General features: G+C 50.5%; 54 protein-coding genes, 3 tRNA genes and 1 pseudogene (1 of these 58 only partly in view). 37 read left to right on the plus strand and 21 right to left on the minus strand.

Going from position 1 to position 55,978, the window contains the following annotated elements:
• Nucleotides 1–38: 38 nt before the first annotated feature.
• Complete coding sequence (locus HMPREF3052_RS10505; RefSeq protein WP_003684643.1) at nucleotides 39–725, minus strand: Bax inhibitor-1 family protein; 687 nt, start codon at nucleotides 723–725, stop codon at nucleotides 39–41.
• A gap of 169 nt (nucleotides 726–894) precedes the next feature.
• Nucleotides 895–1,170, minus strand: a complete 276-nt coding sequence (locus HMPREF3052_RS10510; RefSeq protein ID WP_003682648.1) for an oxidative damage protection protein — start codon at nucleotides 1,168–1,170, stop codon at nucleotides 895–897.
• Between the two features lie 130 nt (nucleotides 1,171–1,300).
• On the opposite strand from HMPREF3052_RS10510, the gene glnE reads away from it, so the two are divergent.
• Complete coding sequence (glnE, locus tag HMPREF3052_RS10515; protein ID WP_070749773.1) at nucleotides 1,301–3,985, plus strand: bifunctional [glutamate--ammonia ligase]-adenylyl-L-tyrosine phosphorylase/[glutamate--ammonia-ligase] adenylyltransferase; 2,685 nt, start codon at nucleotides 1,301–1,303, stop codon at nucleotides 3,983–3,985.
• Nucleotides 3,986–4,091: 106 nt separating this feature from the next.
• Here glnE and HMPREF3052_RS10520 read toward each other — a convergent pair whose 3' ends face one another.
• Nucleotides 4,092–4,253, minus strand: a complete 162-nt coding sequence (locus HMPREF3052_RS10520; RefSeq protein ID WP_070633190.1) for a cell division protein — start codon at nucleotides 4,251–4,253, stop codon at nucleotides 4,092–4,094.
• Between HMPREF3052_RS10520 and HMPREF3052_RS12100 the strand changes: the two are divergent.
• Nucleotides 4,218–4,382 (plus strand): annotated as a pseudogene (locus HMPREF3052_RS12100) (IS1595 family transposase); the annotation flags it as partial. The gene HMPREF3052_RS10520 and the pseudogene HMPREF3052_RS12100 overlap by 36 nt on opposite strands.
• 38 nt (nucleotides 4,383–4,420) lie before the next feature.
• Here the strand turns inward: HMPREF3052_RS12100 and HMPREF3052_RS10525 are convergent.
• Complete coding sequence (locus tag HMPREF3052_RS10525; RefSeq protein ID WP_070749774.1) at nucleotides 4,421–5,848, minus strand: TIGR00341 family protein; 1,428 nt, start codon at nucleotides 5,846–5,848, stop codon at nucleotides 4,421–4,423.
• 303 nt (nucleotides 5,849–6,151) lie between these two features.
• Between HMPREF3052_RS10525 and HMPREF3052_RS10530 the strand changes: the two genes are divergently transcribed.
• From HMPREF3052_RS10530 to HMPREF3052_RS10545, 4 genes are all read left to right on the plus strand, one after another.
• The gene (locus HMPREF3052_RS10530; RefSeq protein WP_070749775.1) at nucleotides 6,152–7,246 is read left to right on the plus strand and encodes an FAD-dependent oxidoreductase; all 1,095 of its coding nucleotides are present in this window, start codon (nucleotides 6,152–6,154) and stop codon (nucleotides 7,244–7,246) included.
• A 161-nt stretch (nucleotides 7,247–7,407) separates the two neighbouring features.
• Complete coding sequence (gene glyS, locus HMPREF3052_RS10535; protein ID WP_070749776.1) at nucleotides 7,408–9,471, plus strand: glycine--tRNA ligase subunit beta; 2,064 nt, start codon at nucleotides 7,408–7,410, stop codon at nucleotides 9,469–9,471.
• Nucleotides 9,472–9,633: 162 nt separating this feature from the next.
• Nucleotides 9,634–10,713 carry an iron-sulfur cluster carrier protein ApbC gene (gene apbC / locus HMPREF3052_RS10540; protein WP_070591815.1) on the plus strand — a complete coding sequence of 360 codons (1,080 nt, stop codon included), beginning with the start codon at nucleotides 9,634–9,636 and terminating at the stop codon, nucleotides 10,711–10,713.
• 58 nt (nucleotides 10,714–10,771) lie between these two features.
• Nucleotides 10,772–10,847 (plus strand) — tRNA-Lys (locus HMPREF3052_RS10545).
• Nucleotides 10,848–11,038: 191 nt separating this feature from the next.
• On the opposite strand, the gene HMPREF3052_RS10550 is transcribed toward HMPREF3052_RS10545, so the two are convergent.
• The 5 genes from HMPREF3052_RS10550 to HMPREF3052_RS10570 all read right to left on the minus strand — a co-directional run bounded on the left by HMPREF3052_RS10550 (nucleotide 11,039) and on the right by HMPREF3052_RS10570 (nucleotide 15,974).
• Entirely contained in the window at nucleotides 11,039–12,292 is a 1,254-nt protein-coding gene (locus HMPREF3052_RS10550; protein ID WP_070749777.1) for an ABC transporter permease, read from the minus strand.
• Entirely contained in the window at nucleotides 12,289–13,203 is a 915-nt protein-coding gene (locus tag HMPREF3052_RS10555; RefSeq protein WP_070749778.1) for an ABC transporter ATP-binding protein, read from the minus strand. Before HMPREF3052_RS10555 ends, HMPREF3052_RS10550 begins: the two co-directional genes overlap by 4 nt.
• A gap of 28 nt (nucleotides 13,204–13,231) precedes the next feature.
• Nucleotides 13,232–13,975, minus strand: a complete 744-nt coding sequence (locus tag HMPREF3052_RS10560) for an SH3 domain-containing protein (protein ID WP_070749779.1) — start codon at nucleotides 13,973–13,975, stop codon at nucleotides 13,232–13,234.
• An 80-nt stretch (nucleotides 13,976–14,055) separates the two neighbouring features.
• The gene (locus tag HMPREF3052_RS10565; protein WP_070749780.1) at nucleotides 14,056–15,054 is read right to left on the minus strand and encodes a BtrH-related acyltransferase DarH; all 999 of its coding nucleotides are present in this window, start codon (nucleotides 15,052–15,054) and stop codon (nucleotides 14,056–14,058) included.
• A gap of 71 nt (nucleotides 15,055–15,125) precedes the next feature.
• The gene (locus tag HMPREF3052_RS10570) at nucleotides 15,126–15,974 is read right to left on the minus strand and encodes an RnfABCDGE type electron transport complex subunit B (protein WP_070749781.1); all 849 of its coding nucleotides are present in this window, start codon (nucleotides 15,972–15,974) and stop codon (nucleotides 15,126–15,128) included.
• A 210-nt stretch (nucleotides 15,975–16,184) separates the two neighbouring features.
• On the opposite strand from HMPREF3052_RS10570, the gene HMPREF3052_RS10580 reads away from it, so the two are divergent.
• Nucleotides 16,185–16,652, plus strand: a complete 468-nt coding sequence (locus HMPREF3052_RS10580; protein ID WP_070749783.1) for a YchJ family protein — start codon at nucleotides 16,185–16,187, stop codon at nucleotides 16,650–16,652.
• A 266-nt stretch (nucleotides 16,653–16,918) separates the two neighbouring features.
• Here the strand turns inward: HMPREF3052_RS10580 and HMPREF3052_RS10585 are convergent, their stop codons facing one another.
• Nucleotides 16,919–17,707, minus strand: coding sequence for an inositol monophosphatase family protein (locus tag HMPREF3052_RS10585; protein WP_003684681.1), 789 nt, complete (start codon nucleotides 17,705–17,707; stop codon nucleotides 16,919–16,921).
• Between the two features lie 167 nt (nucleotides 17,708–17,874).
• Here HMPREF3052_RS10585 and HMPREF3052_RS10590 point away from each other — a divergent pair, with 167 nt between their 5' ends.
• The 4 genes from HMPREF3052_RS10590 to HMPREF3052_RS10605 all read left to right on the plus strand — a co-directional run bounded on the left by HMPREF3052_RS10590 (nucleotide 17,875) and on the right by HMPREF3052_RS10605 (nucleotide 20,724).
• Nucleotides 17,875–18,600, plus strand: coding sequence for a 16S rRNA (uracil(1498)-N(3))-methyltransferase (locus HMPREF3052_RS10590; protein WP_070749784.1), 726 nt, complete (start codon nucleotides 17,875–17,877; stop codon nucleotides 18,598–18,600).
• Between the two features lie 107 nt (nucleotides 18,601–18,707).
• A complete protein-coding gene (locus tag HMPREF3052_RS10595; RefSeq protein ID WP_070749785.1) occupies nucleotides 18,708–18,998 on the plus strand; it encodes an acyl carrier protein in 291 nt (96 codons plus the stop codon).
• Nucleotides 18,995–20,053 (plus strand): beta-ketoacyl synthase N-terminal-like domain-containing protein, encoded by a 1,059-nt coding sequence (locus HMPREF3052_RS10600; RefSeq protein ID WP_070749786.1) that lies wholly within the window; start codon nucleotides 18,995–18,997, stop codon nucleotides 20,051–20,053. The genes HMPREF3052_RS10595 and HMPREF3052_RS10600 overlap by 4 nt, the downstream gene beginning before the upstream one ends.
• Complete coding sequence (locus HMPREF3052_RS10605; RefSeq protein ID WP_070749787.1) at nucleotides 20,035–20,724, plus strand: hypothetical protein; 690 nt, start codon at nucleotides 20,035–20,037, stop codon at nucleotides 20,722–20,724. Before HMPREF3052_RS10600 ends, HMPREF3052_RS10605 begins: the two co-directional genes overlap by 19 nt.
• A gap of 110 nt (nucleotides 20,725–20,834) precedes the next feature.
• Here the strand turns inward: HMPREF3052_RS10605 and HMPREF3052_RS10610 are convergent, their stop codons facing one another.
• The 3 genes from HMPREF3052_RS10610 to cyaY all read right to left on the minus strand — a co-directional run bounded on the left by HMPREF3052_RS10610 (nucleotide 20,835) and on the right by cyaY (nucleotide 23,302).
• Complete coding sequence (locus tag HMPREF3052_RS10610) at nucleotides 20,835–22,232, minus strand: hypothetical protein (RefSeq protein ID WP_070749788.1); 1,398 nt, start codon at nucleotides 22,230–22,232, stop codon at nucleotides 20,835–20,837.
• A 185-nt stretch (nucleotides 22,233–22,417) separates the two neighbouring features.
• Nucleotides 22,418–22,924, minus strand: coding sequence for an S-ribosylhomocysteine lyase (luxS, locus tag HMPREF3052_RS10615; protein ID WP_070749789.1), 507 nt, complete (start codon nucleotides 22,922–22,924; stop codon nucleotides 22,418–22,420).
• 54 nt (nucleotides 22,925–22,978) lie between these two features.
• A complete protein-coding gene (gene cyaY, locus HMPREF3052_RS10620) occupies nucleotides 22,979–23,302 on the minus strand; it encodes an iron donor protein CyaY (RefSeq protein WP_049328424.1) in 324 nt (107 codons plus the stop codon).
• A 71-nt stretch (nucleotides 23,303–23,373) separates the two neighbouring features.
• Between cyaY and HMPREF3052_RS10625 the strand changes: the two genes are divergently transcribed.
• On the plus strand, nucleotides 23,374–23,544 hold the full coding sequence (locus HMPREF3052_RS10625) for an LPS translocon maturation chaperone LptM (RefSeq protein ID WP_070749790.1): 171 nt from the start codon (nucleotides 23,374–23,376) through the stop codon (nucleotides 23,542–23,544).
• Between the two features lie 17 nt (nucleotides 23,545–23,561).
• Nucleotides 23,562–24,782: a diaminopimelate decarboxylase gene (gene lysA, locus HMPREF3052_RS10630; protein WP_070749791.1), complete on the plus strand. Its 1,221-nt coding sequence runs from the start codon at nucleotides 23,562–23,564 to the stop codon at nucleotides 24,780–24,782.
• 102 nt (nucleotides 24,783–24,884) lie between these two features.
• Here the strand turns inward: lysA and HMPREF3052_RS10635 are convergent, their stop codons facing one another.
• Together HMPREF3052_RS10635 and HMPREF3052_RS10640 are read right to left on the minus strand one after the other, a co-directional pair.
• On the minus strand, nucleotides 24,885–25,112 hold the full coding sequence (locus tag HMPREF3052_RS10635) for a SlyX family protein (protein WP_070749792.1): 228 nt from the start codon (nucleotides 25,110–25,112) through the stop codon (nucleotides 24,885–24,887).
• 1 nt (nucleotide 25,113) lies between these two features.
• A complete protein-coding gene (locus HMPREF3052_RS10640; RefSeq protein ID WP_070749793.1) occupies nucleotides 25,114–26,487 on the minus strand; it encodes a Na+/H+ antiporter family protein in 1,374 nt (457 codons plus the stop codon).
• Between the two features lie 363 nt (nucleotides 26,488–26,850).
• Here HMPREF3052_RS10640 and HMPREF3052_RS10645 point away from each other — a divergent pair, with 363 nt between their 5' ends.
• From HMPREF3052_RS10645 to adhE, 3 genes are all read left to right on the plus strand, one after another.
• A complete protein-coding gene (locus tag HMPREF3052_RS10645) occupies nucleotides 26,851–28,170 on the plus strand; it encodes an MFS transporter (RefSeq protein WP_070749794.1) in 1,320 nt (439 codons plus the stop codon).
• 320 nt (nucleotides 28,171–28,490) lie between these two features.
• Complete coding sequence (locus tag HMPREF3052_RS12105; RefSeq protein ID WP_283126981.1) at nucleotides 28,491–28,679, plus strand: hypothetical protein; 189 nt, start codon at nucleotides 28,491–28,493, stop codon at nucleotides 28,677–28,679.
• 60 nt (nucleotides 28,680–28,739) lie between these two features.
• A complete protein-coding gene (gene adhE / locus HMPREF3052_RS10650) occupies nucleotides 28,740–31,106 on the plus strand; it encodes a bifunctional acetaldehyde-CoA/alcohol dehydrogenase (protein WP_283126982.1) in 2,367 nt (788 codons plus the stop codon).
• Between the two features lie 262 nt (nucleotides 31,107–31,368).
• Here the strand turns inward: adhE and leuS are convergent, their stop codons facing one another.
• Nucleotides 31,369–33,999, minus strand: a complete 2,631-nt coding sequence (gene leuS, locus HMPREF3052_RS10655; RefSeq protein WP_070749795.1) for a leucine--tRNA ligase — start codon at nucleotides 33,997–33,999, stop codon at nucleotides 31,369–31,371.
• Between the two features lie 199 nt (nucleotides 34,000–34,198).
• Complete coding sequence (locus HMPREF3052_RS10660; RefSeq protein ID WP_070749796.1) at nucleotides 34,199–34,534, minus strand: hypothetical protein; 336 nt, start codon at nucleotides 34,532–34,534, stop codon at nucleotides 34,199–34,201.
• Between the two features lie 200 nt (nucleotides 34,535–34,734).
• On the opposite strand from HMPREF3052_RS10660, the gene dnaJ reads away from it, so the two are divergent.
• From dnaJ to HMPREF3052_RS10675, 3 genes are all read left to right on the plus strand, one after another.
• Nucleotides 34,735–35,892, plus strand: coding sequence for a molecular chaperone DnaJ (gene dnaJ / locus HMPREF3052_RS10665; RefSeq protein ID WP_070749797.1), 1,158 nt, complete (start codon nucleotides 34,735–34,737; stop codon nucleotides 35,890–35,892).
• A gap of 296 nt (nucleotides 35,893–36,188) precedes the next feature.
• The gene (locus tag HMPREF3052_RS10670) at nucleotides 36,189–36,767 is read left to right on the plus strand and encodes a TMEM165/GDT1 family protein (protein WP_070749798.1); all 579 of its coding nucleotides are present in this window, start codon (nucleotides 36,189–36,191) and stop codon (nucleotides 36,765–36,767) included.
• Nucleotide 36,768: 1 nt separating this feature from the next.
• On the plus strand, nucleotides 36,769–37,419 hold the full coding sequence (locus tag HMPREF3052_RS10675) for a TIGR01621 family pseudouridine synthase (protein ID WP_070749799.1): 651 nt from the start codon (nucleotides 36,769–36,771) through the stop codon (nucleotides 37,417–37,419).
• A 75-nt stretch (nucleotides 37,420–37,494) separates the two neighbouring features.
• Here HMPREF3052_RS10675 and HMPREF3052_RS10680 read toward each other — a convergent pair whose 3' ends face one another.
• Nucleotides 37,495–38,421 carry a LysR family transcriptional regulator gene (locus HMPREF3052_RS10680; protein WP_070749800.1) on the minus strand — a complete coding sequence of 309 codons (927 nt, stop codon included), beginning with the start codon at nucleotides 38,419–38,421 and terminating at the stop codon, nucleotides 37,495–37,497.
• Nucleotides 38,422–38,596: 175 nt separating this feature from the next.
• On the opposite strand from HMPREF3052_RS10680, the gene HMPREF3052_RS10685 reads away from it, so the two are divergent.
• From HMPREF3052_RS10685 to HMPREF3052_RS10710, 6 genes are all read left to right on the plus strand, one after another.
• The gene (locus tag HMPREF3052_RS10685; RefSeq protein WP_070749801.1) at nucleotides 38,597–39,346 is read left to right on the plus strand and encodes a Nif3-like dinuclear metal center hexameric protein; all 750 of its coding nucleotides are present in this window, start codon (nucleotides 38,597–38,599) and stop codon (nucleotides 39,344–39,346) included.
• A 122-nt stretch (nucleotides 39,347–39,468) separates the two neighbouring features.
• Nucleotides 39,469–40,050: a ubiquinol-cytochrome c reductase iron-sulfur subunit gene (petA, locus tag HMPREF3052_RS10690; protein WP_049350863.1), complete on the plus strand. Its 582-nt coding sequence runs from the start codon at nucleotides 39,469–39,471 to the stop codon at nucleotides 40,048–40,050.
• Between the two features lie 18 nt (nucleotides 40,051–40,068).
• Nucleotides 40,069–41,418, plus strand: coding sequence for a cytochrome b (locus HMPREF3052_RS10695; RefSeq protein WP_049328413.1), 1,350 nt, complete (start codon nucleotides 40,069–40,071; stop codon nucleotides 41,416–41,418).
• Between the two features lie 14 nt (nucleotides 41,419–41,432).
• Nucleotides 41,433–42,218: a cytochrome c1 gene (locus HMPREF3052_RS10700; RefSeq protein WP_039864285.1), complete on the plus strand. Its 786-nt coding sequence runs from the start codon at nucleotides 41,433–41,435 to the stop codon at nucleotides 42,216–42,218.
• 214 nt (nucleotides 42,219–42,432) lie between these two features.
• Nucleotides 42,433–43,038 (plus strand): glutathione S-transferase N-terminal domain-containing protein, encoded by a 606-nt coding sequence (locus tag HMPREF3052_RS10705; RefSeq protein WP_039861850.1) that lies wholly within the window; start codon nucleotides 42,433–42,435, stop codon nucleotides 43,036–43,038.
• Between the two features lie 11 nt (nucleotides 43,039–43,049).
• Nucleotides 43,050–43,454, plus strand: coding sequence for a ClpXP protease specificity-enhancing factor (locus HMPREF3052_RS10710; protein ID WP_070749802.1), 405 nt, complete (start codon nucleotides 43,050–43,052; stop codon nucleotides 43,452–43,454).
• Nucleotides 43,455–43,593: 139 nt separating this feature from the next.
• Here the strand turns inward: HMPREF3052_RS10710 and HMPREF3052_RS10715 are convergent.
• The 3 genes from HMPREF3052_RS10715 to HMPREF3052_RS10725 form a co-directional block, all read right to left on the minus strand.
• A tRNA-Ala gene (locus HMPREF3052_RS10715) sits at nucleotides 43,594–43,669 on the minus strand.
• Between the two features lie 6 nt (nucleotides 43,670–43,675).
• Nucleotides 43,676–43,752, minus strand: a tRNA-Met gene (locus tag HMPREF3052_RS10720).
• A gap of 106 nt (nucleotides 43,753–43,858) precedes the next feature.
• A complete protein-coding gene (locus tag HMPREF3052_RS10725) occupies nucleotides 43,859–45,010 on the minus strand; it encodes a class I SAM-dependent methyltransferase (RefSeq protein ID WP_070749803.1) in 1,152 nt (383 codons plus the stop codon).
• 402 nt (nucleotides 45,011–45,412) lie between these two features.
• Here HMPREF3052_RS10725 and mraZ point away from each other — a divergent pair, with 402 nt between their 5' ends.
• From mraZ to mraY, 12 genes are all read left to right on the plus strand, one after another.
• On the plus strand, nucleotides 45,413–45,868 hold the full coding sequence (gene mraZ, locus HMPREF3052_RS10730) for a division/cell wall cluster transcriptional repressor MraZ (protein ID WP_003748265.1): 456 nt from the start codon (nucleotides 45,413–45,415) through the stop codon (nucleotides 45,866–45,868).
• Nucleotides 45,865–46,827, plus strand: coding sequence for a 16S rRNA (cytosine(1402)-N(4))-methyltransferase RsmH (gene rsmH, locus HMPREF3052_RS10735; protein WP_070749804.1), 963 nt, complete (start codon nucleotides 45,865–45,867; stop codon nucleotides 46,825–46,827). The genes mraZ and rsmH overlap by 4 nt, the downstream gene beginning before the upstream one ends.
• Nucleotides 46,828–46,889: 62 nt before the next feature.
• On the plus strand, nucleotides 46,890–47,153 hold the full coding sequence (ftsL, locus tag HMPREF3052_RS10740) for a cell division protein FtsL (protein WP_003681879.1): 264 nt from the start codon (nucleotides 46,890–46,892) through the stop codon (nucleotides 47,151–47,153).
• A gap of 78 nt (nucleotides 47,154–47,231) precedes the next feature.
• Complete coding sequence (locus HMPREF3052_RS10745) at nucleotides 47,232–48,980, plus strand: peptidoglycan D,D-transpeptidase PBP2 (protein WP_070749805.1); 1,749 nt, start codon at nucleotides 47,232–47,234, stop codon at nucleotides 48,978–48,980.
• A 26-nt stretch (nucleotides 48,981–49,006) separates the two neighbouring features.
• Nucleotides 49,007–50,485: a UDP-N-acetylmuramoyl-L-alanyl-D-glutamate--2,6-diaminopimelate ligase gene (locus tag HMPREF3052_RS10750; RefSeq protein WP_070749806.1), complete on the plus strand. Its 1,479-nt coding sequence runs from the start codon at nucleotides 49,007–49,009 to the stop codon at nucleotides 50,483–50,485.
• A gap of 180 nt (nucleotides 50,486–50,665) precedes the next feature.
• Entirely contained in the window at nucleotides 50,666–51,187 is a 522-nt protein-coding gene (locus HMPREF3052_RS10755; protein WP_070749807.1) for a M23 family metallopeptidase, read from the plus strand.
• 111 nt (nucleotides 51,188–51,298) lie between these two features.
• Entirely contained in the window at nucleotides 51,299–51,862 is a 564-nt protein-coding gene (locus HMPREF3052_RS10760; RefSeq protein ID WP_070749808.1) for a hypothetical protein, read from the plus strand.
• A gap of 52 nt (nucleotides 51,863–51,914) precedes the next feature.
• Complete coding sequence (locus HMPREF3052_RS10765; RefSeq protein ID WP_070749809.1) at nucleotides 51,915–52,859, plus strand: VgrG-related protein; 945 nt, start codon at nucleotides 51,915–51,917, stop codon at nucleotides 52,857–52,859.
• 80 nt (nucleotides 52,860–52,939) lie between these two features.
• The gene (locus tag HMPREF3052_RS10770) at nucleotides 52,940–53,479 is read left to right on the plus strand and encodes a lytic enzyme (protein ID WP_070749810.1); all 540 of its coding nucleotides are present in this window, start codon (nucleotides 52,940–52,942) and stop codon (nucleotides 53,477–53,479) included.
• Between the two features lie 30 nt (nucleotides 53,480–53,509).
• On the plus strand, nucleotides 53,510–54,874 hold the full coding sequence (gene murF, locus HMPREF3052_RS10775; RefSeq protein WP_070749811.1) for a UDP-N-acetylmuramoyl-tripeptide--D-alanyl-D-alanine ligase: 1,365 nt from the start codon (nucleotides 53,510–53,512) through the stop codon (nucleotides 54,872–54,874).
• Between the two features lie 16 nt (nucleotides 54,875–54,890).
• Complete coding sequence (locus HMPREF3052_RS11845) at nucleotides 54,891–55,040, plus strand: hypothetical protein (protein WP_003685853.1); 150 nt, start codon at nucleotides 54,891–54,893, stop codon at nucleotides 55,038–55,040.
• 100 nt (nucleotides 55,041–55,140) lie between these two features.
• Nucleotides 55,141–55,978, plus strand: partial view of a phospho-N-acetylmuramoyl-pentapeptide-transferase gene (gene mraY, locus HMPREF3052_RS10780; RefSeq protein ID WP_003685861.1) — the 5' portion only. Its footprint extends 245 nt past the window's final position; only the first 838 of its 1,083 coding nucleotides appear in the window; its start codon is at nucleotides 55,141–55,143; the stop codon falls past the right edge of the window.

Here is a 55,978-nt window from a genome sequence, read left to right on the forward strand (position 1 = left end):
AAGGCCGTCTGAAATTTCAGACGGCCTTTGCGGCTTTATCAGTCGTCACCACTAATAGAGATGAGGATTCTCAAGAGGCTGCTGAAAATGTTATAGATGGAGATGAAGATGGTCAGCGCCGCGCTGATGTGGCTGTCTTCGCCGCCGTCGATAACGGTACGCACCTGCCACATAATCATCAGGGAGCTGAAGACAACGAAGCCGGCCGCGATGGTCAGGCTCAGGGCAGGGATGTTGAGGAAGATGTTGGCCACAACGGCAATCATGAGCACGATCGCACCGGCACCGAGGAAGCTGCCGAGTTTGTTCATGTTCATTGTGGTGCGGCGTGCCATAGCGGACATGGTGAAGAATACGCCGGCGGTCATGGCGGCGGCCGTACCGACGATTTGCGCGCCGTTGTTAATCGCTAAGGCGTATTGCAACATAGGGCTGATGGCAAGGCCCATGCCGAAAGTGAAGATCATCAACAGGGCTACGCCGACGTTGCTGTAACGGTTTTTCTCGATCAGGAAGGTCATGCCGTAGAAGAAGCCGAAGAAGGCGGCCAGGGCAACATAGTATGAACCGAACATGGCGAAAATGTTAAAGCCTGTTTTGGCGGAAAAGAACGCGCCGGCAACGGCAGGAATGAAAGACAGGCCGAGCAGGCGGTAGGTTTTTTGCAGGACGGTATTTTTGGCAACCGAGCCTTGCGAGGTATAGTCGTAAACGTCGTTTTGCATGGCGTTTGCTCCAGTGTGGATTGGAAATGAATGAAATTTGGATTTTAACAGAGAATCATGGGTTTGTATGATTTATCTGTTCTATTTGCCTAACCTAATATGCGGGGCAATCGGGAATTTTAAAGGCCGTCTGAAAATCGGGTTTCAGACGGCCTTGGCTTTTCAATGCTTATTTAGGCTCTTGCGGAACATAGCCTTGTACGGCATCTGCACCGTCGCCGAAGAAGTATTGTTCCATCTGCTGGGCGAGGTATTCGCGTGCGCGGGGGTCGGCAAGGCTTAAGCGGTTTTCGTTGATGAGCATGGTTTGGTGACGGGTCCAAGCCATCCATGCTTCTTGGGAAACGTTTTCAAAAATGCGTTTGCCCAGTTCGTTGGGCAGCGGCGGAAATTTCATGCCTTCGGCTTCTTTGCCGAGTTTGACGCAGTGAACCATACGGGTCATGGCGGTTTCCTTATGTGGGGGTTGTAAAGGTTGGTATTTTAGCCGATTGCACGGATAGGGGAAAGCGTGGGTTTCAGACGGCCTGAAACCTTGCTATGATGGTCTTTTCTGTTTATTCAAGGCAAAGATTATGAACCGCCTCGATACTGCCCGCCGTTATTCCCTTTTTCTCGCCCGCCAGCTCGACAACGGCAAACTCAAGCCCGAAATTTTCCTGCCTATGTTGGACAAGGTTTTAACCGAAGCGGATTTCCAAGCCTTTGCCGACTGGGAAAAAATCCGCGCGGAAGAAAACGAGGAAGAATTGGCGCGGCAGTTGCGCGAGTTGCGCCGTTATGTCGTGTCGCAGATTATCGTGCGCGATATAAACCGCATCAGCGATTTGAACGAAGTAACCCGCACGATTACGCTGTTTGCCGATTTTGCCGTCAATACCGCGCTGGATTTCGCCTACGCCTATTATCGGGATATGTACGGCACACCGATCGGGCGTTATACCAAATCGTCGCAGCATTTGAGCGTGGTGGCGATGGGCAAGGCGGGCGGCTATGAGTTGAACGTGTCTTCCGACATCGATTTGATTTTCGTCTATCCCGAATCAGGCGACACCGACGGCAGGCGCGAACGGGGCAATCAGGAATTTTTCACCAAAGTCGGGCAGAAACTGATTGCGCTGCTGAACGACATTACCGCCGACGGGCAAGTGTTCCGCGTCGATATGCGGCTGCGGCCGGACGGCGATTCGGGCGCGCTGGTTTTGAGCGAAACCGCGCTGGAGCAATATTTGATCACGCAGGGGCGCGAATGGGAACGCTACGCGTGGTGCAAAGGCCGCGTGGTTACACCGTATCCGAACGACATCAAATCGCTGGTGCGCCCCTTTGTGTTCCGCAAATATCTGGATTACAGCGCGTATGAGGCAATGCGCAACCTGCACCGCCAAATCCGCAGCGAAGTCAGCAAAAAAGGCATGGCGGACAACATCAAACTCGGCGCGGGCGGCATCCGCGAAGTCGAGTTTATTGCCCAGATTTTCCAGATGATACGCGGCGGCCAAATGCGCGCGCTGCAACTGAAAGGCACGCAGGAAACGCTGAAAAAACTTGCCGAGATGGGCATCATGCCGTCTGAAAACGTCGAAACCCTGCTTGCCGCCTACCGCTTCCTGCGCGACGTCGAACACCGCCTGCAATACTGGGACGACCAGCAAACCCAAACCCTGCCCGCCTCGCCCGAACAGCAGCAACTGCTCGCCGAAAGTATGGGTTTCGACAGCTACGCCGCCTTTTCAGACGGCCTCAACGCCCACCGCGCCAAGGTCAATCAGTTGTTCAATGAAATTTTGAGCGAACCCGAAGAGCAAACCCAGGACAACAGCGAATGGCAATGGGCATGGCAGGAAAAGCCCGATAAAGAAGAGCGGCAAGGTCGTCTGAAAGAACACGGGTTCGATGCCGAAACCATCGCCGCAAGGCTCGACCAAATCCGAAACGGCCATAAATACCGCCACCTTTCTGCCCACGCCCAGCCGCGTTTTGACGCCATTGTGCCGCTGTTCGTACAGGCGGCGTCCGAGCAAACCAACCCGACCGATACGCTGATGCGGCTGTTTGACTTCCTCGAAAACATCAGCCGCCGCTCCGCCTATCTCGCCTTCCTCAACGAACATCCGCAAACCTTGGCGCAACTGGCGCAGATTATGAGCCAAAGCTCATGGGTGGCGGCGTATCTGAGCAAATATCCGATTCTGCTGGACGAACTCATCAGCGCGCAGCTTTTGGATACCGCATTTGACTGGCAAGCGCTTGCCACCGCCCTTTCAGACGACCTCAAAGCCTGCGGCGGCGACACCGAAGCGCAAATGGACACCCTGCGCCGCTTCCAACACGCCCAAATCTTCCGTCTCGCCGTCCAAGACCTCGCCGGACTGTGGACGGTAGAATCCCTCTCCGACCAACTCTCCGCCCTCGCCGACACCATACTCGCCGCCGCCCTGCCGTGCGCATGGGTGGACATGCCCAAAAAACACCGCGATACCCCACAATTCGCCGTCGTCGGTTACGGCAAACTCGGCGGTAAAGAACTCGGCTACGCCTCCGACCTCGACCTCGTCTATCTCTACGACGATCCTCATCCCGACGCAGGCGACGTATACAGCCGCCTCGCCCGCCGCCTGACCAACTGGCTTTCCGCCGCCACCGGCGCAGGCAGCCTCTACGAAACCGACCTGCGCCTGCGCCCCAACGGCGACGCCGGCTTCCTCGCCCACAGCATCGCCGCCTTCGAAAAATACCAGCGCGAAAACGCATGGACATGGGAACACCAGTCCCTCACCCGCGCCCGTTTCATCTGCGGCACACCCGAAATTCAGACGGCCTTCGACCGCATCCGCACCGAAATCCTCACCGCCGAACGCGACCAAACCGCCTTGGCAGGCGAAATCATCGAGATGCGCGAAAAAATGTTCCCCACCCACCCGCCGGTTGACAGCAACGTCAAATACGCGCGTGGCGGCGTGGTCGACGTCGAATTTATCGTCCAATACCTCATCCTTGCCCATGCCCGAAAATATCCGCAACTCCTCGACAACTACGGCAACATCGCCCTCTTGAACATCGCCGCCGACTGCGGCCTCATCGACAAAACCCTCGCCGAACAAAGCCGCACCGCCTACCGCTTCTACCGCCAGCAGCAACACAACACCAAACTGCGCGATGCAAAAAAAACCGAAGTAACGGACGAATTGCTGACCCACTATGGCAATGTGCGAAAACTATGGCAGGAAGTATTCGGAGCAGAAGTGAAGTTCGGATAAGTAGCAATTTATCCGATTAAGGCATACTTTCGGGCATAAAAAAACGTTGTTTGGTGAACCTAATAAAAAGGCCGTCTGAAACTTTTCAGACGGCCTTTTATGGTATTTATTCTTCTTCCTCTTCCTGTTCTGCCTCTGCAGGTTTTTCAAGGAAGTTGCCTGCCAACCACAGTAAAGCGCCACTACCCGTAATGCCTGCTTTAATCCATAGGGCGGTATCTTCGACCCATTCGTAAATCCAGGCCAAAACTTTTGGTACCGCGTTCATATAATTCAAACCGAATGCCAAATCGATCGCAAATCTTTTCCGCTGTTCTTGAAAGAATGCGAATTTCGGTTTAACTTCGGCATACCGTCTCAACGGTTTAAAATCCTGCGGGATTGGTGTCGAATTTAGAGCTAATCTACGTTAGCCCCAAATATTTTGGAGAATGGCTATTTGTCCAAAACTTTAGCATTGACTAACAAGCGCACCGCTGTACCTTCATAACGCTGGTTCAACCACGCCTGTAAGCGTTCGTGATCTTTGGCAGGCAGAGGCTCCTTAAATTCGAGCGAGACCACGACAATATCGTTACTTATGTCTGCCTGTTTGTTTTGACTGCTTTCAGGCTGCTCCTGTGTAGTGGGTGCCGTTTGCGCTTTCTCCCAAACCAAGCCGCGTCCGACAACGATTTTTTCCGCTTCCGGATATTGGGCTTTTAATTCCTTGAGTACCGCAGCATCGTCAGCACCGGCAGTTTTACCTGCAAGCACGGTATCTATGTAGGCTTGTTGCTCTTTCAACTCATTTTGCTGCTGCGCCGAGTTGTTTCGGCTTGCCAGCAATTCTTCGATTTTAGCATCGTCCCCTCCCGCATAGACCACGTTGACCTTCGGCGCTTTCACACCTGACACTTCAAGGCTCTTCACCAATAAGGCAGAAATTTTCTCAGCATTGCCCCTTCCGTTGACAATCAGACCGACCATATTTTCTCTGTGGTTCAAAATCTTACGCAGCACGAAAAAACCTTCCTGTTGCTGTGCGGTGGCAATGGCGGAATTGGCTTTGGTGTTGAAGATCTCCTGACGCACCAGTCCTGATGCCATATAGCCGCTCGGAATCATCACAGCCAGTACGACGGCGGTAATAATGATACTTTGCAACCGGCGTTTGGATTCCGTTACCAACCCCCTGCGCGGCAGCTTGAGCAGCTTGGAAAACAACAAGGTCGAAAAAGCGATGAACACGCAGTTGATGGCAAACAGATAAAAAGCGCCGAAAAAATATTGCCAGTTGCCATGAGCCAGTCCGTAGCCCGCGGTACACAGTGGCGGCATCAATGCGGTCGCAATCGCCACACCCGGTATGGCATTGCCTCCTTCTTTTCGGGTCTGCGCCACAATGCCCGCACTACCGCCGAAGAAGGCAATCAACACATCCCAAAGAGTCGGCTGAGTACGCGCCAAAAGCTCACTTTGCGCCTCTTTAAGCGGGGTTAACAGGAAATACAACGTAGCGGTAATCAAGCTGATGACGACAAATATAATAATATTGCGTGCCGCTTGGCGGATCAGCGTAGTATCGCCGACCGCCAAACCATAACCCATACCGACTATCGGCCCCATCAACGGCGAAATCAACATTGCGCCGATCACTACCGCCGTGCTGTTGACATTCAGACCGATACTCGCCACAGCAATGGCAAATATCAATACCCACATATTGGTTCCGGACACCCGAGTATTGGCACGAATGACGGAATCGATTTTGTCAGGATGAGCTTGGTCATGTGCAAGATTGAACACATCTTGCAACTTGGTCATGGCAACGTTGTCTGCTACTTCCTGTTTTTTACTATTTTCTTGTTCTAGTTCTTGCATGTTCTTACCTTTATGCCGAGGATAAATAAAGTACTGCCCAAGCTTTTCATCATTATTCCTTGTAAAATCAAATGGGTGCATCAAAACCAATCAACAGGTGCAATGAAGCTGAGTGAATGTGAATATGTCAAAAGATGACATTATAGTAGGTTTTATGTAAGGAAGATTTTTTGTTTACGTAGTACTGATTTAGCTTAAGCATGATCTGCAAAGACTGTTCTCATTTTCTGTCGATATTGTGATACAGCAAAACAAGTTCTAAAATATGCTGCTTATTTAGATATTAAAAACAAGGAGAAACTGATGTCTAAGGTTGCGGTACTCGGTGGCGGTCTTTCGGGTCGTCTGATGGCGTTCCAAATGGCAGAGCAGGGAATTTCGGTCGAGTTGTTTGAGAAAGGCGAACGCGATGGCGCGCAAGCCGCCGCTTATGTTGCCGCGGCCATGTTGGCGCCGTCTGCCGAAGCGGTGGAGGCAACGCCCGAAGTCATTCGTTTGGGCAAACAAAGCATTGCGCTTTGGCGCGCGATTGTCGGCCGTCTAAATACGCCGGTGATGATGCAGGAAAACGGTAGCCTGATTGTTTGGCACACGCAGGACAAGCCGCTTTCTGCCGAGTTTGCCCGTCATTTGAAGCGCGGCGGTGTGGCGGAACATGAAACCATACGTTGGAATGCGGATGAAATTGCAGCAAACGAACCGCAACTGGCTGGGCGGTTTTCAGACGGCCTGTATCTGCCGACAGAAGGGCAGTTGGACGGACGGCAGGTATTGAATGCGCTTGCCGATGCTTTGGAATCAATGAATGTAGCGTGTCATTGGTTGTGCGAACGCGAAGTCGAAGATTTGGCGGCGCAATACGATTGGGTCATCGACTGCCGCGGTTACGGCGCAAAAAGCGCGTGGAACAGGCCGTCTGAAAGTATTTTGCGCGGCATTCGCGGCGAAGTGGCGCGCGTTTACGCCCCTGAAATCGAGCTGTCCCGCCCCGTGCGCCTGCTGCATCCGCGCTATCCTTTATACATCGCGCCGAAGGAAAACCATATTTTTGTGATTGGTGCGACCCAAATTGAAAGCGAAAGCCAAGCGCCGGCCAGCGTGCGTTCCGGTTTGGAACTTTTGTCCGCGCTGTATGCCGTGCATCCGGCATTTGGCGAGGCAAACCTTTTGGAACTGGCCACCGGCTTGCGCCCGACTTTAAACCACCACAACCCCGAAATCCGCTTCAACCGCGAACGCCGCCTGATTGAAGTCAACGGCCTGTTCCGCCACGGCTTTATGATTTCCCCGGCCGTTACCGGCGCGGCCGTACGTTTGGCCGGTGCGCTGTTTGCCGGAAGCGACATTCCCGAATACGACGAAACCAGCGGTTTGCCGTATATCCGCGCCGCAAATTGAAGCCGTTGCGGGCGAAGTTGCTTGAAAATCGGGCAAATTGTTTGTGAAAGACAGCCACAGGCCGTCTGAAAATGATAAAATCGCCGTCAATTCAATTAACCTTGCATCTGAAACCGCATCATGCCGTTTCAGATGCTAAACCTATTTAAAACGATAAGCACATGACAACCCAAACCCTTTTAATCGAACTTCTCACTGAAGAACTTCCGCCAAAAGCCCTCAATAATCTGGGCAACCATTTTGCCGCTTCCGTTGCCGAAGGCTTGGAAAAAGCGCAACTGATTGACGGCGCAGCCGAATACACTGCCTACGCTTCTCCGCGCCGTTTGGCCGTTCAAGTCAAAAACGTGAAAGCCGTTCAAGCCGATCAAAAAATCGTGAAAAAAGGCCCGGCCGTGGCGAATGCCATGAAAGACGGTGTGCCAACTAAGGCTTTGGAAGGTTTTGCGCGCGGTGCAGGTGCGAAAATCGAAGACCTGACCATCATCAACGACGGCAAGCAAGACGTGTACGCCTACGAGTACGTCCAAACCGGCAAACCGCTGGGCGAGCTTTTGGAAGACATCATCAATGCCGCAGTGAAAAAACTGCCGATTCCTAAAGTCATGCGTTGGGGCAGCAGCACATTTACCTTCGTGCGCCCTGTACACAGCCTGATCGTGCTGCACGGCGGCGACATCGTAAACGTCAGCGTTTTGGGCCTGCAAAGCGGCAACAAAACATTGGGTCACCGCTTCCTCTCCAGCGGCGAAATCGCCATCGAAAATGCCGACAGCTACGCCGCACAAATGCGCGAGCAAGGCAAAGTGGAAGCATCGTTTGCCGAACGCAAAGCCGCCATTCAGACGGCCTTGAACGAGCAGGCAGGCCGTCTGAACGCGACTGTTGCAGCCGATGAAGCATTACTGGATGAAGTGACCGCATTGGTCGAATGGCCTGTGGTATTAGAAGCCGGTTTTGAAGAACACTTCCTCGCCGTACCGCAAGAATGCTTGATTCTGACCATGCAGCAAAACCAAAAATACTTCCCGTTGCTCGATCAAAACGGCAAGCTGATGAACCGCTTCCTGCTAGTGTCCAACCTGCAAACCGAAGACCCGTCACACATCATCCAAGGCAACGAACGCGTATTGCGCGCGCGTTTGTCTGATGCCGAGTTCTTCTACAAACAAGACCAAAAAGCGACTTTGGAAAGCCGCTTGCCGAAATTGTCCAGCGTGGTTTATCACAACAAAATCGGTTCACAAGCCGAGCGTATCAAACGCCTGCAAAGCATTGCCGCCCACATCGCCAAAGCATTGGGCGCGGACGCTGCCGCAGCCGAACGCGCCGCGCGTTTGGCCAAAGCCGACTTGGTAACCGAAATGGTCAGCGAGTTCCCCGAATTGCAAGGCACCATGGGCAAATACTATGCCCGCTTGGACGGCGAAACCGAAGAAATCGCCGAAGCCATCGAGCAGCACTATCAACCCCGCTTTGCCGGCGACAACCTGCCAAACGGCAAAGTCGCCACCGCCGTTGCGCTGGCCGACAAACTGGAAACCTTGGTCGGCATTTGGGGCATCGGTCTGATTCCGACCGGCGACAAGGACCCCTACGCCCTGCGCCGCGCCGCCTTGGGTATTTTGCGGATGTTGATGCAGTACGGTTTGGACGTAAACGGGCTGATTCAGACGACCTTCTACAACTTCCCCAAAGGTTTGCTCAACGAGAAAACGCCGTCTGAAACCGCCGACTTCATGCAGGCGCGTTTGGCCGTGTTATTGCAGAACGACTATCCGCAAGACATCGTCGCTGCCGTACTCGCCAAACAGCCGCGCCGTTTGGACGATTTGACCGCCAAACTGCAAGCCGTCGCCGCATTCAAACAACTACCCGAAGCCGCCGCACTCGCCGCCGCCAACAAACGCGTGCAAAACCTGCTGAAAAAAGCCGATGCAGAGTTGGGCGAAGTCGATGAAAGCCTGCTGCAACAAGACGAAGAAAAAGCCCTGTACGCCGCCGCGCAAGGTTTGCAGCCGAAAATCTCCGCTGCCGTTGCCGAAGGCAATTTCCAAACTGCTTTGTCCGAGCTGGCTTCCGTCAAACCGCAAGTCGACGCATTCTTCGACGGCGTGATGGTGATGGCCGAAGATGCCGCCGTGAAACAAAACCGTTTGAACTTGCTGAACCGCTTGGCAGAACAAATGAACGCAGTTGCCGACATTGCGCTCTTGAGCGAATAAGGCCGCGTTTTAGTTGACTCTCTTTTCAGGCTGCCCGATGTTTCAGGCAGCCTGAAGTTTTTCGGGCGTATCCCTTGCATGGCGTTCAAGGGTATAATTCGGCAGATTTGTCGCACGACAAATCGCGCACATAAACAATTTCCCACATTCAAGAGGCAGATTATGAATATCCCAGCCATCCGAACCGCACTCGATGCCGTATTGATTCCCCACACAATGCGCACCTTAGGCAGCGAAAAAGCCGTTACACTCCTTGAAGAGCGTTCAGACGGCCTGCATATCGGCCTGAAATTCGCATTCCCAGTTGCCCATATTGCCGCAGACATTGCCAACGCCCTCCAAGAAGCCGTCATGGCCCATACCGGCGACACGCATATCCACTTAAGTATCGATACCGAAATCGGTACGCACAAAGTCCAACCCGGCGTAGCAACCATCAAAGGCGTGAAAAACATCATCGCTGTTGCATCCGGTAAAGGCGGTGTCGGCAAATCAACGACCACTGCCAACCTTGCCACCGCAATGGCCAGGATGGGCGCGCGTGTCGGCGTACTCGATGCCGACCTGTACGGCCCAAGCCAGCCCACCATGCTCGGCGTACAAGACCGCAAACCCGACCAACAAAACAAAAAACTGATTCCCGTTGAAGCCGAAAGCGGCATTCAAGTAATGTCTATCGGTTTCCTGGTCGATACCGACCAAGCCGTCGTTTGGCGCGGCCCGATGGTCAGCCAAGCCTTGCAACAGCTGATGTTTCAAAGCGAGTGGGACAATGTCGATTATCTCTTCATCGATCTGCCACCGGGTACAGGCGATATCCAATTGACTCTGTCGCAAAAAATCCCCGTGACCGGCTCCGTTGTCGTCACTACGCCACAAGACATCGCCCTGATTGATGCACGAAAAGCCGTGGATATGTTCAACAAAGTCAATATCCCGATTTTGGGCGTTTTAGAAAACATGTCTGTCCATATCTGCTCCAACTGCGGCCATGCCGAAGCAATCTTTGGCGCAGAAGGCGGTAAAAACTTGGCAGAGCGTTTGAACGTACCGTTGCTCGGCCAGCTTCCGTTGAGCCTGCCTGTACGCGAAGCCATGGACAGCGGCACATCTTCGGCCTTGTTTGAAAACAACCAAACCATCGCCGACATCTACACCGAAGCCGCATTCCAAATCGCACTAGCCATTGCCGATAAAGGCAAAGACTTCAGCAGCCGCTTCCCGAAAATCGTCGTCGAATAAAAAAGTTTAAAAAAGTGTTGACAGCTGTGAGACCCGTCTCTATAATGCGCAACTTATCGGGTCGTTAGCTCAGTCGGTAGAGCAGCGGACTTTTAATCCGTTGGTCGAGCGTTCGAATCGCTCACGACCCACCAAATATGAAAACCTGCTTTGAAAAAAGCAGGTTTTTTACGTTTGGATTTTAGGATTTTGTTGAGTATTTTGTTATTGAAACAATCCATAGCACATCAGGCATCAGGCCGTCTGAAAGATATTTTCAGACGGCCTGAAGTTTTGTAGGAATGGTTTTGAGAAATAAGTTTTCTACTTAGTGCAGACAAACGGTTTAAAACCTTACCTGCGTCTGCAACTGCCTACGATAAACCAATACGGCAGCAGTCAGTGTGGCAAAAGAGAATGTAGACAATAAAAGCAGATAACGGCCGATTCCGTCCAGTCCGCTGCGGTTGAGCAGCAATTCCTGAAAAGCCTTCAAGCCCCAAGCCATCGGGGAAATCCAAGTGAGTTGCTGCATGGTTTCGGGCATGACGTGGGCGGGTACCATAATGCCGCCGATTGCCGCCATCAGGATGATGCCACCGCCACCGAGGACGACGGCGTGTTCGGTAGATTTGGCGCAGACACTGATTAACAGCGCGTAGCCAAGTGCGGCGGCGCTGACGGCGGCGGACAGCAGCGCGTAGGGAACAAGGCTGCCGTTGAGTATGAGGGCGGGTATGCCGATTTCGGGCAGAAGGTAGCGGCCGAGCAGCAGCATTCCGACAAACTGAAGCTGGTTAATCAGGAAATAGGGGACGAGTTTGGCGGCAATCAGGCCGGGCGCGGAGGCGCGGGCGAGACGCAGGCGGGTGATGGTGTTGGTCTGGCGTTCCAGCGCCATGACGTTCGACAGCGGTATCATGATGAAAAACATACCGAAAATCAGCCATGCGGGTACGCTGTGCTGTACTGCGTTGGGTTTTTCAACCTTGCCGCTGCCTGCGCTCAGATAGTGTTCTTCCAGCATTTTTTTATCTAAAAAGGTTTGCACGGCGGCGAATTGCTCGTCGTTTTTTTCATCGACTTTTTTCTGGATGTCTTTGCGGATAGAGCGGGGCAGTTTTTTATTGTTGATTTTGATGCCTTCGTTGTTGTCAAAATAAGCGTCCAGCCGCGTTTGGGTGTAGTGCTGCTGCAAAACGCCTTTGACCGCCGCCAGCCACGAAGGCTCGGTATCGGGCGGTACATAGATTTGCAAGGCTTTGTTGTCGGCGATTTTGTCGGAGGCGGCGTTCGGGTTGTGCAGCACCAGTTGGAAACGCTTGTCGTGCAGGCCGTTTTGCGCGTCGGTCAGTTTTTCAGACGGCATCAGCGTGACATGAATCTGCTCTTTTTCCAACGCGGCTGCCAGCGCAGTATTGAGGCTGTCGTCTGCTGTGCCGACCAGAGCGATGCGGCTGTCGGTGTGTGGGTCTTGGTCGCGGCTCAGCGCCAACGACATAATCAGCATGAAGGCGATGGGCATCACAAACAACACGGCCAAACCGTGCAGGTCGCGGCAGAGCAATTTGAGTTCTTTGAGGAGGGAGGAAGTCGTCATTGTGGATTTTGCTTATCTGTTGCCGGTTCGTCTTTGCGCAGGAAATCAAGGTAAAACGTTTCCAGCGAACCGTGTCCCTGCTGGAAGTAGCGGATTTGCGCGCCGCTTTCTTGCAGGGCGGCGTAAACGGCGGCGGCATCGTATGTGGTTTCCATCATGCCGCGGCTGTCCACTCGCTTAGCACCCAAAGCGGCCAGCGTTTGAGGCGGCAGCGGCGGTTCGACAGTAAAACGCACGACACCGGTTTGCGTACTTAAAAGCTCGTCCAAACCGCCGTGATACACCAGTTTGCCGTGTTGCAGCAGCGCGATTTTGCCGCAAAGCTGCTCGATTTCCGACAGATAGTGCGAGGTGTAAACCACCGTTACCCCCTGCCGCGTCAAATCTGCCACGCTGTCGAGGATAAAGCGGCGCGACTGCGGGTCGATGCCGACCGTGATTTCGTCTAGGAACACCAGTTGCGGCGTGTTAATCAGGCCGATGGCAAAATTCAGACGGCGTTTAAGCCCGCCCGAAAGATGCTTCGCCGCCTTGTTTTTGTGGGCGGTCAAGTCGGTCTGTTCCAACAGCGCATTCAGACGGCCTTTGTCGCGCACTTTGTAAAGCGAAGCGAAAAACAGCAAGTTGTCCCACACAGAAAGCTGCGGATAAAACGCAAAATCCTGCGGCACCAAACCGATTTTCTGCCGCTCGCTGCGGCTCAACAGGCGCAACGGTTTGCCGTCAAACAAAATTTCGCCCTGCCGTACTTCCTGCAAGCCTGCCAAAAGCGACATCAGCGTCGTTTTCCCCGCACCATTGTGACCGAGCAGCCCCAAACATTCGCCGTCGGCAATATCGAACGACACATTGTCCAGCGCGGCAGTTTCGGCTTTGGGATAACGGTGGGAGAGGGATTGGATTTGAATCATGGTTTCAGACGGCCTTTTCGAGCGATATTTAAATCGCAGCACCCCATAAATAACGGCGCTGGAATTTGCCGTCCTTAAATATAAAGCAGACGCCGAAGGGATCACCGTCCGAACCTTGTCTGCCGAACAGATAAAGCGTCTTATTGCTGTCGCGATAATAGGCTTCCCAGCCGTGATACACATTGCTGTCGCGTGCGGTGGAGGCAAAATCGGGCGAAAAGAGTCCTTGCAGTTCGGCAGCGGGAACCGCTTGACCGTTTAGCGTGATGCGTTCAAGCGCGAACACGCTTTTGGGAATGTCATAGTCTGTACCATAGAAAGGTTTGCCTCGATAGAGCCGCGCGGTGTATTTGTCTTTGTTGATGCCCGAGAAGTCGCTGAGTTTTGGATGGATGCGGCGGGCAACGATGTGTACCTTTTGTCCGCTACCGGACAAAGTCAGCGTATCGTCATGACCGGATTGTTCGCGCAGTCGGGCGAAGCTTTTATCGGAGGCGGGAAATATCAGACGGCTGTAATGGATGAAACCGTAGTCTTCTGCGGCAGGTTGTTGCAGTTGGGCAGTACAGAAACTCAAACTGCCTTCGCCACCATCACCCAAACATTTCAACGGTGTGCCGTTGGGGATTTTTGCCAAGACTCTGGCATTCAAATCGGGGCTTTCGCGTAAGTTGGTATGTCCGTCGGCATCATGAACCAAGGCAAAGCCGTCCGGCGGCGCGGCATGGGTTAAGGCGGAACACAAGAATAAGACAGTAGCTAGGTAACGCATTTTTAATTTCTTTTAGTTTTCAGACGGCCTGAATGTCAAAATAATCCACGGTAGATTAATCGGGAACGAATAAATCCTGATTATTTCAATAATCCGCGCCACAATGCTTCTTCATTATCCGCAATTTTGCGTAGAAATTCGGCGATGTTGCGGCAGCCGTTTTCAGATGGTTTTTTGCATTGTTTCACGCACATTGCTGCGAATTGACGCCATTGGTCACCGATGGCGGTCATTTGTTCTGAGGCCGTCTGAAACGCAGGTTCGTTGCAGATATGGGCGGCCTGTTCGAGGAAATAGGCGTAGATGTAGCGGAAACCTGCGCCGCCGGTGCCGATTTCTTCCTGCATCCGTACCAAATGGCCGAGAAACAGTTTTTGGTATTTGTCGTTTTGTTTGGCGGGCAGGGATTCGATTTTTTTGGCCAGCGTGCGGATACCTTTTACGCCGATGAAAAAGACCGGTGCGAGCATTTGTTTGGCGTTTTTGCGGATGGCTTTGCGGATGATGGCGGGCAAGTCGGCCTGAACTTTTTCAGACGACCTGTCGTTTTCCAGCGTGTACATCATGCCTTTTGCCGCCAATACACCTTTGGCGAAGCGCGCCCGTTGCAAATCTTCGGCGGCGCAGCGTTGTACGGTTTCAAATACGGGGTCGCTGATGAGGTAGTCGTTACCGTCTTTGCCGTATACTAGAAGATTGTGTGCGTTGAAATGGAAGCGCATTTGCGGCGGGAAATACGGCAGCCAGAAGACGGAGGTTTGCAAACCTGCCAGCTTGCCTGAGGACAGCGCGGCATCCAATGCGGCTTGTCCGCTTTGTGCGTCGGAAAATTTGCGGACGGATAATTTCAGCCCCAATGCTTTGCAGGTGTTTTTGATGATGCTGCGCGGCGCGGTACGGTAGGAAACCAGCGGCATGCCGTTTAATTTGATCAGCGGCATCCAGACAAATGTCAGTGCGTGGGCAATGCCGAAAATCATGGCTTCGTCTAAATTGTGGCCATGGTATTTGAGTAGGGTGGACATCACACCGCTTTCGCAATGGGCGGTATGCTGGTGTGGAAATTCTTGTGTGGTCATAAAGTTATTGGTTTTCGTGCAATGTTTTCAGACGGCCTGATGCGGTCAGAATGGGTTTGTTGTTTTGGAAATCAGCGCGCTTCTTTGGCCGCTTCCTGCTCGGCTTTGTAGCGGCGCAGAAACTCGATGGCGGCGGCTTTTTCGGCTTCGTTGCCGTATTTGGCATCACGCTGGGCGCGGCGCAGTTCGGCGCGTTCTTTGGCTTCTTCGATTTGGCGCGCTTTGAAGTCTTCGCGGTTGTCGGAGGAGACGAGTTTGTCCTGTTGCGATTGCGCTTTTGCCATGGCTTTAGCAATCAAATCCATGGGGTTGAATGCGGCGCTTGGTGCGGCTGTTTGGGTTTGTGCCTGTGCGGCCTGTTTGGCTTTGACGGCGGCTTCGCGTTGCGCCAGCAGGGCTTTGCGTTCGGCATCGTCGCGCTGTTTGCGCGCGGTATGGCGTTCAAAACGGCTTTGTGCGTGTTCGGCGGCGGCAAAGCGCGGTTCGGCAGAGGTGCTGAAACGGCGTGCGGACGGCAGGAAGGGCTGCGATACGGGAACCATGTCGATGCAGTCGACGGGGCAGGGGGGAACGCACAAGCCGCAGCCGGTGCATTCGTCGCTGATGACGGTGTGCATCAGTTTGGATGCGCCCATAATGGCATCGACAGGGCAGGCGCGGATACAGGCGGTACAGCCGATGCAGACGGCTTCGTCAATCAGGGCTACGGCTTTGATTTGTGTTTTTGCCGGCGCGAGGTAGGGCTTGCCCAATAGGTCGGCCAGGTCTTTCATGACGGTTTCCCCACCCGGTGCGCACAGGTTTACCGATGCTTCTCCTGCCGACAGGGCGCGCGCATAGGGTAGGCAGCCTTCATAACCGCACTCACGGCATTGGGTTTGCGGCAACAGGCGGCTGATGCTTTGGATGGGAATGGTCATCATGGATAGTCAAAATCGAAAAGGCGCATTATATCAGATTGTTGCGTTTGTTTTGGCGAAACCCGCTTTGCTTATTTTAGCGAAACTCTCCACGCTCGTTTTGGTAAACTCGTTACAATCGTTTTGGCGAAACTCGCTACACTCATTTTCAGACGGCCTGAGTCGGGTTTACGTTATAATTTTGAAATGGATTTATTCGGGTAATTAGGAATGACGGCTACACTTTGCCCCTGTCAGTCGGGGCGTGTTTATACGGAATGTTGCGCACCGTTTCATGCGTGTGAGGTGGCGACCTCGACGGCGGAAGAGTTGATGCGTTCGCGTTACAGCGCGTATGTTTTGCAGGAAATCGACTATATCGTGGACACGACTGTCCCTGCGCAGCAGAATTTGTTGGATAAGCAGGATTTGGCGGCATGGAGTAAGCAGACGCAGTGGTCGGGATTGAAGGTTATCCGTCATGTGCCGTTTGGCAAGCTGCATGCTTTGGTCGAGTTTGAGGCGTATTTTAAAGAGAACGGGCAAACAGAGTGCCATCATGAATTGTCGGCGTTTGTGAAAATAGATGGGCGTTGGTACTTTATGGATCCGACCGTTGCTTTGCCGACGATGAAACAGCCTTGTTTGTGCGGTTCGGGCAAAAAGTTTAAGGCGTGTTGCGGACAGTTTTTCAAATAGTAGTGTAAACAGAGGCCGTCTGAACGTTCAGACGGCCTGAGCGGTTTTTGCAGATAAAAAAAACCATTCATACTAAGGGAGAAGTATGAATGGCCAATACATTGCGGGAAAACGTCTTACTTGCTGCACCGCCCAAAAGGGATGAAAGAGCGGTGTTGTGTCAGCGATTAATATTCTACCGTTTTTAGTATTAAATGCTGTTAAGAAGTGAAATAATTTCAATAAATTGCAAGATAATCGTGATTTTTTGAAGATAAACGGCATTTTTACTGATTTTCTCGAATCCATTTCACCCATTGCTGAAACAGTTCGGGTTGCAATGCGGCGATGACGGAACGCTTGAATACATGTTCGCCGCTCCAAAAATCGTCGCCTTCCAAAGTAGTCAGGCAGCCGCCGGCTTCTTCAAAAATCAATGCGCCGGCAGCGTAGTCCCACAGCTTTTGTCCGCCGTGGATATAAATATCGTAGCGGCCGCTGGCAAGATAGCACCAATCGAGCGTGCTGCTGCCCATGCTGCGGATTGTGCCGAATGGGGCAAGGGTATTCATGCGGCTGGCGAGTTTGCCCGAACGCAGGTATTTGATTTCTACGCCGGCAATGGATTCGTTGAGTTTTTTGTTTTCGGAGCGCAGCGGTAGTGGCGTACCGTTGAGGAATGCGCCTTTGCCGCGTTCGGCATAGAAACATTCGCCGCTGACCGGATTGTAAATCACGCCCAATTCGGCGTGGCCGTTTTTAACCAGTGCGACGGATACGGCAAAATGCGGCAAACCGTTGACGAAGTTGTTTGTGCCGTCGATAGGATCGACAATCCACAGGCCGTCTGAATGTTCGTTCCACAAACGGGTTTGCTCCTGAACGCTCATCTCCTCGCCCAACATCGGACAATCTTCCAATAAGGGCAGGGCGGCGGCAAAAGCGGTTTGTGCGGCCAAATCCGCTTCACTCAAAACCGAACCGTCTTCCTTGCGTCGTGACGGCGTGTTCAGAAAACGCGGCATGACTTCGGTTTGGGCGATGTGGCGGACGACTTTCTGTAAACGGTATAGCACGGCGTATCCTTGTTTTTTGCAGTTTTGCGTGACAGTGGATTAAAATTCGGGAAGTTTTCAAATTATAGTGGATGAAATCAAAATCAGGCAGGCAAGTGTATGTCGTCGCCGTGTTTCAATTTCGTTCACGAAAGTTCAAATTATATACATGAATAAAGCAGGAAACCATGCCCCGATTTTATGTTGATTTTGCCTTAAGCCCCGACAGCGTGGTCGAATTGCCCGATAATGTGGTGCGCCATTTGAATGTATTGCGCGTGAAAAACACGGAAGAAATCGTGTTGTTCAACGGCAATGGCAAGGTATATCCGGCTTTGCCCGAAGTTTTGGAAAAACGCCGCGCCAGCGTGCGGATTTTGCGTGAAGAGGCAACGGACAACGAATCGCCGCTGAACATTACGTTGGTACAGGCGGTATCCGCCGCCGAGCGCATGGATTTCACTTTACAGAAAAGCGTGGAATTGGGCGTGGCAGAAATTCGTCCTGTCATCAGCGAACGCTGTGTCGTCCGCTTGAGTGGCGAACGTGCAGAAAAGCGGGTAGCGCGTTGGCAGGAAATCGTCGTTTCGGCGTGTGAACAAAGCGGCCGCAATATTGTGCCGAAGGTTTTGCCGCTGACGACTTATGCACAGGCTCTGCAGCAGTTGCCGCAGGAAACGACCAAACTGTTAATGAGCTTGAACCGCGCACAAAAACTGAGCGATGTTCGGCCGCAATCCGGCAAAGTCGTGTTTATGGTCGGCCCGGAAGGCGGCTGGACGGAGAAGGAAGAGCAGCAGGCATTTGATGCCGGTTTTCAATCCGTTACGCTTGGTAAACGGGTGTTGCGTACCGAAACCGCCTCACTTGCGGCCATCGCCGCCATGCAGACGCTTTGGGGCGATTTTGCATAAAGTTCGGGCCGTCTGAAAACGAGCGTAGCGAGTTTTGCTAAAACGAGTGTAGCGAGTTTCGCTAAAATGAGCTATTGCTTCATGAGATAAAAATGGGAGTTTAAAAAATGTCTTACACCTTTACACTGGCTGAGCACGAGCTGGAAACGGAATTGAAAAAGTTAATCGTACAAGAGGCCGATAAGGCCGACGATGTGGATATGGATGATTTCACCGACGATGCACTTTTGTTTGGCGATGGCAGTCCGGTCGGTTTGGATTCGCTTGATGCACTGCAAATCAGCGTTGCCTTGCAACAGTATTTCCAAGTGCGCCTGCAGGGCGACCGGATGGTGCGCAAACATATGATGTGCGTACGCGATTTGGCAGCGTTTATTCGTGCGGAGCATGGCGCGTGAGTTGGGTTTGCGGTACGGCGGCCACTTCTGCCTTGAATCCGCAAACGGATTTCAGACGGCCTGATGCGGTGTCTTATACGTTTTTAAACCAACCGCAGCAGGCTGCTTATTTTCGTGCATTCGCAGGCGACAGTTTGGGGCGGAAGGAATTTGCGGATATTGCCGAACAACATTTGCGCCGAGCCGCCGAAAATGCAGGCTGGCCGTCTGAAAGCTGGCATGATGCGCCGGTGTTTATCGGTTCCAGTTCCTATTCCATCTCCGAATATGAAAACCGCCATTTTGCGGGCAATAGGGCGGTAGAAGAACACAATTTGCTTTATCTTGCCGAAGATTTGCGCCGGCGCAGCGGCAATCGGCAGATTTTCAGTTTCGCTACTGCCTGCACTTCATCTGCCCATGCGCTGATTCAGGCGGATAATTGTTTGCGCGACGGGGCGGAGCGTGCCTTTGTGCTTGGTATTGAAAACCTCAACCGGCTGACTTTGCTGCATTTTCACAGTTTGGGTTTGCTGGCCGAACAGTATCGGCCTTTTGGCAGAAACGGTTTGATTTTAGGCGAAGGTGTTGCCGCACTTGCCTTATCTTCCGCTGCTCCCGAATCTTCTTCAGGCCGTCTGAAACTTATCGGACACGCCGCCAATACAGGCAATGACCTGATTCAAAGCGATGGCCAAGCGCAAGAGCAGGTAATGCGCCGTGCGTTAGATATTGCAGGCATCGCTCCTGAAAGTATTGCAGCCGTTAAAACACACGGTATCGGCACGGCTGACAGCGATGCCGCTGAATTGGCCGCACTGGAAAATATATTCGGTACACTGCCGCCTTTGATGGCGTTCAAGCCGCAAATCGGACACACGCTTGGCGCAACGGCAGCCCTTGAAACGGCTTTGCTTTTATCCGCTTTAAAACAAGGCGGAAGCAACGATTATCAGGGGCGGGAAATTTGTTTTTCCGAGTGCGCGACTTTACAAAAAGGCAGCTTTTTCTGTTTGGCCAATCAGTTTGGTTTTGGCGGCAGCAACACATCTTTGGTATGGCAATGGCAACCGTAAATCCTAATATCCGTATTACCGCCGCTGTGCGTTTTGATACTGATGCCGGCACCGACGGTAAAATCCTCAAACAAACCTTAAAGCAGCAAAGCGGTATGGATACCCGCCGTCTCAGTCGGTTAAGCCTGCTTGCCGCGCTTGGTGCAGGGCAGCTAAAGGAACAAAGCAAAATCCGTTCTGATTGTGCTGTTTTTCTCGGTACGCCGTTTTCTTCACCATCCGTATTTGAAAAAATGGCAGATAATGTGCTGAACCATCACGCCGCGATGCCGTTTGACTTTATCGCCAATCTGCACAACTCCCCAGTATTTCATGCCGCGCAAGCGTTAGGAACGCATGGTGCAACTTTGGTTGTGGCTGCCGACAATAATATAGATACCTGCTTTCATCCATTATTGCTGGCGATGCAGTCTGTGCAAAATGGCGGACAAGCTGCGGTTGGCTGGGCATATGAACATCAAGCAGCTCATGCCGATACCCATGAAGGCAGTATTTGGATGTTGCTTGAAGCCGGTGCAGAGCAGGGTGTTCCCGTTGTGTTGAATGATGAAGGTACTCAGACTGATAGGCCATCTGAAAAGCCGCAATATTATTGGCAAAATATCGCCGATTGGATAGAAGAAGTAATGGCGCACGAGGGTAGGAGTGTGAAGAAATATACTTTGGCGTGATCGGCAAATGATTTTAGAGAAAGTATTTGTCTTTTGAATAAATAAGGTTTATGTCATTAAAAAGGCCGTCTGAAAATATTTTCAGACGGCCTTTTTGTATCAAAAACCAATCAACGAGACATCTCACCTTGAATAGCGCGGATATTCGCTTTACGGGCGTTGATGGTATGGGTCAGCTGTTGGATTTTAATCTGGTCGCCTTTTTGTTTGGCCGCATTCAGCTGTGTTTGAAGGCGGGTAATAGCAGCCTGTTCATTGCGCACTTCAGTCTGCAATATCTGTTTGCGGGTTTCTTTAGGGCTTGGTTTAGGAGCCGGCGTAACCACAGGAGCAGTACGGATAACAGGGGCTTTGTATTTGCTGTATGAAGAGGCGCGTGCTTTGCCTGGGCGGTTGCGCAGGATAATATTGAGGCGCGGATTGGCGGCTTCGGCTGTATTGGTCACGCTGGTAATTGGAATATGGGGCAAAATTTTAATATCGTTGTAAACATTGCTCGGATCAAACGGAATATTGGCAGCCGGTGTATATGCCTTAGGGAAAGGTGTTTGCGCGGATGTTTTGCTTTGATCTACCGGGAAAACCGTTGTAGCAGGTTTATTTGGTACATTTGATTCTACTGTTGGCGCAACAACGGTTTTAATCGTTTGTTCGTTAGCCGTGTTTGCGACAGTTGTTTTACCAGTATTGGTGTTTTTTGCATTATATCGGGTTGAGGTTTTGGTATAGGCTTTACCTTTACGCTTGGTTTCAACGTTGATAGGTGTTTTGTCGATTGCTTCATCTGAGGCAATTACGGTTTGGTTATTTTGTTTGGCCGTAGTTTTATCAGGTGTTTTGGGTAAAACAACAGGATTCTGAATAATTGTTTGAGGGAGTTGAATCGCAGATGTTGTTGGAAGGGTTTGCGTAATAGGGGTAGGAGTATTGTTTGGAGTTTGAACAGCCATAGTTTGAGGCTGTGTAGTAGTAGACATGACCTTGAGAACGTCGGTAGTGTCAATTTCAGACTTTATTGTAGGGGCAGTGTCTAAAACAGCTGTATCGCTGAGAATGGCAAGACCGTCAGCAACGTTTTTGTCAATTTGAGAAGTTAGACGTGCTTGTGCAATAGGAATGGAAATAGGTGCCGGAATACCGTATTCATTTCGAGTAACAACGACTGGGGTTTGTACCGCAGGCGTTGCTTGAGAAGCATGAACGTAGTCAGCGGCAGATGCTTTAAATTCTGTTGTTTGTACCGTTTTTAAAGCGGACATATCGTTGAGAATAGCAGAACCATTTGTAACGGATTTATTAGTTGGTTCAGATTCAGTGAATACGTTAGGTTCTGCAACAATGCCGCTCTCTGTAGTGGTGTTTGTGTCAACTACGCGGCAGGTATTGTTGATCTGGTATGAAGCATAAACAGTGATGCCTTCAACATTGCAGACATACTCGGCAGCGTTGGCGGCGGCAGGGAGGGTCAGGCTGAGGGCAATGGCGGTTTTGCAGAAAAACGGTTTCATAAAGGCAATAGAATCAGGTTGTTTGTTTAAAGTGTAATTATACTATGTACACTGTCAGCATCCGCCAACTTATTTTTAGGCGGTGTAAAACTGTGGTTGGAAGGTTGAAAATTGGAATAAAAGGTCTTAAGGCCGTCTGAAACTTGTCATATAAAGTTTCAGACGGCCTTTGCTGTCATTACGTATTAAGCGTTCAACAGGCTTTCGTCCAATGTCAGCTCTTCGTTTTTATTGACGGCGACTTTGCGTGCCAAAACGTTTTGGGCGATTTCGTGCGCTTCGGCAAGCGAGTGCATCAGGTAAGTGCCGCATTGGTATTCGTTCAGCTCGGAGATTTTGCTTTGGTCTTGAACGGTCAAAACATCCTGCATTGAAGCGAGCCATGCGTCGGCTACTTTTTGCTCGTCGGGCGTGCCGATGAGGCTCATGTAGAAACCGGTACGGCAGCCCATCGGGGAAATGTCGATGATTTCAACGCCGTTGCCGTTTAAGTGGTCGCGCATAAAGCCTGCGAACAGGTGCTCCAGCGTATGAATGCCTTTTTCAGGCAGGATTTCTTTGTTGGGAATGCAGAAACGCAGGTCAAACACGGTAATGGTGTCGCCTTTGGGTGTGGTCATGGTTTTTGCCACGCGTACGGCAGGGGCGTGCATACGGGTGTGGTCGACTTTGAAACTGTCTAGTAGGGGCATTTGGGTATCCTTTGAGGTAAATAGATTTTTAGCTAGAGATATTTGAAGACTGAATCACAATTCTGCAATCTCAACTGCTTCGCCCGAAGCCGCACTCAGTGCTTCGTTTAAAACGTCGTAGAAATCGCGGCTGTCGCGCGTTGCCAGCCATTTGCCGTTTTGCTCGGCGAAATGGTAGCCGCCGCTTTTGGCGGCAATCCACAATTCTTGGTTGGGCGTGTGGCGGTTGACGATGATTTGCGTGCCGTTTTCGGCTTCGATGGTCAGGACGTTTCCGGCAAACTGGCAGTCGAAATCCCAGCCGTTTTCGTCGATTTGGTCTTCGATGTGTTCGAACAATTCTTCGCTCATGCGGATGAATTCGCTTTCGGTCATCATGGCTTTTTGTGTGGTTTTTGTTTAAGATACCGAATCTTGCCACATTCGTAATGATGAAGAAAGTTTTACTGATGAAATACGGCGTATTTTTTGCAGCGGCAACGGCTCTGCTGCTTTCTGCCTGCGGCTACAAAGGCGACCTCTACCTGCCCAAAGAAGGCGACAAGGCGCGCTTCGGCGTGATTCAAACCGGCTTGAAATTCGATACGGCCAAAGAACCGACCACTCAAACCAACAATTAAAAAAAGACTTCACAAACATGACCTTATTCTGCGAACAACTCCCTTATACACACCTTGCCGAAGAGTTTGGTACGCCGCTTTATGTGTACAGCAAATCTGCGCTGACCGAGGCGTTTGAAAACTACCAAACCGCATTTGCCGCTTTAAATCCGCTTGTTTGCTATGCGGTAAAAGCGAATGGCAACCTGAGCATCATCAAGCACTTTGCTTCTTTGGGGAGCGGTTTTGACATTGTGTCCGGTGGCGAGTTGGCGCGTGTTTTGGCGGCAGGCGGCGATGCGGCGAAAACGATTTTTTCCGGTGTGGGCAAGAGTGAAGCAGAAATTGAATTCGCACTGAATGCAGGCGTGAAATGCTTCAATATGGAGAGCATTCCCGAAATCGACCGTATTCAGAAAGTTGCCGCGCGCTTGGATAAAGTCGCCCCGGTTTCTCTGCGCGTCAACCCCGATGTCGATGCCAAAACCCACCCTTATATCTCCACCGGCCTGAAAGCCAACAAGTTCGGTATTGCCTATGCCGATGCGCTTGAGGCCTATCGTCATGCTTCCCGGCAAAGCCATTTAAAAATCGTCGGTATCGACTGCCATATCGGCTCACAACTGACCGACCTCAGCCCGCTTGTCGAAGCCTGCGAACGTATCTTGGCCTTGGTCGACCAACTGGCAGATGAAGGTATTGTGTTGGAACACTTGGACTTGGGCGGCGGTGTCGGCATTGTTTACCAAGATGAAAATGTGCCTGATTTGGGTGCGTATGCCAAAGAAGTTCAAAAACTGATCGGTACACGCCGTCTGAAACTGGTTCTCGAGCCCGGCCGCAGTTTGGTCGGCAATGCAGGTGCGTTGTTGACGCGCGTCGAATTCGTCAAACATGGCGAAGAGAAAAACTTTGTGATGGTCGATGCGGCGATGAACGATTTGATGCGTCCGGCGCTTTATGATGCCTATCATCACATCGAAGCGGTCGAAACCAAAGACATTGAGCCATTGACGGCCAATATCGTCGGCCCGATTTGCGAAACCGGCGACTTCCTCGGCAAAGACCGCACCATCGCCTGCGAAGAAGGGGATTTGCTGCTTATCCGCAGCGCCGGTGCGTATGGCTCAAGCATGGCGAGCAACTACAACACGCGCAACCGTGCGGCGGAAGTATTGGTTGACGGCAACGAATGCAAACTAATCCGCCAACGTGAAACCATCGAGCAGCAAATGGCCAACGAATTGGCTTGTTTGTAAGGTTTGATTGTTTAAAAGGCCGTCTGAAAGCTTGATTAACTTTCAGACGGCCTTTGTTATAAAAGAAAAGGGCATGTATCCAACACACCTTTTTTCAGTTGATCAATAATGCGGCGGAATCTCATCGCGCAGGCTGTACGGTTCGCGTTCGCCGTTTGCGCCTTTGTCCTGCATCCGTTGATACAGAAGCCGCAGCTGGCCTTGTTGCAAATCCAAAGTCTGCTGCATCTTGGCGATGGCGTTGTTCAGGCTGCCGATTAAATCTTCCTGCAAGGCCGTCTGAATTTCCAGCTCCGTGACGCGGTGTTCCAATTCCTGAATATCGCTCATATTACAGCACCATCGCGGCAATCCAGCCGGCAGCCATCAGCGGGATATTGTAGTGGATAAAAGTCGGGATGACCGAATCGCGGATGTGGTCGTGTTGACCGTCAGCGTTCAGTCCCATGGTCGGGCCGAGTGTCGAGTCGGAAGCAGGGGAGCCTGCATCGCCCAGCGCACCGGCCGTGCCGACGATGGCGACGGTCGCCATAGGCGAGAAGCCCAAGCTCACGCACAAAGGCACATAAATCGCGGTAATAATCGGCAAAGTCGAGAAGGACGAGCCGATGCCCATGGTCACCAGCAAGCCGACGCACAACATGGTCAATGCGGCCATGCCTTTATTGCCGCCGAACAAAGCCATGCTGTGTTCGACCAAAGGCTGAATCTCGCCGGTTGCGTTCATTACGGCGGCGAAACCTTGAGCCGCAATCATAATAAAGCCGACCATCGCCATCATTTTGATGCCTTCGCCGAAGACATCGCTGGCGGCGGAGCGGTTCATCACGCCCAACATCATAAACACGGCAAAGCCCAACATGGCACCCAATACCAGCGAACCATCGTACAAAAGCTGAATGGCAAAACACACGGCAATCGCCACGGCCGCCACCAAGCTGCGATAGGTTGAAGGCTCTTGTTGTTGTACTGCCGCACGGTTGTCTTCCGTGTCCGTGGTATTGTTTTGATAAATACGCGGCTTGCGGTAGTGCAAAAAGGCCAGCAGTAAGCCGAATACCATGCCCAAAGCCGGAATCGCCATTGCGTGCATCACATTAATGCCGCTGGTGTCCATGCCTGCCGAGCGGATATTGCCCAGCATGATGTCGTTCAAGAAAATGGCGCCGAAACCGTAAGGCAGGAACATATAAGTCGTTACCAAGCCAAACGTAATCACGCAGGCCACCAAACGGCGGTCGAGTTTCAAACGGTTGAACACCAACAGCAGCGGGGGAATAATCATCGGGATAAACGCAATATGAATCGGCACGACGTTTTGGCTCATCACGCCCATGCACAAAATAATCGCCAGCAGCAGCCATTTGACCGCGCCTTCGCCTTTCGCGTTGCCTTCGCCGCCGTTGAGCTTGCGGATAATCACACCGGCGAGCTGTTGCGGCAGGCCGGAATGCGTGATGGCCATGGCAAACGCGCCGAGCATGGCATAAGACAGCGCGATTTGCGCCCCGCCTTTCAGGCCTTCGTTAAAAACAGGAATAATCCCTTGCTGCACCACATCTCCGGTCGTGTTGGTTATATTCTCCAAAGGCATACCGGCCACCAAGCCGCCGACAAACGCGCCGACAGCCAAGCTGAGCACTACATGCACGCGCGATAAAGACAGCACAAGCATGATGATGACCGCAATTACAACCGCATTCATATCGTTCTCCGTTGTTTCAGACGGCCTGTTATGTAAAAACAGGCAATCATCTGTTTACATATTACAAATAAACATCATAACCCAAGCATGAAGCCTTTGCAAAAAACGGCAGGCCGTCTGAAAACCAGATTATCGACTTTCAGACGGCCTGAAGTGATTTCTTGTATAACGTTTCAAAATGGTATGCGGTTTATCGCCAAGTTTAAGATATTCAAAAATAGCCAAAAAACGCGCGCTTCCTATTCTTTGTATATTGTATAAATGTTAAAATCGACATAATGCTCTATTTGGGGTTTGTCGCTGAAACTCAAGCAGTTATTTATAAAATCTAATTCAATAATACACAAACAAAGGAAAGAAACTATGGATATTCTGACGCGGTTGCACAATCTGCCGCCTTCCCGCTTTCATTACAAACTTTTAGTGCTAGTCGGCATCGGTTGGCTGTTTGACGCCATGGATACAGGTTTGGTGTCGTTTGTATTGCCGGCTTTGGGCAAGGATTGGGCGCTGGCTCCGGCGCAGTTGGGCTGGATTGTCAGCATTGCCTTTGTCGGCATGGCTTTGGGCGCAGTATTCAGCGGCTGGCTGGCGGACAGGTTCGGACGGAAAACCGTTTTTGCCGGTACGATGGTGGTGTACAGCATTGCCACAGGCTTGTGCGCACTCGCGCCTGACTTGGCGGTTTTGCTGGTGTGCCGCTTTTTTGTCGGTGTCGGTTTGGGTGGCCAACTGCCCGTCGCCGTGTCGCTGGTCAGCGAATATGCGCCGCCGAAAGTACGCGGCCGTTTTATTGTGTTGTTGGAAAGCTTTTGGGGCTTGGGCTGGCTCTCGGCCGCGCTGGTGTCTTATTTCTTTATTCCGCAAACCGGCTGGCACAGCGCGTTTTTATTCGGCGCCTTACCCCTGTTTTATGTGCCGTTGGTGTTGAAGTTTGTTCCCGAATCCGTGCCTTACCTGCTTTCCCGCGGCAAAACCAACGAAGCGCACCGTTTGGTATCCGCGCTGGAAACTCAATCGGGCATCACGCCGCCGACAGAAGCCGTTGCCGCACCGGCCGCCCCGCGTGAACGCATCCGCTTCGTCCAACTTTGGCAACATCCGTTTGCACGGCGCACGCTGATGCTGTGGCTGGTTTGGTTCGGCATCGTGTTTTCGTATTACGGCATTTTCACTTGGTTGCCCAAACTGCTGGTCGAGCAGGGCAATACAGTGGTCAAAACCTTTGAATATGTGCTGGTGATGATTGTGGCGCAACTGCCCGGCTATATTGCCGCCGCGGCTTTGGTGGAAAGAATCGGCCGCAAAGCAACGCTGGCAGGCTTTCTGGCCGCTTGCGCCGTGTGCGCATGGTTTTTCGGGCAAAGCACCACTGCGGCCGAAGTCATGATCTGGGGCAGCCTGATGTCCTTCTTCAACTTGGGCGCATGGGGCGTTTTGTACACCTACACCCCCGAACTCTACCCCTTGCGCTTCCGTGCCTTCGCATCCGGCTGGGCAGGCGCCATCGGCCGCGTCGGCGGCATACTCGCGCCCATGGTAGTGGCGGCGATGGTGGGCAACAGCGGCGGCTTCGGCAATATCTTTATGATGTTTGCGCTGGTTATGCTGCTGATTGTGGCGGTAATCTTGGTATTGGGTGAAGAAACCAAAGGCCGTACGCTGGAAGACATCAGCCAATAAAAGATAGGCATGAAAAGGCCGTCTGAAAAATATTTTTCAGACGGCCTTTGTTTTATTTTGAGTATGTAATTTTAATACATTGGTTTTCTGTTCTTATTTTAATATACGGGGAAAGCGACCAAGAATGACCGTCTTTGGTTGCTTTGGGGTGAAATCATTATACTTCAATAAATTAAAATGAATAAATGATAAAGAGGCCGTCTGAAAAGTTCAATCATGGTTTGTGATGTAGGTCAAAGCAGAATGTAACTAAATTACTTATAGTAATCGTGGTGAAAATTTATCGACTTTATTGCCACCTTATATCAAGGAGATACACCATGAACGCATCAGCCGACAATGTCGTCAGCCCCGCCGTAGCCGAGGTCAACAGTTTGGTTGAAAAGGGTTTGCGCTCGTTGGACGAGTTTCGCAAGCTGAATCAGGAGCAGATTGATTATATCGTTGCCAAAGCCTCTATCGCTGCGCTGGACAAACATGGTGTACTCGCCATGCACGCGGTTGAATAAACGGGGCGCGGTGTATTTGAAGATAAAGCGACCAAAAACCTGTTTGCCTGCGAAAACGTCGTGCGCTGCCTGCGCGATTTGAAAACCGTGGGCGTCATCAGCGAAGACGATGTAACCGGCATTACCGAAATCGCCGATCCGGTCGGGGTCGTCTGCGGTATCGTGCCGACCACCAATCCGACTTCCACCACCATTTTCAAATCCCTGATTGCGCTGAAAATCCGCAATCCGATTATTTTCTCGTTCCACCCTTCCGCCCAGCAGTGTTCCGCCCACGCCGCCCAAATCGTGCGCGATGCCGCGATTGCCGCCGGCGCGCCGGAAAACTGCATCCAGTGGATTGAAAAACCGTCTATGGAAGGCACTTCCGCGCTGATGAAACATCCGGGCGTGGCGACGATTTTGGCGACCGGCGGCAATGCGATGGTGGAAGCTGCTTATTCCTGCGGCAAACCCGCGCTCGGCGTCGGGGCGGGCAACGTGCCTGCCTATGTCGAAAAAACGGCAAACATCCAACAGGCGGCACACGACATCGTGATGTCCAAAGCGTTCGACAACGGCATGATTTGCGCCAGCGAACAAGCCGTCATCGCCGACAAAGAGATTTATAAAGAGCTGGTCGAAGAGTTCAAATCCTACGGCGTGTACTTCGCCAACAAAAAAGAAAAAGCCATGCTCGAAGACTTCATCTTCGGCGTTACGGCAAACTGCGCCAACTGCGGCGGCGCAAAACTCAATGCCGCCGTGGTGGGCAAACCGGCGGCGTGGATTGCCGAACAGGCTGGGTTTAAAGTCCCCGAAAAAACCAACATCATCATCGCCGAATGCCGCGAAGTCGGCCCTAATGAGCCGCTGACCCGCGAAAAACTCTCGCCCGTGCTGGCGATGCTCAAAGCCGATTCCACCGAACAAGGCTTGCAGTTCGCCGAACAAATGGTCGCCTTCGACGGCTTGGGACACTCCGCCGCCATCCATACCGCCGACCATGAATTGGCAAAAACCTTCGGCACCCGCGTCAAAGCCCTGCGCGTGATTTGGAATTCGCCTTCCACCTTCGGCGGCATCGGCGACGTTTACAACGCCTTCCTGCCGTCCCTGACCTTGGGCTGCGGCTCTTACGGCAAAAACTCCGTCGGCGGCAACGTCAGCGCAGTCAACCTGTTAAACATCAAAAAAGTAGGCCGTCGGAGAAACAACATGCAATGGTTCAAAGTACCCGCCAAAATCTATTTCGAGCGCGATTCCATCCAATACCTGCAAGACATGAAAGACTGCGAAAAAGTCATGATTGTGACCGACCGTTCGATGGTCGATTTGGGCTTCGTCGATAAAGTGACCCATCAGCTCCACCAACGCAAAAACAAAGTAACCATCCAGCTTTTCACCGATGTCGAGGCCGATCCGAGCGTCCAAACCGTCTATAAAGGCACGGATTTGATGCGCAGCTTCCAGCCCGACACCATCATTGCGCTGGGCGGCGGCTCGCCGATGGACGCGGCAAAAGCCATGTGGCTCTTCTACGAACAGCCCCAAGTCGATTTTGAAGACCTTGTCCAAAAATTCATGGACATCCGCAAACGCGCCTTCCGCTTCCCCGAATTGGGTCGCAAAGCCAAATTCATCGGCATCCCCACTACATCGGGCACCGGCTCCGAAGTCACGCCGTTTACCGTCATCAGCGACGGCGACAAAAAATATCCCATCGCCGACTACTCGCTGACCCCGACCATCGCCATCGTCGATCCCGCGTTTACCATGACCGTCCCCGCCGGCGTAACCGCCGACACCGGTCTGGACGTACTGACCCATGCCGTAGAAGCATACGTTTCCGTGCTCGCCAACGACTTTACCGACGGCCTAGCCCTGCAAGCCATCAAGCTCGTGTTCCAATACCTCGAACGCTCCTACAAACACGGTGCGTCCGACCCCGAAGCACGCGAACACATGCACAACGCCTCCACCATCGCAGGCATGGCGTTCTCCAACGCATTCCTCGGCATCAATCACTCGATGGCGCACAAAATCGGCGGCAAATACCACGTTCCGCACGGCCGCGCCAACGCCATTCTGCTGCCGCACGTCATCCGCTACAACGGCACGCGCCCGCAGAAAACCGCCACCTGGCCGAAGTACAACTATTACAAAGCCGACCTGAAATATCAGGAAATCGCCCGTACCTTAGGCCTGCCGTGCGCCACCCCTGCCGAAGGCGTAGAATCCTTCGCCCGCGCCTGTCATGAACTGGCGGTCAACGTCGGCATCAAAATGTCGTTCAAAGAACAAGGCATAGACGAAAAAACCTTCATCGACGGCCGCAAAGAACTGGCAATGCTGTCCTTCGAAGACCAATGCACCCCCGCCAATCCGCGCCTCGCATTGGTCGCCGACATGGAAGAAATCCTGACCAAAGCCTATTACGGCGAATAAAATCGGGTAGTAAAAAAGGCCGTCTGAAACCTGAATATAGGGTTTCAGACGGCCTTTCTTTATTCGGCTAAACCTTGTTTTTATCAAAGCTAAGGTTTTCATTTGAATACGATGGTTCAAAAAATATCTTTATGATTTTGATTTAATTGAAAACCTTACGTTTAAATAAAATAACGATTGGGCTTGAAAGCCAAAATAAAAGGCCGTCTGAAAACCAAGTTTCAGACGGCCTTTATCCGTGTGGCTAAACCTTAAAAGCGGTTTAGACGACGATATTCACCAAGCGTCCGGGAACGACGATGATTTTTTTCGCAGGCTTGCCTTCCATGAATTTCACCGCGCCTTCGGTGGCGAGTGCGGCAGCTTCGAGGTCGGCTTTGGAGGCGTCGGCGGCGACGGTGATTTTGCCGCGCAGTTTGCCGTTGACTTGAACCATGACTTCGATTTCGGATTTGACCAAAGCGGCTTCGTCGACTGTCGGCCAGCCTGCTTCCCACAGTTTCGCTCCGTTCAATTCGCTCCACAGGGTTTCGCAGATGTGCGGCACGATGGGCCACAACAGGCGTACGGCGGTTTCCAATACTTCTTGGGCGACGGCTCGGCCTTGTTCGCTGCCGGTGTCGGTTTTGTCGTATTGGTTGAGCAGTTCCATCACGGCGGCGATGGCGGTGTTGAACTGCTGGCGGCGGCCGTAGTCGTCGCTGACTTTGGCGATGGTGGAATGCAGTTTGTGGCGCAGGTCCTTGAGTTCTTTAGATAAACCGTCTTGGCTGCCTGCAAACGCTTTGACCGCGCCGCCTTGTTTCAGGTATTCGTAAACGGTACGCCACAGGCGGCGCAGGAAGCGGTGTGCGCCTTCGACGCCGCTGTCGCTCCATTCGAGGGACTGTTCGGGCGGTGCGGCAAACATCATGAACAGGCGGGCGGTATCCGCGCCGTAGGCGTTAATCAGTTCTTGCGGATCGACGCCGTTGTTTTTGGACTTGGACATTTTTTCCGTGCCGCTGATGACGACGGGCAGGCCGTCGGCTTTGAGGACGGCGGAAACGGGGCGGCCTTTGTCGTCGAAAGTCAGCTCGACATCGGCGGGGTTGATCCAGTCTTTGCCGCCTTTGTCGTTTTCACGGTAGTAGGTTTCGCAGACGACCATGCCTTGAGTGAGCAGGCGTTCAAACGGTTCGTCAACATTGACCAAACCTTCGTCGCGCATCAGTTTGGTGAAGAAACGCGCGTACAGGAGGTGCAAAATTGCGTGTTCGATACCGCCGATGTATTGGTCGACCGAGCCCCAGTATTTCGCGGCTTCAGCCGATACCATGCCGTCTGAAAACTTGGGCGACATGTAGCGGAAGAAATACCAGCTTGATTCCATGAAGGTGTCCATGGTGTCGGTTTCGCGTTTCGCCGCACCACCGCAGCATGGGCAGGTGGTTTCGTAAAACTCGGGCATTTTTGCCAGCGGCGAACCCATGCCGTCGGGTACGACGTTTTCAGGCAAAACGACGGGCAGTTGGTCGGCAGGGACGGGGACGTCGCCGCATTTTTCGCAATGAACGATGGGAATCGGGCAGCCCCAGTAGCGTTGGCGCGAAATACCCCAGTCGCGCAGGCGGTATTGGGTTTTCGGTTCGCCTGCGCCTTGGCTTTGCAGCTTGGCGGCGATGGCGTCGAAGGCCGTCTGAAAATTCATGCCGTCCAAGTCGCCGCTGTTGACCAATACGCCGTTTTCTTTGTCGCCGTACCATTCTTGCCATTGGTTTGCGTCAAATACGTTGTCGCCGACGGCAATGACTTGTTTTTTCAGCAGGTTGTATTTGGTGGCGAACTCGAAATCGCGTTCGTCGTGCGCCGGAACCGCCATGACCGCGCCGTCGCCGTAGCCCCACAATACATAGTTGGCAATCCACACTTCCAGTTTGTCGCCGTTAAGCGGGTTGACGACGTAGCGGCCGGTCGGCACGCCTTTTTTCTCCATCGTCGCCATATCGGCTTCGGCAACCGAACCGGCTTTGCATTCGGCGATAAATGCCTGCAATTCGGGTTTGTCGGCGGCTGCGGCGGTTGCCAGCGGATGCTCGGCGGCAACGGCAACATAAGTCGCGCCCATCAGCGTGTCGGGACGGGTGGTATAAACTTGCAGGAATTTCGCGTAATCGCCTTCCAAGCCTTGTTTGCTGTCGTCTGAAACGGCGAAGCGCACGGTCATACCGCGTGATTTACCGATCCAGTTGCGCTGCATGGTTTTAACTTGTTCCGGCCAGTGTTCCAGCTTGTCCAAATCGTTGAGCAGCTCTTCGGCGTAATCCGTGATTTTGAAGTAATACATCGGGATTTCGCGTTTTTCGATCAACGCACCCGAACGCCAGCCGCGCCCATCGATGACTTGCTCGTTGGCAAGGACGGTTTGGTCGACCGGGTCCCAGTTTACCGTGCCGTTTTTGCGATAGACGATGCCTTTTTCAAACAGCTTGGTAAACAGCCATTGTTCCCAGCGGTAGTATTCGGGTTTGCAGGTGGCGACTTCGCGCTCCCAGTCAATCGCAAAACCCAGGCTTTTGAGCTGGGTTTTCATATATTCGATGTTGTCATAAGTCCATGCGGCGGGGGCGACGTTGTTTTTCATCGCCGCGTTTTCCGCCGGCATGCCGAACGCGTCCCAACCCATAGGCTGCATGACGTTGAAGCCGTTTAAGCGTTTGAAGCGGCTCAATACGTCGCCGATGGTGTAGTTGCGCACATGCCCCATATGCAGCTTGCCGCTGGGGTAGGGGAACATGGAGAGACAGTAGTATTTGGGTTTGGAAGCGTCTTCGGAGACGTTGAAAATACGCTCGTCGTCCCATTTTTTCTGCGCCGCAGGCTCGATGGCGGCGGGTTGATATTGTTCTTGCATGATGTTTCGCTTTATACAAAGGCGTTGGAAAATAAAATCAAACGCAGATTATAGCGGATTCAGAAGCGGATTGCTTGTGTCGTAACATCATGTCAAACCGCTTTGGCATTGTTGTTTCCCGTTTGTTTTGACATGGAAGAACGCAAACAATCAAAAGGCCGTCTGAAAACAGGGTTTCAGACGGCCTGAGTATGAAAGGTTAACGGTAAGTCTGGCAACGGACGGCTTCTTCCTTGCAGAACATTTCCGCGTGCCGGCGGCGGCATTGCTGAATCACATCCAAGCGTGCGCGGCCGCGGTTGACGTTTTCGGTACGGAATGTGTCGGTAAATGCCGACAACGTACACACGTGAACTTCGTTGTTTCTGCGTGCGGAACGCTCGTCCAAACGCTCGCTCAGTAGGCGGTTTACTTGGGCAGTCAGTTCGGCCACCTGACGCTCCAGTGCCGCAATGCGTTCGCTGTCGGAAGGCGCGGCTTGGACAGCGGCCGCCATCAGCATCAGGCATAAAAAGGAAGCGGTTTTTTTCATCATGGAGGAAAACCTTTCTAATATAAAACAGCGGTATGGGGTCAAATATTTTTTACTTTAAGGCCATTATCATGCTTTGACAAGGCGAGGGAGGCCGTCTGAAACAAAATTTTCAGACGGCCTTAAAAATATCGACTTGAGTTTTTTACCTTCCGCCCACATATCCGACCCAGTTCAAACTTATTCAAAACACTATCAAAATTATGAGTACCCAAGATTATTACGAAACCCTTGGTGTTGCCCGCAGCGCTAGCGACGATGAAATCAAAAAAGCCTACCGCAAGCTGGCAATGAAATACCATCCCGACCGCAATCCTGACAACAAAGAAGCGGAAGAAAAATTCAAAGAAGTCCAAAAAGCTTACGACACCTTGTCCGACAAAGAAAAACGCGCCATGTACGACCAATACGGCCATGCCGCGTTCGAACAGGGCATGGGCGGCGGCGCGGGCGGATTCGGTGGCTTTGGCGGTTTTGGTGGTGCGCAAGGCTTCGATTTTTCCGATATTTTCAGCCAAATGTTCGGCGGTGGCGGCAGCGCAGGCGGCCGTCAGCCGGATTACAGCGGCGCGGACTTGCAGGTCGGCATAGAGATTTCGCTTGAAGAAGCCGCCAAAGGCGTGAAAAAACGCATCAACATTCCGACTTACGAAGAATGTGATGTCTGCCACGGTTCAGGTGCCAAACCGGGCACATCCGCATCGACTTGTTCGACCTGTCACGGCTCTGGCACGGTGCACGTCCGCCAAGCCATTTTCCAAATGCAGCAGACTTGTCCGACTTGTCACGGTACAGGCAAAGAAATCAAAGATCCTTGCGTCAAATGCCGTGGCGAAGGCCGCACCAAAACCAGCAAAACGGTTGAAGTCAACATTCCGGCAGGCATCGACGACGGCCAACGCATCCGCTTGAGCGGCGAGGGCGAGCCGGGTCAACACGGCGCACCGGCAGGCGATTTGTACGTCAATGTCCGCGTGAGACAGCACAAAATCTTCGAGCGCAACGGCTTGGACCTGCATTGCGAACTGCCGATCAGCTTTGCGATTGCCGCATTGGGCGGCGAAGTCGAAGTGCCGACTTTGGACGGCAAAGTTAAACTGCACATTCCGAAAGAAACGCAAACCGGCCGCCGCATGCGCGTGAAAGGCAAAGGCATTAAGTCTCTGCGCTCCAGCTCGACCGGCGATTTGTACTGCCACATTTTGGTTGAAACACCGGTTAACCTGACCGACCGTCAGAAAGAGTTGTTGGAAGAATTTGAAAAAATCTCCTCCGGTCTTAATCTCAGCCAAACCCCGCGCAAGAAATCGTTTTGGGAAAAAGTAGGCGAGAAAGTAGGTGATTTGTTCTCCGATAATTAATCGTTGTGAAAAAGGCTGTCTGAAACTTTATTGAATGAGGTTTCAGACGGCCTTTTGTTTTTCTTTTTGTTGCTTTAAACAATGGTTTGCCTTACAATGCGCGCTCCACTCTTACGGGAGTAGCCATTCGGCGCAATGCCGAAACCGTTGTCAACATAATCGGCTTTGCGGCCGTGGCAGCGGTATCTTCTCTGCTTTATCGGAAGACAGGCAAGACGTAAGCGTTGTCCATACCCTTGCGGGCGGTATGCACAGCGCTTTTTGTTTGCCCGCTTTTCGGTTGAGTATCTTAAATCATGGAAGCTTTTTTCTCCTCGACGCTGGGCGTTGCCATTGCCGAAATCGGCGATAAAACGCAATTGCTGGTGCTCTTTTTGGCAGCACGTTTTGCCCACAAAAACGCGATTGTTGCCGGTATCTTTGTTGCAACTCTGTTGAACCATCTTGTTTCAGCCGCACTCGGTGTCTGGCTGGCATCCGCTATTTCGCCCGAAGTCATGAAATGGGTGGTCGGCGGCAGCTTTATTGCGGTCGGTTTATGGTTGCTGCTGCCGGACAAAGACGAAGATCCTGACAGCAAGTGGCTGAAATACGGCGCATTTACGGCGACGGTCGTCCTGTTTTTCTTGGCTGAAATCGGCGATAAAACGCAGATTGCAACAGTTCTTTTGGCGGCAAAATACCAATCTATCCTGCTGGTCGTGGTCGGCAGTATTGCCGGTTTGATGATTGCTTCTGTGCCTGCCGTGTATTTGGGCGAAATGCTGATGCGCAAAATTCCGGCCAAAGCAGTGCGCATTGCTGCGTGTATTTTGTTCTGCCTGCTGGGTATCTTGACCCTGCTTGGCGATGGTATCGTGTTGAAGGCCGTCTGAAATGTGGGACCTTGTTTTTGAACACAAAGACTTTGTGGTCATCAATAAGCCTTGCGGCGTATCGGTGCATAGCGAATCGGAAGGGGAGGTTTGCCTGACCGCATCGCTGGCGCAGCAGCTCGGCGTTGAGCGCGTGTGGCTGGTTCACCGTTTGGACAAAGCCACCAGCGGCCTGTTGCTGCTTGCGCTCAACCGCGACAGCGCGGCGGCTTTATCGGCGCAGTTTGCCGAGAAAACCATGCGTAAAACTTATTTGGCACTCGGTACGCACAAGCCGGCGAAGAAGCAGGGTTGGGTGAAAGGCGGTATGGCGCGTTCGCGGCGCGGTACATGGAAACTGACGCGTGACGAGGATAATTTTGCCGTTACCCGTTTCAGCAGCCAAAGCCTGAAGCCCGGTTTGCGCCTGTTTGTGTTGCAACCGTTTACCGGCAAAACCCATCAGCTGCGCGTGGCCATGAAAAGCATAGGCAGTCCGATTTTGGGCGATACGTTGTATGGCGGCGATGAGGCGGAACATCTATTTCTGCACGCTTGGCGTTTGGTTTTCGACTATCGTGGCGAGCATTTCGATATTCGGGTTGCGCCCGATAAAACATGGCCGTCTGAAATCGATTTGTCGGCGTGTTTAGGTTCGGATGAATCTGAATAGAAGCAGTGAAATTTTTTTATAGATTAAAAAAGGCCGTCTGAAAATTGTTCAGACGGCCTTTTGATTGTTTCAAGTTTACATTTCCAATTCGCTCAAGCCCGGCAAGTCGGCAAAACAGCGGTCATGCGTGATTTGGCAGAAGTTGTCCAGATAGCCTTTGTTGGCATCTTCCGTACGAATGGCGGCATAAAGTTTGCTTTGCAGGCCGTCTGAAGTGATTTTGCGGTGGACGACGTAGCCTTTTTCCAGATACGGCATGACCGTCCAGTAGGGCAGGGCGGCGATGCCGCGTTTGCTGGCAACCAGCTGGATAATAGCAATGGTCAGCTCGCTGTGGCGGCGCAGCGGATTAATGCCTTTGGGCAGCAGTACTTTTTTGGGCAAATCCAGCATTTCGTCGGGGACGGGATAAGTAATCAGGGTTTCGTCGATAAAATCTTCCGCTTCCCAAACGTCTTTGTCGGCAAGCGGGTGGTCTTCTGCGCAGATGCCGACCATTTCATAGGCAAACAGGGGGCGGTAGCTGATGCCGTTGAGTAGCTCGGCTTCGGAAACGATGGCAAGATCGGCGCGGTGTTGCAGCAGCAGCCCGACCGGATCGGCTTGAAAACCGGAAACGATGTCCAATTCAACTTGCGGCCATAAGGGGCGGAACTCGCCCATGGCAGGCATCAGCCAGTCAAAGCAGGTGTGGCATTCGACGGCAAGTCTGAGTTCGCCGGCTTCGCCTTCGATAATCCGCACTAGGTCACGTTCGGCGGCGGCAACCTGAGGCAACAGTTCACGCGCCAGTTGCAACAGGCGCATACCGGCCGGAGTGAAGCGCAAAGGTGTGGATTTACGTTCAAACAACGGCGTTTCGTAATAATTTTCCAAGGCGCGGATTTGGTGCGACAGGGCAGATTGGGTCAGGAAAACCCGTTTGGCGGCAAGGGAAACGCTGCCGGTTTCTTCTAAAGCCAGCAAGGTTTTGAGATGACGCAATTCGATAATAGAGTCCATGTGTTTTCAGACGGCCTGTGGGTAAGGTGGCGTATATTAAAATAATTCATAATGATGTGCAAATGATTAATGTTGGGAATGATTGCTGAAATCGGAATGTAAGAATTTGAGGCATAAACAGATTTTGCAGTTAGAATGCGAAGCTGTTTTTGAAGATAGATATAAGGAGCGGAATATGGCTTTACGCCGCGAAATTCTGGCTTGGTGCGATGAGACATTGCAGGTCGGGCTGTTTAAGGACTATGCGCCCAACGGTTTGCAGGTTGAAGGCAAAGAAGAAATTGCCAAAATCGCCACTTCGGTTACCGCCAGCAAAGCGGCAATCGATTTTGCCGTAGGGCAGGGGGCGGATCTGCTTTTGGTTCACCACGGTATGTTTTGGAAAAGCGAGCCTGTCACGATTACCGGTTGGAAAAAAGCACGCATTGAAACCTTGCTGCAACACCAAATCAATATGGTGGGCTACCACCTGCCGCTGGACGCACACCCGCAATTGGGTAATAACGCGCAGTTGGCCGAGAAACTCGATTGGGTGCTAGAAAAACAATTCGGCGAGCAAAACCTGTTGAATACAGGCCGTCTGAAAACCACGCAAACATTGGCGCAGTTGTCTGAACGCATTGAGGCGGTATTTGACCGCAAGCCGACCGTTATCGGCGATCTTGAACGCGAAATCAAACGCATTGCCTGGTGCAGCGGTGGTGCGCAGGGATTTTTTCAGACGGCCGCAGACGAAGGTGTCGATGCGTATCTGACCGGTGAGATTTCCGAAGCGCAATATCATCTTGCCAACGAAACGGGTGTGGCATTTATCAGCGCCGGACATCATGCAACAGAACGTTACGGCGTCCGCGCCTTAGGCGATGCCGTGGCAGAAAAATTCGGTATCGAAGTGGTTCACTTTGATGAAAACAATCCTGCCTGAGTATTGAGAAATATCATAAAACTTTACCTTATTTTAAATAATGCTTTGAGTATTACAACAAACTAGGTAGAATTACGCTGTTTAATGGCTCGGTATTCCCAAAATTTTAGGACGACTGAATAATGGATAATCAAGAAATCAACAACGGTCGCCGCCGTTTCCTGACACTGGCTACTTGCGGTGCAGGCGGTGTGGCGGCTCTGGGCGTAGCTACGCCTTTCGTGGCCAGCTTCTTCCCATCGGAGAAAGCTAAGGCTGCCGGTGCTGCTGTCGAAGTAGATGTCAGCAAAATCGAAGCAGGCCAAATGCTGACTGCCGAATGGCAGGGCAAACCGATCTGGCTGGTCAACCGCACAGATCAACAGCTCAAAGACTTGAAAAGTTTGGATGGCGCAGTTGTCGATCCCAATTCCGAAGTGGATCATCAGCCCGAAAACTGTAAAAACGAGCACCGTTCGATCAAACCGAACCTCCTCGTCGCTATCGGTATCTGTACCCACCTGGGTTGCTCTCCGACTTACCGTCCCGACATTGCTCCCGCCGACTTGGGCGCAGACTGGAAAGGCGGTTTCTTCTGCCCTTGCCACGGTTCGAAATTCGACATTGCAGGCCGAGTATACAAAGGTGTTCCTGCACCGACCAACTTGGTTGTACCGCCTTACAAATATCTGAGCGATACGACTGTTTTGGTGGGCGAAGACTAAAAATAAGGAACGATAATTATGGCAAACCAAACCAATAGCAAAGCAAAAGCATTGTTAGGCTGGATGGACGATCGCTTCCCTCTGTCTAAAATGTGGAATGAGCATTTGGCTCAATACTATGCGCCGAAGAACTTCAACTTCTGGTACTACTTCGGCTCTTTGGCTCTGCTCGTCCTTGTAATTCAAATCGTCAGCGGTATTTTCCTGACCATGAACTACAAACCGGACGGCAACCTTAACGCCTACCATCTGCCTGCTGCCTTTACCGCAGTAGAGTACATCATGCGCGACGTGTCCGGCGGCTGGATTATCCGCTACATGCACTCCACAGGCGCATCTTTCTTCTTCATCGTCGTTTATCTGCACATGTTCCGTGGTCTGATTTACGGCTCGTACAAAAAACCTCGTGAATTGGTGTGGATTTTCGGTTCCCTGATTTTCTTGGCATTGATGGCAGAAGCCTTTATGGGTTACCTGTTGCCTTGGGGTCAAATGTCCTTCTGGGGTGCGCAGGTAATTATTAACCTGTTCTCCGCCATCCCTGTTATCGGTCCTGATTTGTCCACTTGGATCCGCGGTGACTTCAACGTTTCCGACGTTACTTTGAACCGCTTCTTCGCCCTGCACGTTATCGCAGTACCTCTGGTATTGCTCGGCTTGGTTGTGGCTCACATCATCGCCTTGCACGAAGTGGGTTCTAACAACCCTGATGGCGTTGAAATCAAGAAAAACAAAGATGAAAACGGTATTCCACGCGATGGTATCCCATTCCATCCTTACTACACCGTTAAAGACATCTTGGGCGTCGTTGTATTCCTGATTGTCTTCTGTTCTGTGTTGTTCTTTGCACCTGAAGGTGGCGGCTACTTCCTCGAAGCCCCGAACTTTGATGCAGCAAATGCGCTGAAAACACCTCCGCACATTGCTCCGGTATGGTACTTCACTCCGTTCTACGCAATTCTGCGTGCGATTCCTTCCTTTGCCGGTACTCAGGTATGGGGTGTAATCGGTATGGGTGCAGCAGTTGTACTGATTGCCTTGTTGCCTTGGTTGGATAAAGGCGAGGTTAAATCTGTCCGCTATCGCGGCCCAATCTTCAAAACCGCATTGGTTCTGTTCATCATTGCCTTCATCGGTTTGGGTATTTTGGGTGCAATGGTAGCAACTGATACTCGTACTTTGGTTGCACGTATCCTGTCTTTCGTCTACTTTGCATTCTTCCTGGGTATGCCGTTCTATACCAAACTGGATACCAACAAACCAGTTCCTGAACGCGTAACCATGAGCACTACTAAACAAAAAATTATGTTCTTTGTTTACGTCGGTATTACCGTTGTCGGTGCTTACTTGTTTGCAACCAATATCTGATGAGGGCAGCGAAAATGAAACAAACTCTAAAAAACTGGTTTGCTGCCTTATTGCTGGCAGTGCCTATGAGTGCAGCCGTTGCCAGCGGCGGCGGACACTACGAAAAAGTCGATATCGACCTGCGTGACCAAGTCAGCCTGCAGCACGGTGCGCAAATCTTTACAAACTACTGTTTGTCTTGCCACTCTGCAAGCGGTATGCGCTTCAATCGTCTGAAAGACATCGGTTTGACTGAAGATGAAATCAAGAAAAACTTGATGTTCACAACAGACAACGTTGGTGATGTCATGGTAGCGGCAATGGATCCGAAAGATGCCTCCAAATGGTTGGGTGCGCCTCCACCGGATTTGACCCTGATTGCCCGTTCTAAAGGTGCAGACTACCTGTACGCCTATATGCGTGGCTTCTATAAAGACCCAACTCGTCCGACCGGTTGGAATAATACTGTTTTGGCCGGTGCGAGTATGCCTCACCCATTGTGGGAGCAACAAGGTGTTCAAGCCGTTGAGTTGGATGCCAAAGGTCAGCCCGTTATGATTAAAGACGAGCATGGCAACCTGACTCCTAAGTTGTATTGGGAGTCTACCGGTCTGCACAGCCGTCGCCTGCCTAACGGTAAAGTGATCCAAAAAGAGTACGATACTTATGTACGCGACTTGGTGAACTACTTGGTGTACATGGGCGAGCCTGCTCAGTTGCAACGCCACCGCATCGGCTACATGGTTCTGGCATTCCTGTTTGCGGTAATGCTGCCATTGGCTTACTTCCTGAAAAAAGAATTCTGGAAAGACGTTCACTAATTCTTTTGAATCAAAAAGGCAAACCTGTTTCAGGTTTGCCTTTTTTGTTTGTGAAATTGGTTTATGCGAAAATAATGTAAATTTTAAAATTACTTAATATAAACAACATGATATGTGAAATTTCTAGATTAAGTGTTTGAAATTATGTATAATTCTTTCTGAATTTTTATAAGGCTTAAGGCCGTCTGAAAAGATTTATCAGGAGTAAAAGATTATGATGACATTGTATTCAGGTATTACTTGTCCATTCAGCCAGCGCTGCCGTTTTGTGCTGTACGAAAAAGGCATGGATTTTGAAATCAAAGATGTGGACGTGTTCAATAAACCTGAAGACTTGGCTTTGATGAATCCGTATAACCAAGTACCGGTTCTGGTTGAGCGTGATTTGATTTTGCACGAATCAAACATTATCAACGAATACATTGACGAGCGTTTCCCTCATCCTCAGTTGATGCCGGGCGATCCTGTTATGCGCGGTCGCGGCCGTTTGGTGCTGTACCGTATGGAAAAAGAATTGTTCAGCTTGGTGCAAGTGTTGGAAAACCCTGAATCTACCAATAAAGAACAAGCTAAAGCGCGTGAAGCCATTGGTAATGGTTTGACACTGTTGGCACCATCTTTTACTAAAAACAAATACATCTTGGGCGACGACTTTTCTATGATTGATGTTGCCTTGTCTCCGCTGTTGTGGCGTTTGGACTATTACGACATCAAACTGGGTAAATCTGCTGCGCCTTTGCTGAAGTACGCCGAGCGTATTTTCCAACGCGAAGCCTTCATTGAGGCATTGACGCCGGCTGAAAAAGCCATGCGCCGCTAAAGGACAGATCTATGGCAACTTCAACCAAACCGTATTTGTTGCGTGCTTTGTATGGATGGTGTTTGGATAATAACCAAACACCGCACATCGTGGCTTGGGTAAATGAACATACCCGTGTGCCGATGCAGTATGTGCGTGACAATGAAATTGTTTTAAATATTGGTCCTACCGCCAGCCATAACTTGAATATCGACAATGAATGGGTCAATTTCTCTGCCCGCTTTTCCGGCGTAGCGCACGAGATTTGGATTCCGGTCGGTCATATTGTCAGTATATTTGGCCGCGAAAGTGGAGAGGGTATGGGTTTTGAGGTAGAACCATATCAGCCTGCTTCTGTTGAAGCTGCAGCGGCGGAAGATAAAAAAGCTGAATCTGCGGAAGAAAAACCGAAAAAAGTATTGAAGCTTGTGAAGTAATTAAAGACAAAAGGCCGTCTGAAATGTTTCAGACGGCCTTTATTGATTGGGTATTGAAGTGGCAAAATTAATGAGCAATCAGTTATTAATCAAGCCAAACAAAAAAGCTCTTGTATTTAACAAGAGCTTTTTTGTTTAGTGGTGGAGGTAAGCGGGATCGAACCGCTGACCTCTTGCATGCCATGCAAGCGCTCTACCAACTGAGCTATACCCCCGAAATTTGGTGGCGAATCAGGGACTCGAACCCCGGACACAAGGATTATGATTCCTCTGCTCTAACCGACTGAGCTAATTCGCCGTTTCGTGAAGTCGCTATTATAGTTTTTTTTGAATATTTGGCAAGCGCTAATTTTGCTTTTTTTTATTTCTTATTGTTTTTAAAAAATAAAAAGTAGGTTGTCAGGCTATAGCTTATGACAAATATCGCCGTGGCTGAAGCCTGTCCAATCGATATCGATGTCTTTGCCAAAAGCGATGACTTTAAAAAGTTCACCCATTTCGTGCTGATGTATCAGTTTCTGTACTGCAGCAGCGGCTTGGATATATTCAACCGAATCCGGGCTGCCGATTTGTGCCAGCAGATCGGTGATGCCGAGATTGAGCAGGAAATAAGATTGGGGCAGGTAGCCGATTAAATCCAAACCTGATTCCGTGCCGGCGCGTGCGATATCGGTGAAATTGACGTGTGCAGTCAAATCGGTCAGGCCGATATTGAAAAATGGGTTGTGGATAGTGTGATGGCGATAGTGGCCGATAAATGTGCCTTCCTTGCGTTGCGGATGGTAATACTGAGCGGCATCGAAGCCGTAATCGATAAATATCATGCCGCCGCGCCGCAATTTGGCGGCCAGGGTTTGGATAAAGGCATATTGTGCCGGATGCAGTTCGCTTGTGTATGAGGGAAGGGGAGGGAAGTATAAGGCGGCTGTTTGCGTAAGTTCGGCTTGGGTCAATGGTCTGATGGCTTCGATTAGCCCGTCATTCTCTAGGCTGACGCCGATTTGTTGAAACCCTTCGTTTTGATAAATCAAGCGTTCAACCGACATGGCATCCAATACTTCGTTGCCGATGATGATGCCGTCAAAGTGTTCTGATAATGCGGTAAGGTGGATGACTTTTGCTGCTGCTTCGGGAGATGTGTGCTCAATAATATGTTGGCGTTGTCTCTCTGCAAGTTCTGCTGATAACTCAATAATATAGTAATGATTCAGGCCGTCTGAAAGGTCTTGCAAGAGTGTGGCAGCGAGATGACCTGTGCCTGCACCAAATTCGTAGATATTGCCTGCTGTTTGCGGCAGTAATTCGGTAAGTTGTTTGGCAAGGGTTTGTCCGAATAGGGGGGAAAGGGTGGGGGCGGTAATGAAGTCGCCGTCCGTACCGATTTTATGACTGCCTCCGCTGTAATAGCCGTATTGAGGTGTGTAAAGGGCAAGCTCCATAAAACGGGAGAAGGGTATCCAGTTTTGATGTTGTTTAATTTCGTGTTTTATGAGCTTGGTCAGGTGTGCTGAAGAGGCTTGTGCATCAGGGGAAGGGAGGGGGAGTTGTGGCTTCATGACTGTTAGATAATGTAAAAAATTTGAATTTGTTTGTATATTATAGCCCCTTGTGACAGGGGTGGTAATCGGGTATAAAAATACTATATATAGTATTTTTAAAACACAAATAATACTATATATAGTGTTTTATGCTATATGAGATGACTGACATATTAATTTGTCATGCATTTTTGTATATATAAGCTATTGAATTTTAAGTGTTTAGTGTTTCATTTCGGATGAAGGGTTGATTTGACCTGATTGCCAAAATTTCTTATAGTGTCGGTTAGTGGGGCATAGTGGGTGAAAGTGGTTACTTTTTCCTAAAAAGTGTTCCGTAGAAGTGAAAACGAAATATTTTAGGGAGGTGGGATTTTTAATCCCACTCTAGTTTTATTTTAATAGAATTTGGGGTGTGATGTGTTTGGCGGCGCTCATGAATTGAGTATGGACAGTAAAGGGCGGTTGGCGATTCCTGCCAAATTCCGCGATATTTTGCTGCGCCGTTATACGCCTGCAATTGTGGTTACACTGGATTCTCGAAAAAAATTATTGATGTACCCCGAGCCCGTTTGGGAAGAAAAAGCCGAGCAGATTTTGAAGTTGAAAGTGGCCGGCAATGAGTCTTTGCAACGGTATCAGAATTTACTGCTGCACAATGCGGAGATTTTGGAATGGGACAGCGCCGGACGCGTTTTGATTCCGGCCAATCTGCGCAAACGCGTGGATTTTGAAAAAGAAGTTACTTTGGTTGGCCGTGCAAACCGTATGGAGTTGTGGGGTCGCGAACATTGGGAAGAGGAAATGAATCAGGCTTTGGATATTGATCCTGATGAGTTGGCTTTCCAATTGAGTCAAACGGATTTGCAATTGTGAGTAAAGTTGAAAATTATCAGCATGTTACTGTCTTGTTGCATGAGGCGGTGGATGCGTTGGCAATCCGTGAAGACGGGATTTATGTGGACGGTACGTTCGGTAGGGGAGGGCATTCCCGGCTGATTTTGTCGCGTTTGGGTGAGCAGGGTCGTTTGGTTGTTTTTGATAAAGACCCCGAGGCGATTGCGGTAGCTAATGAATTGGCAAAGCAAGATAAGCGCGTCAGTGTCGTACACAATGGTTTTGAAACATTTCAGACGGCCTTGGATGAATTAGGCATCGATAAGATTGACGGTGCGCTTTTTGATTTGGGGATTTCGTCGCCGCAAATTGACGATGGCAGCCGCGGATTCAGTTTCCGCTTTGATGCGCCGCTGGATATGCGGATGGATCCGACTCGCGGGATGTCTGCGGCAGAATGGATTGCAACCGCATCCGAACAGGATTTACACGAGGTAATTAAGAATTATGGTGAAGAGCGGTTTAGTCGCCAGATTGCGCGCGCCATTGTTGCGCAACGCGAGGAGAGTCCCATCGATACAACCCGCAAGCTGGCGCAGCTTGTGGCGCAAAACGTCCGTACTCGTGAGCGCGGACAGGACCCTGCAACGCGCACCTTCCAGGCAGTTCGCATCTTTATTAACCGCGAGCTTGAAGAGGTAGAGGCAGTTTTGCCGCAGGTTGCAGGCCGTCTGAAAGAGGGTGGACGTTTGGCTGTTATTGCGTTCCATTCGCTGGAAGACAGAATTGTGAAGCAGTTTATTAAAAAATATTCGCAACATGCGCCATTGCCCCGTTGGGCAGTGGTCAAGGAAGCGGATTTGCCTCAGCCGCCTTTGAAGGCTGTGGGCAAAGCAATCAAACCGGGTTCGACAGAGACTGAAGCTAACCCGCGTGCGCGTAGTGCAGTTTTACGTGTGGCGGAGCGAAGCAGTGGCGAATTTTCGGTTGTTGACTAGAGAAAGCGTTTCGGCATTGTCGCAAGGGATGTTTCTATTGACAGGCCGTCTGAAAGTTTGAGATGGGTAAGTTGAATATTTTATTGCTGGTTTTGGTGACGGTCTCAGCCTTTGCCGTAGTGTTTAAGCAAAACCAGTCCCGTTTGCATTTTATCGAGTTGGATAAGGCACAAAAACGGGAAATTCAGTTGGAACAGGATTACGCGCGCTTGAAATTGGAGCAGGCCAGGCTGGCAAACCACAAACTGATTAAAGTGGCGGCCGAAAAGCAACATCTGCTTCCACCGGGTGCGCATAATACGGCTATGCTGGAACGCAAAAAATAAGAATATAGAGCCTTGCATTAGTGCAAGATTTACGGGATTTGATGGCTCACTGAGCAGCTAAGTCATGAGAAGTTCAACATGTTAATTAAGAACGAATATAAACCTCAAATGCTGTCTGGAACAACAAAAACGAAAAAGCCGCTGACAAGTAACGGGCGAATCGGTTTGGTGCTGGGCGCTGTTGCGCTGGCATTTACCGGTCTGTTGGTACGCGGGGTTTATCTGCAAACCAGTCAGCATGAGTTTTTGAAAAATCAGGGCGACCAACGTTTTGTGCGTACGCTTCCGCTGCCGGCATCACGCGGTATGATTACCGACCGCAATGGTGCTACATTGGCTTTGAGTGCGCCTACCGAATCATTGTATGCCATGCCTTCCGGTATGGAGGAAATGCCGACTGACGAGCAGTTGGAAAAATTGTCGGCCATTGCCGATGTGCCTGTTGAAGTTTTGAAAAATAAATTGTCTAAAAAAGACAAAGGCTTTATCTATCTGAAACGCCAACTCAGCTACGAGAAAGCAGAAGAAATCAAAGCATTGGGCATTAAAGGCATCGCATTCCAAAAAGAATTGAAACGCCATTACCCGATGGGCAATCTGTTTGCGCACGTTATCGGTTTTACCAATATCGACGGCAAAGGTCAGGAGGGATTGGAGCTTTCCCGTGAAGACAGCCTGCGCGGTGAAGATGGTGCGAAAGTCGTATTGCGCGACAACAAGGGCAATATCGTAGACAGCCTCGATTCTCCACGCAACAGCGTGCCTAAAAACGGCCAAGACATGATTTTGTCTTTGGATCAGCGTATTCAAACGCTGGCTTATGACGAGTTAAACAAAGCGGTGGCTTATCACAAAGCTAAAGCGGGTACGGTTGTGGTATTGGATGCGCAAACCGGCGAGATTTTGGCTTTGGTCAATAGCCCGGCTTACGATCCGAATCAACCGGGTCAAGCCAATAGCGAACAGCGCCGTAATCGAGCTGTAACCGACATGATCGAACCCGGTTCTGCAATGAAGCCGTTTACCATTGCTAAAGCATTGGATTCAGGCAAAGTGGATGCAAACGATACGTTCAATACCCTGCCTTACAAAATCGGTCCGGCTACCGTACAAGATACCCACGTTTATCCTACTTTGGATGTACGCGGCATTATGCAAAAATCTTCCAACGTCGGTACCAGTAAACTTTCTGCCATGTTTACGCCTAAAGAAATGTACGATTTCTATCACGATTTAGGTGTGGGCGTGCGCATGCATTCAGGCTTTCCTGGTGAGACTGCAGGTTTGTTGAGAAGCTGGCGCAGATGGCAAAAAATCGAACAGGCAACCATGTCTTTCGGTTATGGCCTGCAATTAAGCTTATTGCAATTGGCGCGAGCTTATACTGTCTTGACCCATGACGGCGAATTGTTGCCGGTAAGTTTTGAAAAACAAGCGGTTGCACCTAAAGGCAAGCGCGTCATCAAAGCCTCTACTGCGAAAAAAGTGCGCGAGTTGATGGTTTCCGTTACTGAAGCCGGCGGTACCGGTACTGCCGGTGCTGTGGATGGTTTTGACGTAGGTGCGAAAACCGGTACGGCGCGTAAATTGGTCAATGGCCGCTATGTGGACAACAAACACGTCGGTACGTTTATCGGCTTTGCTCCGGCTAAAAATCCACGCGTGATTGTGGCCGTTACCATCGACGAACCGACTGCCAACGGCTATTACGGCGGCGTGGTTGCCGGTCCCGTATTCAAAGAAGTCATGAGCGGAAGCTTGAACATCTTAGGCGTTTCCCCGACCAAGCCTTTAAGTAACACCGCTACTGTCAAAGTACCGTCATAATCCAAACAATCAAAGAGATATTGTTTATGTTCAGCAAGTTAACCCCCTTGGCTGAAACCAACTTTCCGCCTCTGCTGTGTGAAAACGCAGCAGGGCGTTTGTTGCATTCAGACAGCCGACAAATTAAACAGGGTGACATTTTCGTTGCCTGTCAGGGCGAATATACAGACGGCCGTAGCTATATTCCTGCCGCCATTGCCAACGGTGCCACCTTTGTTTTTTGGGATGATGACGGCAAATTCACATGGAATCCCGAATGGAAAGTTCCCAATCAAGGCATTAAAGATTTGAAACACCGTGCCGGCATGTTGGCGGCGCAAGTTTACGGCAACGTTTCAGACGGCCTCAAAGTCTGGGGCGTAACCGGCACCAACGGCAAAACCTCTATCACGCAATGGCTGGCACAAGCCGCCGATTTATTGGGCGAAAAAACCACCATTATCGGCACGGTCGGCAACGGCTTTTGGGGTGCATTGGAAGAAACCACGCATACCACCCCCGCCCCTGTCGATGTCCAAACCCTGCTCTACCGTTTCCGTCAACAAGGCGCGACAGCCGCCGCGATGGAAGTCTCCAGCCACGGCCTTGACCAATCGCGCGTCAACGGCGTGCCATTCCGCAGCGCAATCTTCACCAACCTCACCCGAGACCACCTTGACTACCACGGCACGATGGAAGCCTACGGCGCCATCAAGTCGCGCCTGTTTTACTGGCAAGGCTTGAAACACGCCATCATCAACGTAGATGACGAATACGGCGCAGAACTCGCAGGTCGTCTGAAAAAAGACTGTCCTGATCTGGCCGTTTACAGCTACGGCTTCAGCGAACACGCCGACATCCGCATTGTTCATTTCACCGCCTCTTCAGACGGCATGGAAGCCGTATTCCAAACCCCGTGGGGCGAAGGCCGCTGCCGCACTCGCCTGCTCGGACGGTTCAACGCGCAAAACCTCGCCGCCTGCGTTACCTTGCTGTGTGCCAACGGTTATCCACTCAATAACGTTTTGGAAGTACTGGCAAAAATCCGTCCTGCTTCAGGTCGCATGGATTGCATTATGAACAGCGGCAAACCTTTGGTCGTTGTCGATTATGCCCACACGCCCGATGCACTGGAAAAAGCACTCTCCACTTTGCAGGAAATCAAACCGCAGCGCGCGGCCTTATGGTGCGTCTTCGGCTGCGGCGGCAACCGAGACCGCGGTAAACGCCCATTGATGGGCGCGGCAGCCGTGCAGGGTGCCGATAAAGTGGTGGTTACCAGCGACAACCCGCGCTTGGAGAATCCGCAAGACATCATCAGCGATATTTTGCCTGCCGTACCTAATCCTGAGCGTGTCGAAGTTGATCGCGCTGTTGCCATTCGTTATGCGGTTGAACAAGCTGCTGCGAATGACATCATCCTGATTGCCGGTAAAGGGCATGAAAACTATCAGGATGTACAAGGCGTGAAGCACCATTTCTCCGATTTTGAAATCGCAGAAAAAGCATTGGCAGAGCGCGGTTAAGCTATATCGCAAATGTTCAGACGGCCCGAAACCTTAAGGCCGTCTGAAAAAGATTTAAACATATACAATAAAAGCAATACGACACACGCATTACGGCACGTCAGCCATTAAACCCATCACAGTTGTTTGTTTCAGAGGACTTTTTAACAAGGCCGTCTGAACAACAAGGAGACCGATTTGATGCTGAAAATGCCGATAAAAACCTTATTAATCAGTGCAGCCGTAGTTTTATTCGCAGGCTGTACAACCAAACAACTTCCGCGTCCTACTGCAGAAATCGAGCAGTTGAGGGCGCAACAGCCTCCGGTCGAGCAAAGCCTGCCGAATCCTGTTAAAGGCAAGCGTTTTGACGACACTTGGGGCGCGGCGCGCAGTCAGGGGCGCAGGCATGAAGGTGTGGATATTTTTGCTAAGAAAAATACGCCGATACGCAGTACGACGCCCGGTATCGTAACCAAAATTGGGCGCAACCGATTGGGCGGTAAAGTTATCGGTATCCAAGGGCCGGGTGCGTGGCATTACTATGCCCACCTGAATAAATTTGCCCGTATCCGCCTGTATGAGCGAGTCAAAGAAGGGCAGGTCATCGGCTATGTCGGTAAAACCGGCAACGCTAGAACTACACCGGCCCACCTGCATTACGGTGTATATCTGCCGAACGGCGCGGTGAATCCGTATCCGCTGATTAATCAGAACAGATAGGCCGTCTGAATTAAAGATAGTCTTTTAGATTGTCTTATATTTTGCTTATTAATTTATTTTTTAATAAGATTTGATGTATAATCGTTAAGTTTTTGATTTTAGGAGTTAAAAATGAATGGAAGAGTATTATTAGGTTTGCTTTGTATCGTATTTTCTATAGATATTTCTGCTAAACCCAGAAATGCTCCAGCCTCTCAGAGGAATATGCAGCTTAAAGAATTATTGTTGATTTTCTCAGATACGCAGCAGCCTGAAGTAGGGACTGAGGCAGAACGGTATCTACATATTAAAGGGATGAAATGGCTACATAATACGATAAAAAATAAGGAAAATGTTTATAACACTAGTAAGATAAAGCTAAAAATTTTAAAGGATAGTGAAATAACCATATCTGGTAGGAATGGCTATATCAATTCAATTAATTTGTCAGATTCAGAGCCAAATCAGAAATTTAAAAAAATTTTGGAAGCCAATTTAGGTAAGGATGTGGTTAAAGAGTTAGTGGGTTGTAGAAGCGAATTTATACAAACGGAAAAAGCCTATCAAATCAGTTTTAAAGACAGGGCGGTTATTTATGTGAATGCGGATGCAAATTTTGATTCTGAACCCTTTATGTCCCCGTTATATACACTTTTTCAGTTTAGCTTGACGCGTCCGAGTCATTGGAAGTGTTAATCCAAATATTTAAAATTCAAATTTGTTCTTTGTTTAAGAAAGGCTAATTAAGATGGCAACATATGAGCAAGAGCTTCAAAAAGCACAACAGGAATTAAATAAATGGTTTTTAGGTAAAACTTCAAAGAGATATGAATCAGGAAGTGGAGGACCTGCAACGATTTCTTCAGGAGTCGGCGACCCTGGAGGTATTTCTTATGGTTCTTATCAATTATCTACTACCAAGGGAACACTTGCAGAATATTTAAAATATAGTGATAACTATAACCATGCTTTTGATGGATTAAAACCTAAAACAAAAGAATTCGATCAAAAATGGAAAGAGTTAGCAAATAATGACCCTCAATTTCATCAGTCGCAGCATGAGTTTATTGCTTCAAAACATCATCAGCCCCAGTTGCAAGCCTTAAAGCAGGCGGGGTTTGATTTTTTCGAACGAGGAAAGGCCGTGCAGGACATGGTATGGAGTTTGGCTGTCCAGCATAGGGATTATACTGTGGATAAAATTAAACGAGCACAGGACGAAAGCGGACTTAATTTCAAAACAGCAACTGATGCTGAAATAATTGAGGCCGTGTATGATAGTAAATTACGTCATTATAAACAAGATTTTAGAAGTTCTAGTCCAAAAGTTCAAGAAGGCGTACGTAAGCGGATCTTATCGGAAAAAGCTGATTTGCTTCGATTAGATAGATATGAAAAGCTACTCGAAGGTCAGCAGCAGGAAAAAGAAAAGTACACAGATAATGGTATTGAACAACATAAGCCTTTATCAAAATACGAAGAGACTCGTTCGATGCTTCAAGGTTTGCTAAGTGATACTGACGGTTCATATGCCAAAAAGCTTCTAGCAAATAATCAGGAAGAAGTTGCTAGTTTTAGCGAGAAAATCCAAGGACGTATCGAACAAACAAAATTGCAAGAATTGACTGAACGTGAAAGCAGAAATACGCTGCAACAAGAAGAACAACAGCGGAATTTTTCCCGTTCTGTATAGTTTTTGTATGAATATTGATAATTTAGTCTCCCTATGGAAGTTTATCCATAGGGAGTTTGGATTGACATGTGAGATTAATAATGAATGAGCTTGATAGAGCTTCAGAGCAAATACAGAACCTGATGATCGATATGGTCATGGTTATGGAAAAATATAAAGAGGATAGTGGGAAAATTGTAGATAATATTCAAAAAGAACTAGATAGTTCTTTAAATCAGCAGCGAAAAATGATAGTTGATATGGTCAGGGATGATATCCTTCATCACGCTTCTACCCAAGTAAAGGCATACACTCAAAATATGGATGATGCACGGAAACAGATGGTTGAGCAGGTGCGTGAATTTAATACTTATTTATGCGCAGTTAAAAGTGAAAACCAAAAAATATTTAGAATGACTGTATTGGGTATGGCACTTACTTTAACTATGTTAGTTCTCGGTGGTATTGCATTGGTTTTCTTCTATTCGAACATTATCTCTCAAAAGAAATTGGAGGCAGATATGCTGAATCGGATTAATAGTTCGGATATTGTTCGTTGCGGAGATAGTCTGTGTGCAAAAACAGGAAAGGCTGGAAATAATGGTTATCGGGTTATTCAACATCGATTTTCAGATAAATAAACAGTCATTTGATTATTAATTAAAAAAGCTATGAAACCACTAGACTTAAATTTCATCTGTCAAACTCTCGGCCTTCCAATGCCGTCTGAAAATCAACCCGTTTCTCGTATTGTTACAGACAGCCGTGATATTCAAGAAGGCGACGTATTTTTCGCGCTTGCCGGTGAGCGCTTTGACGCGCATGACTTTGTTGAAGATGTGTTGGCAGCGGGGGCAACGGCAGTTGTGGTTTCGCGCGAAGATTGTGCGGCTTTGAAAGGCGCGCTGAAGGTTGACGATACGCTTGCGGCTTTGCAAAAACTGGCGAAGGCGTGGCGTGAAAATGTGAATCCGTTTGTCTTCGGCATTACCGGCTCTTCCGGCAAAACGACGGTGAAAGAGATGTTGGCCGGCGTATTGCGTCATCGATTTGGTGATGAAGCTGTGTTGGCGACTGCCGGCAATTTCAACAATCATATTGGTCTGCCGCTGACTTTGTTGAAACTGAACGAAAAACACCGCTATGCCGTCATTGAAATGGGTATGAACCATTTTGGCGAATTGTCTTTGTTGACCCGAATCGCCGGTCCGAATGTTGCTCTGGTCAATAATGCCTTGCGTGCGCATGTCGGTTGCGGTTTTGATGGTGTCGCCGATATTGCCAAAGCCAAAAGTGAAATCTACGAAGGTTTGCTTTCAGACGGCATTGCGCTGATTCCGTGCGAAGATGCCAATATCGCTACATTTGAAGCTTCTACTGCACAATTGAACGCTCAGACTTTCGGCGTTGCCAGTGGCGATATCCATGCAGAAAATATTGAGTTGAAACCGTTGTCCTGCGAATTTGATTTGGTGCGTGGTAATGAACGTGTTGCCGTGGTATTGCCAGTCCCCGGCCGTCACAATGTGCATAATGCCGTAGCGGCGGCGGCTCTGGCTTTGGCGGCAGGTTTGAGCCTTGTCGAAGTTTCAGACGGCCTGAAAAATTTCAGCAATATCAAAGGCCGTCTGAATATCAAGCAAGGCATTAAAGATGCAACTTTGATTGACGATACTTATAATGCCAACCCCGACAGCATGAAAGCTGCCATTGATGTGCTCGCCGCTATGCCTGCGCCGCGTATTTTTGTGATGGGCGACATGGGTGAATTGGGTGAAGATGAAGCCGCTGCCATGCACGCCGAAGTTGGCGCGTATGCACGGGATAAAGGCATCGAGGCCGCATATTTTGTCGGCGACAACAGCGTTGAAGCAGCGGAAACGTTTGGCGCGGAAGGTTTGTGGTTTGCTGACAAAGATCCGCTGATTCAAGTGTTGAGCCACGATTTGCCTGAACGCGCTACTGTATTGGTCAAAGGCTCGCGCTTTATGAAGATGGAAGAAGTAGTCGAGGCGTTGGCAACAACAACTGCGTAAAAGGCCGTCAGAAATTATGAAAAAAATTTTTCTATTGGCTGGTTTGCTGATTGCCGCGTTTTATGCCGGAATGAAAGTACAGGCATTTATTTATGAAGATACCTGCTTGGACTTGGGCGGCGGAAAGAATCCCGGAAACTATCCGATTTGCGTGGTAGAAAAATAATCTTACTCAACAAGGCCGCCTGCAATTTCAGACGGCATACCGATTTATTTTTAATTGGGCGATAAGCCCGCTGTAACAACAAAAACAAAAAGGAAGCCCCATGTTTTTATGGCTCGCACATTTCAGTAACTGGTTAACCGGTCTGAATATTTTTCAATACACCACATTTCGTGCCGTAATGGCCGCGCTGACTGCGCTGGTATTTTCATTATTGTTGGGCCCGTGGACCATCCGCAAGCTGACTGCGCTCAAAGTCGGTCAAGCCGTCCGTACCGACGGTCCTCAAACCCACCTGATCAAAAACGGTACCCCAACCATGGGCGGCTCGCTGATCTTGACCGCCATTACCGTGTCCACAATCTTGTGGGGCAACTGGGCAAATCCTTATATCTGGATTCTCTTAGGAGTCTTGCTCGCTACCGGCGCACTCGGTTTTTACGACGACTGGCGCAAAGTGGTTTATAAAGACCCTAACGGCGTGTCTGCCAAATTTAAAATGGTGTGGCAGTCCAGCGTTGCCATCATCGCCGGTTTGGCATTGTTCTACCTTGCTACAAACTCTGCCAACAATATCCTGATTGTTCCCTTCTTCAAACAAGTTGCCTTGCCGCTTGGCGTAGTCGGCTTCTTGGTATTGTCCTACCTGACCATCGTCGGTACATCCAATGCCGTTAACCTGACCGACGGTTTGGACGGCTTAGCCGCATTCCCCGTTGTACTTGTCGCCGCCGGCCTTGCCATCTTTGCTTATGCCAGCGGCCATTCACAATTTGCCCAATACCTGCAATTGCCTTACGTTGCCGGTGCAAACGAAGTGGTGATTTTCTGTACCGCCATGTGTGGCGCCTGTCTCGGCTTTTTGTGGTTTAACGCTTATCCGGCACAAGTCTTTATGGGCGACGTCGGCGCGCTCGCGCTTGGTGCAGCGCTCGGTACCG

The organism is Neisseria sp. HMSC056A03 (assembly GCF_001815685.1).
Classification (GTDB): Bacteria; Pseudomonadota; Gammaproteobacteria; order Burkholderiales; family Neisseriaceae; genus Neisseria; species Neisseria subflava.

Bases quoted from the DNA above. Each gene is read 5' to 3' on its own strand.
- HMPREF3052_RS10705 (WP_039861850.1), top strand. From the start codon at position 42,433: ATGATGACATTGTATTCAGGTATTACTTGTCCATTCAGCCAGCGCTGC.
- HMPREF3052_RS10580 (WP_070749783.1), top strand. From the start codon at position 16,185: ATGACGGCTACACTTTGCCCCTGTCAGTCGGGGCGTGTTTATACGGAA.
- leuS (WP_070749795.1), bottom strand. From the start codon at position 33,999: ATGCAAGAACAATATCAACCCGCCGCCATCGAGCCTGCGGCGCAGAAA.
- HMPREF3052_RS10725 (WP_070749803.1), bottom strand. From the start codon at position 45,010: ATGAAGCCACAACTCCCCCTCCCTTCCCCTGATGCACAAGCCTCTTCA.
- HMPREF3052_RS12105 (WP_283126981.1), top strand. From the start codon at position 28,491: ATGAACGCATCAGCCGACAATGTCGTCAGCCCCGCCGTAGCCGAGGTC.
- HMPREF3052_RS10760 (WP_070749808.1), top strand. From the start codon at position 51,299: ATGAATGGAAGAGTATTATTAGGTTTGCTTTGTATCGTATTTTCTATA.
- apbC (WP_070591815.1), top strand. From the start codon at position 9,634: ATGAATATCCCAGCCATCCGAACCGCACTCGATGCCGTATTGATTCCC.
- petA (WP_049350863.1), top strand. From the start codon at position 39,469: ATGGATAATCAAGAAATCAACAACGGTCGCCGCCGTTTCCTGACACTG.
- HMPREF3052_RS10610 (WP_070749788.1), bottom strand. From the start codon at position 22,232: ATGAAACCGTTTTTCTGCAAAACCGCCATTGCCCTCAGCCTGACCCTC.
- HMPREF3052_RS10700 (WP_039864285.1), top strand. From the start codon at position 41,433: ATGAAACAAACTCTAAAAAACTGGTTTGCTGCCTTATTGCTGGCAGTG.
- HMPREF3052_RS10695 (WP_049328413.1), top strand. From the start codon at position 40,069: ATGGCAAACCAAACCAATAGCAAAGCAAAAGCATTGTTAGGCTGGATG.
- HMPREF3052_RS10590 (WP_070749784.1), top strand. From the start codon at position 17,875: ATGCCCCGATTTTATGTTGATTTTGCCTTAAGCCCCGACAGCGTGGTC.
- HMPREF3052_RS10570 (WP_070749781.1), bottom strand. From the start codon at position 15,974: ATGACCATTCCCATCCAAAGCATCAGCCGCCTGTTGCCGCAAACCCAA.
- HMPREF3052_RS10505 (WP_003684643.1), bottom strand. From the start codon at position 725: ATGCAAAACGACGTTTACGACTATACCTCGCAAGGCTCGGTTGCCAAA.
- HMPREF3052_RS10765 (WP_070749809.1), top strand. From the start codon at position 51,915: ATGGCAACATATGAGCAAGAGCTTCAAAAAGCACAACAGGAATTAAAT.
- HMPREF3052_RS10560 (WP_070749779.1), bottom strand. From the start codon at position 13,975: ATGCGTTACCTAGCTACTGTCTTATTCTTGTGTTCCGCCTTAACCCAT.
- cyaY (WP_049328424.1), bottom strand. From the start codon at position 23,302: ATGATGACCGAAAGCGAATTCATCCGCATGAGCGAAGAATTGTTCGAA.
- HMPREF3052_RS10710 (WP_070749802.1), top strand. From the start codon at position 43,050: ATGGCAACTTCAACCAAACCGTATTTGTTGCGTGCTTTGTATGGATGG.
- HMPREF3052_RS10675 (WP_070749799.1), top strand. From the start codon at position 36,769: ATGTGGGACCTTGTTTTTGAACACAAAGACTTTGTGGTCATCAATAAG.
- HMPREF3052_RS10625 (WP_070749790.1), top strand. From the start codon at position 23,374: ATGAAATACGGCGTATTTTTTGCAGCGGCAACGGCTCTGCTGCTTTCT.
- HMPREF3052_RS10605 (WP_070749787.1), top strand. From the start codon at position 20,035: ATGGCAATGGCAACCGTAAATCCTAATATCCGTATTACCGCCGCTGTG.
- HMPREF3052_RS10640 (WP_070749793.1), bottom strand. From the start codon at position 26,487: ATGAATGCGGTTGTAATTGCGGTCATCATCATGCTTGTGCTGTCTTTA.
- HMPREF3052_RS10750 (WP_070749806.1), top strand. From the start codon at position 49,007: ATGTTCAGCAAGTTAACCCCCTTGGCTGAAACCAACTTTCCGCCTCTG.
- HMPREF3052_RS10555 (WP_070749778.1), bottom strand. From the start codon at position 13,203: ATGATTCAAATCCAATCCCTCTCCCACCGTTATCCCAAAGCCGAAACT.
- murF (WP_070749811.1), top strand. From the start codon at position 53,510: ATGAAACCACTAGACTTAAATTTCATCTGTCAAACTCTCGGCCTTCCA.
- HMPREF3052_RS10635 (WP_070749792.1), bottom strand. From the start codon at position 25,112: ATGAGCGATATTCAGGAATTGGAACACCGCGTCACGGAGCTGGAAATT.
- HMPREF3052_RS10770 (WP_070749810.1), top strand. From the start codon at position 52,940: ATGAATGAGCTTGATAGAGCTTCAGAGCAAATACAGAACCTGATGATC.
- dnaJ (WP_070749797.1), top strand. From the start codon at position 34,735: ATGAGTACCCAAGATTATTACGAAACCCTTGGTGTTGCCCGCAGCGCT.
- HMPREF3052_RS10755 (WP_070749807.1), top strand. From the start codon at position 50,666: ATGCTGAAAATGCCGATAAAAACCTTATTAATCAGTGCAGCCGTAGTT.
- glnE (WP_070749773.1), top strand. From the start codon at position 1,301: ATGAACCGCCTCGATACTGCCCGCCGTTATTCCCTTTTTCTCGCCCGC.
- HMPREF3052_RS10530 (WP_070749775.1), top strand. From the start codon at position 6,152: ATGTCTAAGGTTGCGGTACTCGGTGGCGGTCTTTCGGGTCGTCTGATG.
- HMPREF3052_RS10525 (WP_070749774.1), bottom strand. From the start codon at position 5,848: ATGCAAGAACTAGAACAAGAAAATAGTAAAAAACAGGAAGTAGCAGAC.
- HMPREF3052_RS10550 (WP_070749777.1), bottom strand. From the start codon at position 12,292: ATGACGACTTCCTCCCTCCTCAAAGAACTCAAATTGCTCTGCCGCGAC.
- HMPREF3052_RS10565 (WP_070749780.1), bottom strand. From the start codon at position 15,054: ATGACCACACAAGAATTTCCACACCAGCATACCGCCCATTGCGAAAGC.
- lysA (WP_070749791.1), top strand. From the start codon at position 23,562: ATGACCTTATTCTGCGAACAACTCCCTTATACACACCTTGCCGAAGAG.
- HMPREF3052_RS10595 (WP_070749785.1), top strand. From the start codon at position 18,708: ATGTCTTACACCTTTACACTGGCTGAGCACGAGCTGGAAACGGAATTG.
- HMPREF3052_RS11845 (WP_003685853.1), top strand. From the start codon at position 54,891: ATGAAAAAAATTTTTCTATTGGCTGGTTTGCTGATTGCCGCGTTTTAT.
- HMPREF3052_RS10670 (WP_070749798.1), top strand. From the start codon at position 36,189: ATGGAAGCTTTTTTCTCCTCGACGCTGGGCGTTGCCATTGCCGAAATC.
- HMPREF3052_RS10520 (WP_070633190.1), bottom strand. From the start codon at position 4,253: ATGAACGCGGTACCAAAAGTTTTGGCCTGGATTTACGAATGGGTCGAA.
- HMPREF3052_RS10510 (WP_003682648.1), bottom strand. From the start codon at position 1,170: ATGACCCGTATGGTTCACTGCGTCAAACTCGGCAAAGAAGCCGAAGGC.
- HMPREF3052_RS10645 (WP_070749794.1), top strand. From the start codon at position 26,851: ATGGATATTCTGACGCGGTTGCACAATCTGCCGCCTTCCCGCTTTCAT.
- luxS (WP_070749789.1), bottom strand. From the start codon at position 22,924: ATGCCCCTACTAGACAGTTTCAAAGTCGACCACACCCGTATGCACGCC.
- HMPREF3052_RS10745 (WP_070749805.1), top strand. From the start codon at position 47,232: ATGTTAATTAAGAACGAATATAAACCTCAAATGCTGTCTGGAACAACA.
- HMPREF3052_RS10685 (WP_070749801.1), top strand. From the start codon at position 38,597: ATGGCTTTACGCCGCGAAATTCTGGCTTGGTGCGATGAGACATTGCAG.
- ftsL (WP_003681879.1), top strand. From the start codon at position 46,890: ATGGGTAAGTTGAATATTTTATTGCTGGTTTTGGTGACGGTCTCAGCC.
- glyS (WP_070749776.1), top strand. From the start codon at position 7,408: ATGACAACCCAAACCCTTTTAATCGAACTTCTCACTGAAGAACTTCCG.
- HMPREF3052_RS10660 (WP_070749796.1), bottom strand. From the start codon at position 34,534: ATGATGAAAAAAACCGCTTCCTTTTTATGCCTGATGCTGATGGCGGCC.
- HMPREF3052_RS10680 (WP_070749800.1), bottom strand. From the start codon at position 38,421: ATGGACTCTATTATCGAATTGCGTCATCTCAAAACCTTGCTGGCTTTA.